Source organism: Stagnihabitans sp., assembly GCF_964946895.1.
Genome location: NZ_CBBQHX010000033.1, coordinates 1 through 50361 on the forward strand (window position 1 = coordinate 1; position 50361 = coordinate 50361).

General features: G+C 65.1%; 46 protein-coding genes. 26 read left to right on the forward strand and 20 right to left on the reverse strand.

Annotation, left to right across the window (positions count from 1 at the left end; genetic code table 11):
- Nucleotides 1–1435: AMP-binding protein (locus AC1Y2B_RS17810; protein WP_482254464.1), on the reverse strand; the 1435-nt coding region annotated here is incomplete at its 3' end.
- A gap of 190 nt (nt 1436–1625) precedes the next feature.
- On the opposite strand from AC1Y2B_RS17810, the gene AC1Y2B_RS17815 reads away from it, so the two are divergent.
- Nucleotides 1626–2141, forward strand: a complete 516-nt coding sequence (locus AC1Y2B_RS17815) for a hypothetical protein (RefSeq protein ID WP_482254465.1) — start codon at nt 1626–1628, stop codon at nt 2139–2141.
- Here the strand turns inward: AC1Y2B_RS17815 and AC1Y2B_RS17820 are convergent.
- Nucleotides 2113–3900: an ABC transporter transmembrane domain-containing protein gene (locus AC1Y2B_RS17820; RefSeq protein WP_482254507.1), complete on the reverse strand. Its 1788-nt coding sequence runs from the start codon at nt 3898–3900 to the stop codon at nt 2113–2115. The genes AC1Y2B_RS17815 and AC1Y2B_RS17820 overlap by 29 nt on opposite strands.
- 96 nt (nt 3901–3996) lie before the next feature.
- Here AC1Y2B_RS17820 and AC1Y2B_RS17825 point away from each other — a divergent pair, with 96 nt between their 5' ends.
- From AC1Y2B_RS17825 to yghU, 6 genes are all read left to right on the forward strand, one after another.
- Entirely contained in the window at nt 3997–4815 is an 819-nt protein-coding gene (locus AC1Y2B_RS17825; protein ID WP_482254466.1) for an alpha/beta fold hydrolase, read from the forward strand.
- 71 nt (nt 4816–4886) lie between these two features.
- Entirely contained in the window at nt 4887–5834 is a 948-nt protein-coding gene (locus AC1Y2B_RS17830) for a threonine ammonia-lyase (RefSeq protein ID WP_482254508.1), read from the forward strand.
- Nucleotides 5835–5906: 72 nt separating this feature from the next.
- A complete protein-coding gene (gene pcaD / locus AC1Y2B_RS17835; protein ID WP_482254467.1) occupies nt 5907–6689 on the forward strand; it encodes a 3-oxoadipate enol-lactonase in 783 nt (260 codons plus the stop codon).
- A gap of 226 nt (nt 6690–6915) precedes the next feature.
- Nucleotides 6916–8154, forward strand: a complete 1239-nt coding sequence (locus AC1Y2B_RS17840) for a mandelate racemase/muconate lactonizing enzyme family protein (protein ID WP_482254468.1) — start codon at nt 6916–6918, stop codon at nt 8152–8154.
- Nucleotides 8155–8221: 67 nt separating this feature from the next.
- Complete coding sequence (locus AC1Y2B_RS17845; RefSeq protein WP_482254469.1) at nt 8222–8920, forward strand: SDR family oxidoreductase; 699 nt, start codon at nt 8222–8224, stop codon at nt 8918–8920.
- Nucleotides 8921–8992: 72 nt separating this feature from the next.
- Complete coding sequence (yghU, locus tag AC1Y2B_RS17850; RefSeq protein ID WP_482254470.1) at nt 8993–9832, forward strand: glutathione-dependent disulfide-bond oxidoreductase; 840 nt, start codon at nt 8993–8995, stop codon at nt 9830–9832.
- Between the two features lie 67 nt (nt 9833–9899).
- Here the strand turns inward: yghU and AC1Y2B_RS17855 are convergent, their stop codons facing one another.
- Nucleotides 9900–10550: a hypothetical protein gene (locus AC1Y2B_RS17855; protein ID WP_482254471.1), complete on the reverse strand. Its 651-nt coding sequence runs from the start codon at nt 10548–10550 to the stop codon at nt 9900–9902.
- Nucleotides 10551–10687: 137 nt separating this feature from the next.
- On the reverse strand, nt 10688–12466 hold the full coding sequence (locus AC1Y2B_RS17860; RefSeq protein WP_482254472.1) for a calcium-binding protein: 1779 nt from the start codon (nt 12464–12466) through the stop codon (nt 10688–10690).
- Between the two features lie 469 nt (nt 12467–12935).
- Between AC1Y2B_RS17860 and AC1Y2B_RS17865 the strand changes: the two genes are divergently transcribed.
- Nucleotides 12936–14141, forward strand: coding sequence for an aminopeptidase P family protein (locus AC1Y2B_RS17865; RefSeq protein WP_482254473.1), 1206 nt, complete (start codon nt 12936–12938; stop codon nt 14139–14141).
- Between the two features lie 118 nt (nt 14142–14259).
- On the opposite strand, the gene AC1Y2B_RS17870 is transcribed toward AC1Y2B_RS17865, so the two are convergent.
- Together AC1Y2B_RS17870 and AC1Y2B_RS17875 are read right to left on the reverse strand one after the other, a co-directional pair.
- Entirely contained in the window at nt 14260–14889 is a 630-nt protein-coding gene (locus AC1Y2B_RS17870; protein ID WP_482254474.1) for an aminotransferase class IV family protein, read from the reverse strand.
- Entirely contained in the window at nt 14847–15977 is a 1131-nt protein-coding gene (locus tag AC1Y2B_RS17875; RefSeq protein ID WP_482254475.1) for an aminodeoxychorismate synthase component I, read from the reverse strand. Before AC1Y2B_RS17875 ends, AC1Y2B_RS17870 begins: the two co-directional genes overlap by 43 nt.
- Before the next feature lie 242 nt (nt 15978–16219).
- On the opposite strand from AC1Y2B_RS17875, the gene AC1Y2B_RS17880 reads away from it, so the two are divergent.
- From AC1Y2B_RS17880 to msrA, 3 genes are all read left to right on the forward strand, one after another.
- On the forward strand, nt 16220–17803 hold the full coding sequence (locus AC1Y2B_RS17880; RefSeq protein ID WP_482254476.1) for an amino acid permease: 1584 nt from the start codon (nt 16220–16222) through the stop codon (nt 17801–17803).
- Nucleotides 17804–18027: 224 nt separating this feature from the next.
- Nucleotides 18028–21357 carry a carbamoyl-phosphate synthase large subunit gene (carB, locus tag AC1Y2B_RS17885; RefSeq protein WP_482254477.1) on the forward strand — a complete coding sequence of 1110 codons (3330 nt, stop codon included), beginning with the start codon at nt 18028–18030 and terminating at the stop codon, nt 21355–21357.
- Between the two features lie 373 nt (nt 21358–21730).
- Complete coding sequence (msrA, locus tag AC1Y2B_RS17890; protein ID WP_482254478.1) at nt 21731–22387, forward strand: peptide-methionine (S)-S-oxide reductase MsrA; 657 nt, start codon at nt 21731–21733, stop codon at nt 22385–22387.
- 15 nt (nt 22388–22402) lie between these two features.
- On the opposite strand, the gene AC1Y2B_RS17895 is transcribed toward msrA, so the two are convergent.
- Nucleotides 22403–23068, reverse strand: a complete 666-nt coding sequence (locus AC1Y2B_RS17895; protein WP_482254479.1) for a TetR/AcrR family transcriptional regulator — start codon at nt 23066–23068, stop codon at nt 22403–22405.
- Between the two features lie 173 nt (nt 23069–23241).
- Between AC1Y2B_RS17895 and AC1Y2B_RS17900 the strand changes: the two genes are divergently transcribed.
- Nucleotides 23242–24129, forward strand: a complete 888-nt coding sequence (locus tag AC1Y2B_RS17900; RefSeq protein ID WP_482254480.1) for a 50S ribosomal protein L11 methyltransferase — start codon at nt 23242–23244, stop codon at nt 24127–24129.
- Nucleotides 24130–24231: 102 nt separating this feature from the next.
- Entirely contained in the window at nt 24232–24582 is a 351-nt protein-coding gene (locus AC1Y2B_RS17905) for a hypothetical protein (protein WP_482254481.1), read from the forward strand.
- Nucleotides 24583–24652: 70 nt separating this feature from the next.
- Here AC1Y2B_RS17905 and AC1Y2B_RS17910 read toward each other — a convergent pair whose 3' ends face one another.
- Nucleotides 24653–24856: a DUF1127 domain-containing protein gene (locus AC1Y2B_RS17910; RefSeq protein ID WP_482254482.1), complete on the reverse strand. Its 204-nt coding sequence runs from the start codon at nt 24854–24856 to the stop codon at nt 24653–24655.
- 311 nt (nt 24857–25167) lie between these two features.
- Between AC1Y2B_RS17910 and ruvC the strand changes: the two genes are divergently transcribed.
- From ruvC to ruvB, 3 genes are read left to right on the forward strand one after another with little or no spacing between them, the layout of a single operon-like run.
- The gene (gene ruvC / locus AC1Y2B_RS17915; protein ID WP_482254483.1) at nt 25168–25680 is read left to right on the forward strand and encodes a crossover junction endodeoxyribonuclease RuvC; all 513 of its coding nucleotides are present in this window, start codon (nt 25168–25170) and stop codon (nt 25678–25680) included.
- Nucleotides 25677–26351 carry a Holliday junction branch migration protein RuvA gene (gene ruvA, locus AC1Y2B_RS17920; protein ID WP_482254484.1) on the forward strand — a complete coding sequence of 225 codons (675 nt, stop codon included), beginning with the start codon at nt 25677–25679 and terminating at the stop codon, nt 26349–26351. Before ruvC ends, ruvA begins: the two co-directional genes overlap by 4 nt.
- A complete protein-coding gene (ruvB, locus tag AC1Y2B_RS17925; RefSeq protein ID WP_482254485.1) occupies nt 26348–27373 on the forward strand; it encodes a Holliday junction branch migration DNA helicase RuvB in 1026 nt (341 codons plus the stop codon). Before ruvA ends, ruvB begins: the two co-directional genes overlap by 4 nt.
- Here the strand turns inward: ruvB and AC1Y2B_RS17930 are convergent.
- The 4 genes from AC1Y2B_RS17930 to AC1Y2B_RS17945 all read right to left on the reverse strand — a co-directional run bounded on the left by AC1Y2B_RS17930 (nt 27370) and on the right by AC1Y2B_RS17945 (nt 33321).
- Nucleotides 27370–28527, reverse strand: coding sequence for an MFS transporter (locus AC1Y2B_RS17930; protein WP_482254486.1), 1158 nt, complete (start codon nt 28525–28527; stop codon nt 27370–27372). The genes ruvB and AC1Y2B_RS17930 overlap by 4 nt on opposite strands.
- 105 nt (nt 28528–28632) lie before the next feature.
- Nucleotides 28633–29091: a methylated-DNA--[protein]-cysteine S-methyltransferase gene (locus AC1Y2B_RS17935; RefSeq protein WP_482254487.1), complete on the reverse strand. Its 459-nt coding sequence runs from the start codon at nt 29089–29091 to the stop codon at nt 28633–28635.
- A 1-nt stretch (nt 29092) separates the two neighbouring features.
- Entirely contained in the window at nt 29093–32023 is a 2931-nt protein-coding gene (ileS, locus tag AC1Y2B_RS17940) for an isoleucine--tRNA ligase (protein ID WP_482254488.1), read from the reverse strand.
- A gap of 167 nt (nt 32024–32190) precedes the next feature.
- Nucleotides 32191–33321, reverse strand: coding sequence for an aromatic ring-hydroxylating oxygenase subunit alpha (locus AC1Y2B_RS17945; protein ID WP_482254489.1), 1131 nt, complete (start codon nt 33319–33321; stop codon nt 32191–32193).
- Nucleotides 33322–33557: 236 nt separating this feature from the next.
- Here AC1Y2B_RS17945 and AC1Y2B_RS17950 point away from each other — a divergent pair, with 236 nt between their 5' ends.
- Complete coding sequence (locus tag AC1Y2B_RS17950; protein ID WP_482254490.1) at nt 33558–33929, forward strand: DUF2237 family protein; 372 nt, start codon at nt 33558–33560, stop codon at nt 33927–33929.
- Here the strand turns inward: AC1Y2B_RS17950 and AC1Y2B_RS17955 are convergent.
- The 6 genes from AC1Y2B_RS17955 to AC1Y2B_RS17980 all read right to left on the reverse strand — a co-directional run bounded on the left by AC1Y2B_RS17955 (nt 33926) and on the right by AC1Y2B_RS17980 (nt 38466).
- The gene (locus tag AC1Y2B_RS17955) at nt 33926–34447 is read right to left on the reverse strand and encodes a helix-turn-helix transcriptional regulator (protein ID WP_482254491.1); all 522 of its coding nucleotides are present in this window, start codon (nt 34445–34447) and stop codon (nt 33926–33928) included. The genes AC1Y2B_RS17950 and AC1Y2B_RS17955 overlap by 4 nt on opposite strands.
- 61 nt (nt 34448–34508) lie before the next feature.
- The gene (locus tag AC1Y2B_RS17960; RefSeq protein ID WP_482254492.1) at nt 34509–35024 is read right to left on the reverse strand and encodes a hypothetical protein; all 516 of its coding nucleotides are present in this window, start codon (nt 35022–35024) and stop codon (nt 34509–34511) included.
- Nucleotides 35025–35742: 718 nt separating this feature from the next.
- Complete coding sequence (locus tag AC1Y2B_RS17965; RefSeq protein ID WP_482254493.1) at nt 35743–36261, reverse strand: helix-turn-helix transcriptional regulator; 519 nt, start codon at nt 36259–36261, stop codon at nt 35743–35745.
- Nucleotides 36258–36824 carry a hypothetical protein gene (locus AC1Y2B_RS17970; protein WP_482254494.1) on the reverse strand — a complete coding sequence of 189 codons (567 nt, stop codon included), beginning with the start codon at nt 36822–36824 and terminating at the stop codon, nt 36258–36260. Before AC1Y2B_RS17970 ends, AC1Y2B_RS17965 begins: the two co-directional genes overlap by 4 nt.
- Before the next feature lie 128 nt (nt 36825–36952).
- Nucleotides 36953–37582: a hypothetical protein gene (locus tag AC1Y2B_RS17975; protein ID WP_482254495.1), complete on the reverse strand. Its 630-nt coding sequence runs from the start codon at nt 37580–37582 to the stop codon at nt 36953–36955.
- A 218-nt stretch (nt 37583–37800) separates the two neighbouring features.
- Nucleotides 37801–38466: an SDR family NAD(P)-dependent oxidoreductase gene (locus AC1Y2B_RS17980; protein WP_482254496.1), complete on the reverse strand. Its 666-nt coding sequence runs from the start codon at nt 38464–38466 to the stop codon at nt 37801–37803.
- 282 nt (nt 38467–38748) lie between these two features.
- Between AC1Y2B_RS17980 and AC1Y2B_RS17985 the strand changes: the two genes are divergently transcribed.
- Entirely contained in the window at nt 38749–40332 is a 1584-nt protein-coding gene (locus AC1Y2B_RS17985; protein ID WP_482254497.1) for a 2-isopropylmalate synthase, read from the forward strand.
- A gap of 49 nt (nt 40333–40381) precedes the next feature.
- Here AC1Y2B_RS17985 and AC1Y2B_RS17990 read toward each other — a convergent pair whose 3' ends face one another.
- A complete protein-coding gene (locus tag AC1Y2B_RS17990; protein WP_482254498.1) occupies nt 40382–41149 on the reverse strand; it encodes an SDR family NAD(P)-dependent oxidoreductase in 768 nt (255 codons plus the stop codon).
- A gap of 301 nt (nt 41150–41450) precedes the next feature.
- On the opposite strand from AC1Y2B_RS17990, the gene AC1Y2B_RS17995 reads away from it, so the two are divergent.
- From AC1Y2B_RS17995 to AC1Y2B_RS18030, 8 genes are all read left to right on the forward strand, one after another.
- Nucleotides 41451–42500, forward strand: a complete 1050-nt coding sequence (locus tag AC1Y2B_RS17995) for a rod shape-determining protein (protein ID WP_478002683.1) — start codon at nt 41451–41453, stop codon at nt 42498–42500.
- 22 nt (nt 42501–42522) lie between these two features.
- Nucleotides 42523–43533 (forward strand): rod shape-determining protein MreC, encoded by a 1011-nt coding sequence (mreC, locus tag AC1Y2B_RS18000; protein ID WP_482254499.1) that lies wholly within the window; start codon nt 42523–42525, stop codon nt 43531–43533.
- Complete coding sequence (locus tag AC1Y2B_RS18005) at nt 43526–44065, forward strand: rod shape-determining protein MreD (protein ID WP_482254500.1); 540 nt, start codon at nt 43526–43528, stop codon at nt 44063–44065. Before mreC ends, AC1Y2B_RS18005 begins: the two co-directional genes overlap by 8 nt.
- A complete protein-coding gene (gene mrdA / locus AC1Y2B_RS18010) occupies nt 44062–46005 on the forward strand; it encodes a penicillin-binding protein 2 (RefSeq protein WP_482254501.1) in 1944 nt (647 codons plus the stop codon). The genes AC1Y2B_RS18005 and mrdA overlap by 4 nt, the downstream gene beginning before the upstream one ends.
- Nucleotides 46006–46010: 5 nt before the next feature.
- Nucleotides 46011–47150: a rod shape-determining protein RodA gene (rodA, locus tag AC1Y2B_RS18015; RefSeq protein ID WP_482254502.1), complete on the forward strand. Its 1140-nt coding sequence runs from the start codon at nt 46011–46013 to the stop codon at nt 47148–47150.
- Nucleotides 47150–47812 (forward strand): DUF1345 domain-containing protein, encoded by a 663-nt coding sequence (locus tag AC1Y2B_RS18020; protein ID WP_482254503.1) that lies wholly within the window; start codon nt 47150–47152, stop codon nt 47810–47812. Before rodA ends, AC1Y2B_RS18020 begins: the two co-directional genes overlap by 1 nt.
- A gap of 11 nt (nt 47813–47823) precedes the next feature.
- Complete coding sequence (locus AC1Y2B_RS18025) at nt 47824–48750, forward strand: 2-hydroxyacid dehydrogenase (RefSeq protein WP_482254504.1); 927 nt, start codon at nt 47824–47826, stop codon at nt 48748–48750.
- A 197-nt stretch (nt 48751–48947) separates the two neighbouring features.
- The gene (locus tag AC1Y2B_RS18030) at nt 48948–49814 is read left to right on the forward strand and encodes a DMT family transporter (protein ID WP_482254505.1); all 867 of its coding nucleotides are present in this window, start codon (nt 48948–48950) and stop codon (nt 49812–49814) included.
- Nucleotides 49815–50001: 187 nt separating this feature from the next.
- Here the strand turns inward: AC1Y2B_RS18030 and AC1Y2B_RS18035 are convergent.
- On the reverse strand, nt 50002–50361 hold a 360-nt coding region (locus AC1Y2B_RS18035; RefSeq protein ID WP_482254506.1), incomplete at its 5' end, for a MurR/RpiR family transcriptional regulator.

A 50361-nucleotide genomic window follows, 5' to 3' on the forward strand; every position in this document is an offset into this window, starting at 1 on the left:
TGTTGTGACCGCCGCGGATGATCAGGTCCTTGGCGCGGCCGGTGATGAACAGATAGCCCTCGCTGTCGATCCGCCCCAGATCGCCGGTGCGCAGATAGCCCCCCTCGGCAAACAGGCCCGCGTTGCGCGACGGCTCCAGATAAGGTCCGCCGGGCAGGACACCGGGACCGCAGACGCAGATCTCGCCCACCTCGTCCACGCCACAGGGGCGCGCACCCTCGGCCTCGGCGGTCATGATCCGGACCCGGGTGTGGGGAAAGGGCAACCCGACAGAGCCGATCTTCTTGGTGCCTTCCGGCGGGTTTACCGCCACCAGACAGGTGCATTCCGTCAGGCCATAGCCTTCGATCACCTGCACCCCGGTTGCCCGTTCATACCGGCTGTAAAGTTCGACCGGCAGCGGAGAGGAGCCGGAAAAGGTGCCGCGCAGGGTGGCAATCCGCGCATTGACCGGGCGCTGCATCAAGGCCGACAGCGCTGTCGGCACGGCGATCAGATAGGTCACCCCATAGCGTTCGACCAGCTTCCACAGGTTGTCGAACACCCCTTCGCCCCGGTAGCCGGCCGGGGTCGGAAAGACCACATGCGCGCCCGAAGCGATCATCGACATCAGCGTCGGATAAGCCGCAAAGACATGGAACAACGGCAAGGGGCACATCACCACATCCGTCTCGCGAAACAACAGCTTGGCGCCGCACCAGCCATTATAGATCATGCCCGACACGCGGTGCTGCGCCACCTTGGGCAGACCCGTGGTGCCCCCGGTGTGAAAACAGGCGGCCACGCGGTCGGTGACCGGATCGTCGAAAGCCAGCGTGGCGGGCTGGCGCGACAGGCTTTGGGTGAAGTTCAGCACCTTGGCCTGATGCGCCACCGGATTTTTCGGCCGCAGCGCCCGCACGATCAGCGATTTGGGAAACGGCAGATAAGGCGCCAGATCCACCTCCAGCACCGTCGCCACCCCCGGAGCCTCGGCCAGCGCCTGCGCCACCTTTTGCGCCACATCGGCGCGCGGAAAGCTTTTCAGGGTGACGACAACCTTGGCTTTGGTCTCACGCAAGAGGGCGGCAATCTGGGCAGGCTCGAGCAAGGGGTTGATCGGGCAGACGATCCCGGCGATGGCCCCACCCAGCAGCGTCACCACCGCCTCAAGGCAATTGGGCAGGACATAGGCCACCCCATCCCCCGGCCCGACGCCCAGACTGCGCAACAGGTTGGCCGCTTGGCAGGCCTGCGCCAGCAGATCGGCCCAGGTCAGCGTCACAGCCTTGTCCTGCGGGCCAGAGGTCAGCTGGAACGTCACCGCCGGCCGCCCGCCATGGGCGGCAGCGGTGCGCGCCAGAAAGCCGTGGATCGTGCGCGGCAGATCAAGGCTCTCCCACGCCCCTTCGGCCTCGATCGCGATCAGATCCTCGCGCGTGCGGAATGTGGTCATGGTGTCCTCCCTCCTGTGCCCACTCTCGCGGGGGCTTTGGTGCAGGATGGGGGCAAAGCCGGGATTTGCCAAGCACCCGGTTGCAGGGCCAGCTTGCAGGCCGTCAAAGTTCCGCATTAGGGTTGCAGCTTGCGCCTGTCGCAGGCCCCGGGGCCAGCCCCGGACCCCGGAGTATTTGGGCAAGGAGCAAATGCAAGAGATCGACCTGACCCCGAACTGCACAGCCTGCGCCGCACTTTGCTGCGTGATGCTGCCCTTTGATGCCGGCGCGGATTTCGGCTTTGACAAGGCGGGCGGCGAGGTGTGCCGCCATCTGACCGGCCACCGCTGCGCCATCCACGCCACCCTGTCAACGGCAGGCTTCGGCGGCTGCGTGCGCTATGATTGCCTTGGGGCCGGCCAGCGCGTGGTGCAAGAGGTCTTTGCCGGCCGCAGCTGGCGGCAGGATGCCAGCCTTCTGGCCCCGATGGACGCGGCCTTCCGCGCCCTGCGCCGCCTGCACGAAGATCACGCCCTGCTGACCAGCGCCCCCCGCCTGCCCCTGACCGAGGCCGAAGAGGCCGAGCGTCAGCGCCTGCTGGCCGCGCTGAACATCGGCCAGACCGCGACCGAGGCCGGACTTGCCGCCTATGAGGCCGGGCCCCTGCCCCGCGCCGTCAAGGCCTTCATCGCCGGGCTTAAAGCGCGCCTGCGGCCCCGTCGGTGAATTGCAGCCGGGCCAGACGGGCATAAAGCCCGTTCTGCGCCACCAGCTCGTCATGGGTGCCGATCGCCACGATCCGCCCCTGATCCAGAACCACGATCCGGTTCGCCCGCTTCACCGTCGCCAGGCGGTGCGCCACCACAACAACCGTGCGGCCCTGCGCCAGCTTGTCGACCGCCTGCTGCACCAACCGCTCGCTTTCCGCATCCAGCGCCGAGGTCGCCTCGTCCAGCAGCAGGACCGGCGCATCGCGCAGGATGGCCCGCGCAATGGCAATGCGCTGGCGCTGACCGCCCGACAGCATCACGCCGCGCTCGCCAAGGAAGGTGTCATAGCCCAAGGGCAGGTCCATGATGAAGTCATGCGCGGCAGCGGCTTTGGCGGCAGCCTCGACCTCGTCATCGCTGGCCTCGGGGCGGCCGAAGCGGATGTTGTCGCGGGCCGAGGTGGCGAAGATCACCGAATCCTGCGGCACCAGCGCAAAGGCCTTGCGGAAGGCGTCGCGGTTCATGTCGCGCAGGTCGATGCCATCCAGCGTCACCCGGCCGGACACCGGGTCAAAGAAGCGCAACAGCAACTGGAACACGGTGGATTTGCCCGCGCCCGAGGGGCCGACCAGCGCCACGGTTTCCCCCGGCGCAATCGTCAGCGTGACGCCGTCCAGCGCGGGCGCATCGGGGCGCGTGGGGTAGAAGAAGCGCACGTCCTCCAGCGCAATCGCCCCGCGCACGGGCTGCGCCAGCGCCGTGGGGGCGGCCGGGTCCTGCACCGGATCGACGGCGTTCAGCATCTCGACCAGCCGCTCGGTGGCGCCCGCCGCGCGCTGCAACTCGCCCCAGATTTCCGACAGGGCGCCGACGGCACCCGCCACCAGCACCGCGTAGATCACGAACTGCACCAGCTCGCCCGGCGTCATCACCCCGGCGCGCACATCATGCGCCCCAATCCACAACACCCCAACCACACCGGCAAAGGCCAGAAACATCACGACAAAGGTCATCACCGACCGCAGGCCGATCCGGTTCAGCGCCGAACCGAAGCCCTTTTCGGTGACCGCAGCGAATTCCCCCTGCGTCACGCCGACATGGGTGAAGGCCTGTACGATCTGCACCGCCGTCAGCGCCTCGGACGCCTTGCCAGAGGATTGCGCGATCCAGTCCTGATTTTCCTTGGACGAGGCGCGCAGACGCCGCCCCAGAACCACGATCGGAACGACGATCCCCGGCACGATCAGCATCACCAGCAGCGTCAGCTTGGCCGAGGTCAGCATCAGCAAGACCAGCCCGCCGATCAGCGTCAGAAGGTTGCGCATCGCGACCGAGACAGAGGACCCCAGCACCGACAGGATCAGCGTCGTGTCGGTTGTGATCCGGCTCAGCACCTCGCCGGACATGATCCGCTCGAAATAGGCCGGGCTCATCCCGATGACCTTGTCGAACAGGGCCCGGCGGATGTCGGCCACCACGCGCTCGCCCAGGCGGGTCACGAAATAATACCGCACCCCGGTCCCCACGGCCAGGATCACCGCCACCAGCATGGCACCGCCGAAATACTGGTCCAGCATTGCGGCGCGTTCCACGCCAAAACCGTCGATCACCCGGCGCACCGCCATCGGCAGGATCAGGCTGACCGAGGCGGTCAGCACCAGCGCCACGCCCGCGATCCCGATCATCACCCGATAGGGCGCCAGAAACGGCTTCAGCCCCGCCAAAGCCCCGACCTTGCGCGATTTCGCCCGGTCCTGCGTATCAAGATGCGCCATGAAATGCTCCAGTTCGTCGGGGGTTTCCTTATGCTTGCCAACGAAGACAGGCAAGCGCCCCTTCCTTCACGACGGCGTTTGCGGTTAGTTTGCCCCATGCGTCATTTTACCCTTCCCGACGGAACCCGCCTCGCCTTCGCCGATCAGGGCGAGGGCACGCCGATCCTTTGCCTGCCGGGCCTGACCCGGACCATGGCAGACTTCACCTATGCCAAGCCGCATCTGACCGGCCGCATCATCCGCATGGACTATCGCGGGCGCGGCGGCAGCAGTTGGACCGGGGCCGCAACCTACACCGTGCTGCAGGAAGCGCAGGATGCCCTGGCCCTGATGAACCACCTTGGCATCGGTCATTTCGCCGTGCTGGGCACCTCGCGCGGGGGGCTGATCGGCATGCTTTTGGCCCATATGGCCAAGCCGCGCCTGTTGGGCCTGTGCCTGAACGACATCGGCCCGGTGATCGAACGCGCCGGGCTGGAGCGGATCGCCGATTACGTGGGCCGCGCCCCCTCCGCCAAGACGTTTGCCGCATTTGCCGAGGGTCTGCAGCGCCATTCCCCCGGCTTCGCCGATGTCCCCGCCAGCCGCTGGCTGGAGGAGGCACAAAAACACGCCAAGCCCGCCGCCGATGGGTTGCAGATCACCTATGACCCCGCTCTGCGCGACAGTTTCACCGCCGCGATGCAGGCCCCCGCTGCCGATGCCTGGCCGCTGTTTGACGCCTGCGCCGGCCTGCCGATGGCGGTGATCCGCGGCGCCAACTCGGACCTTCTCAGCCGCGCAACGGTGCAGGAGATGGCGCGCCGCCACCCCGGCCTGATCGTGGCCGAGGTGCCCAACCGCGCCCACGTGCCCTTCCTCGACGAAGCCGAAAGCATCGCCGCCCTCGCCGCGTTTCAAGGTACCCTGCCATGACTGACGTTGCCCCGACCGATCTTGCCCCGACCGATCTTGCCCCAACCGACCTCGCCCGAACCGACCTCGCGATGATCCGCGCCGCAGCCCTGCGCCTTGCCGGCCATGCGCGCCGCACGCCTCTGCTCAACGCGCCCCTGCTTGACCGCCTCGCCGGGCGTCGCATCTTCGTCAAGGCCGAGTGTCTGCAATGGACCGGCAGCTTCAAGTTCCGCGGCGCATGGTCGGCCCTGACCGCCCTGACGCCGCAGGCGCGGGCCAAGGGCGTGATCGCCTTCTCCTCGGGCAACCATGCCCAGGGGGTGGCCCATGCCGCAGCCCTGCTGGGGGCGCCCGCCGTCATCGTGATGCCCGCCGACGCTCCGGCGGTTAAGATTGCCAACACAAGGGCTTACGGGGCGGAAGTGATCCTCTATGACCGCGCCACCGAGGACCGCGACGCCCTCGGGCTGGCCTTGGCAAAGGCGCGCGGCCTGACCCTGATCCGGCCCTATGACGAACCCCTCGTCATCGCCGGCCAAGGCACCACCGGGCTAGAGATCGTCGAGCAGGCCGCAGCAGCCGGCATTCGCGCGGCGGATGTGATCACCTGTTGCGGCGGCGGCGGCCTGACGGCTGGCATCGCCCTCGCCCTCGAACCCCATCCGCAGTTCCGCACCCGCCCGGCTGAGCCCGCGGGCTTTGATGACACCGCCCGCTCCCTCGCCGCAGGCATGGTGCAGCGCAACCCCGCGCTGTCCGGCTCGATCTGCGACGCCATCGTGACGCCAGAGCCCGGCAAGATCACCTTCCCCATCCTGCAGCGCCTGTGCGGTCCGGGCCTTGTGGTCAGCGATGATGAAGCCCTGCGCGCCATGGCGCTGGCCTTCAGCCACCTGCGCCTTGTGATCGAACCGGGCGGCGCCGTGGCGCTTGCGGCGGCCCTCTTCCGGCAGGACCTGCCAGACACGGTGATCTGCACCGCATCCGGCGGCAATGTCGACCCAGAGGTCTTCCGCCAAGCTCTGGCCTTCGCCTGAGCGCTTGTGTTTATCCAACATATCCATGGGCGAAACGCCCATGCTATCGTAATCTGATGCAGTTATCGAACAATGCTGGTCTACCTGCCCGATCTTCGCCTGAACGCCCGGCTTGACGGCCCCACAGCCGCCCCGCCGCTGGTCTTCAGCCATGCGCTTGGCACGAACCTAAGCCTGTGGGACGGCGTGCTGCCGCATCTGCCGGGCTATCGTACCCTGACCTACGACCACCGTGGCCACGGCCTGTCCGACGTGCCCGCCGCCCCCTATGCGATGGGCGCCCTGATCCGCGACGCCGAACGGCTGATGGATCATTTCGAGATCAAGGACGCGGTCTTCATCGGCGTCTCGCTGGGCGGCATGGTGGCGCAGGGGCTGGCGGTCAAGCGGCTGGACCTTGTGCGCGGGCTCGTGCTGTCCAACACCGCCGCCAAGATCGGCTCGGCCGAGATGTGGGCGGCGCGGACCGCGCAGATCCGCAGCGACGGGATGGCGGCCTATGCCCCCGCCGCCCTGCAACGCCAGTTGGGCCCGCGCTGGCAGGACAGCCCCCATATGCCCTACCTGCGCGATCTGATCACCGCCACCGACCCCGAGGGCTGGGCCGGCTGCGCCGCAGCCATCGGCGGCACCGATTTCTACACCACGACCGCCAGCCTGCGCCTGCCCACCCTTGTCGTGGCCGGACCCAACGATGGCACCACCCCGCCCGACCTTGTGCGCGAAACGGCCGCGCTGATCCCCGGCCACCGCTTCCACCTGATGCGCGGCACGGGCCATTTTCCGATGGTGGAAAAGCCTGTCGAATTCGCGGCACTGCTGCGCGCCTTCCTGTCCGAGATCGGCCACGTCTGAGGTCGGCCTGCTGGGCCGGCCGCCGGGAGGGTTTCACACCCTCCCGGACCCTCCCGTGGGATATTTGTCGAAGGCGAAAGGAAAGCAGGCGCTCCTTTCAACCTGCGGAAAACCTCCGGCGGCGACGCGGAGCCGAGGGCAGCACCCCTTTGCGACATTTGACGTCGCGGGCGGCCATATCTTTGGCTGGCGCCCTTTTAGGCTGAGGGAAAAGGGAGGCCTGGCCATGAAGCTCAAGGATCTGGAGATTTTCGTCGTAGCCCCCCCGGCACCGGGCTGGGGCGGGCGCTATTGGATCTTCCCCAAGGTCACCACCGATGACGGGATCGTCGGCTATGGCGAGTGCTACGCCTCGACCGTCGGCCCCAAGGCGATGATTGCGGTCATCGAGGATGTCTTTGAACGCCACATGCAGGGGACCAGCCCCGAGGATGTGGAGCTGATGTATCGCCGGGTCTACTCCTCGGGCTTCACGCAGCGGCCCGATCCGACCGTGATGGGCGCGTTTTCGGGGCTGGAGATTGCCTGCTGGGATATCCTGGGCAAGGCGCGCAACCGGCCGGTCTGGGCGCTTCTGGGCGGCAAGATGAACCAGCGGGTGCGGTCCTACACCTATCTTTACCCCGAACCCGGCGAGGATGCCGCCGAATTCTGGGTCAATCCCGACATGACCGCGCAGGCGGCGGCGCGGGCGGTCAGCCAAGGCTTCACGGCCGTCAAGTTCGACCCGGCAGGCCCCTATACCATCCGCGGCGGCCATGAACCGGCGATGAGCGACATCACCCGCTCGGTCGAGTTCTGCAAGAAGATCCGCGAGGCCGTGGGCGACAAGGCGGACCTTCTGTTCGGCACCCATGGCCAGTTCACCACGCCGGGCGCCATCCGGATGGGCCGGGAACTCGAACCCTACAACCCGCTCTGGTACGAAGAGCCGATCCCGCCGGACAACATTCTGGAATTCGCCGAGGTGGCGCGGCATGTCCGCATCCCCTTGGCCACCGGGGAACGCCTGACCACCAAGACCGAATTCGGCACCCTGCTGCGGGCCGGCGGCGTCAAGATCCTGCAGCCCGCCTTGGGGCGCCTTGGCGGCATCATGGAGGCCAAGAAGCTGTCCGCCATCGCGGAAATCTTCAACGCCGAAATGGCCCCGCATCTTTATGCCGGTCCGGTGGAATGGGCGGCCAATATCCACCTGTCCGTATCGATCCCCAACCTCTTGATGGCCGAAACCATCCAGAAGGGCGGTGACTTCCACCTCGCCCTGATCAAGCACACCCTGCAGTGGGAGGACGGCTATATCCTGCCCCCCGAAGCCCCCGGCCTTGGCATCGACTTTGACGAGGACCTAGCCCGCGCCCATCCCTTCACCGGCAACGGCCTGCACCTGCAGATGCAGGAGGCACCCTGCGATTACCGGCACGGCAACCGCTTCGAAGGCGGCGCGCCGGCGCCCTCCAAATAGACTTGGGCAAGTGACTTGCCCCGACCCTGCCCCGGTGGCAGGGTCGGCCAAACTTCAGGAGAGACCAATGACGAAAGTGGCAGTGATCACGGCGGGCGGTTCCGGCATGGGGGCAGCCGCGGCCAAACGGCTGGCGGCAGACGGTTACAAGGTTGCCATCCTGTCCTCCTCCGGCAAGGGCGAGGCACTGGCTGCTGAACTGGGCGGCATCGGTGTGACCGGCTCGAACCAATCGAATGACGACATCAAGCGGCTGGTCGATGCCACCCTGGCCGCCCATGGCCGGATCGACGTGCTGGTGAATTCGGCCGGCCACGGCCCCCGCGCAGCGATTCTCGACATCACCGACGAGGATTGGCACAAGGGGATGGAGGTTTACCTGCTGCCGATCATCCGCACCACAAGGCTGATCGCCCCGATCATGGTGGCGCAAGGCGGTGGGGCCATCATCAACATCTCCACGGCCTGGGCCTTCGAACCCTCGGCGATGTTCCCGACCTCCGCCGTCTTCCGCGCCGGATTGGCCAGCTATACCAAGATCTTCGCCGACGACTTTGCCCCGAAAAACGTGCGGATGAACAACATCCTGCCCGGCTGGATCGACAGCCTGCCCGCCACCGACGCCCGCCGCCAATCGGTGCCGATGGGCCGCTACGGCACGTCAGAGGAAATCGCCGCCACCGTGGCCTTCCTCGCCTCGGACGGGGCCGGCTACATCACGGGCCAGAACCTGCGCGTCGATGGCGGCATCACGCGCTCGGTCTAAGGCCAAATGACTGACCTTGTCCTTTCCGGATGGGGGGCCTAGCTTACCCTTCCCCCCATTCGGAGCCTCCCCATGACCACGCCCTATATCCCCCCGAAAGTCTGGACCTGGGATCAGTCCAACGGCGGCCAGTTCGCCAACATCAACCGTCCCATCGCTGGTGCCACCCATGACAAGGTCCTGCCGCGGGGCCAGCATCCGTTCCAGCTTTACTCCTTGGCCACGCCGAACGGCGTCAAGGTCACCATCCTGTTCGAGGAACTGCTGGAGGCCGGCCACAACGCCGAATACGACGCCTATACGATCAGCATCTCCAAGGGGGATCAGTTCGGCTCGGACTTTGTGGCGATCAATCCCAACTCGAAAATTCCGGCGCTGCTGGATCTGTCCGGCCCCGAACCCGTGCGGCTTTTTGAGTCCGGCTCGATCCTGATCCATCTGGCCGAGAAGTTCGGCGCTTTCCTGCCGGCCTCTGGCCCAGCGCGGACCGAGACGCTGAACTGGCTGATGTGGCAGATGGGGTCGGCGCCCTTCCTGGGCGGCGGCTTTGGCCATTTCTTCGCCTATGCCCCGGAAAAGATCGAATATGCCATCAACCGCTACGCGATGGAGACCAAGCGCCAGCTGGATGTGCTGGACCGTCACCTTGCCAGCCACGAATGGATGGCGGGCGCGTATTCCATCGCCGACATGGCGATCTGGCCGTGGTATGGCCAGATGGTTCTGGGCCGCAGCTATGCCAATTCGGCCGAGTTCCTGGACGTCGGCATCTACAAGAACCTCAAACGCTGGGCCGACGCGATCGAAGCGCGCCCGGCCGTGCGGCGCGGCCGCATCGTGAACAAGACCTACGGCGACCTGCCCCATCTGGCCGAGCGCCACTCGCCCGCCGATTTCGAAGGTCTGGTCTAAGACGGGCCCCAAGAAAAAGGGTGGCGCGACCGTCGCGCCACCCCGGTGATCTGCCGCGGTGCGGCGCTCAGTCGTCCGACCCGCCGTGGCTGCCCGACCCGCCGTGGCTGCCAGACCCGCCATGATCGCCATGTCCGCCATGGTCGCCAGACCCATCATGGCTGCCCGAGGTTGACCCCGCCGCCCCGCCGTTGCCCGACCCGCCGTTGCCCGACCCGCCGTTGCCCGATCCATCCGTGCCGTTGTCATCTGCGCCGTTGTCATCTGCGCCGTTGTCGTCGGACCCGTCGCTTCCTGCGACATCCCCCGTCGAACCGCCTGCGCCCGTCAGGCCGCCATGGTCATCCCCGGTATCTTCACCGGCCGTGCCCGTGCCAGAGCCATCCATGCCCGAGGTGTCTTCGCCTGCCACGTCATCGCTGCCGCTGCCGGCCACGGTATCGTTGCCCGCCGCGCGCAAGGCCGCACCGGAATGCGTGCCATGCCCCTTGGTGGTGCCCAAGGGCGTCGACGTGCCGGTCTTGCGGTCGACCGAAAAGCTTTGCGTGACGCCGTTGGCATCGGCGGTCACGATCACGCGTTTGCCGACATGGGCCACCTTCACATGGGTATAGCCCGCCGCCACATAGGCCTGCTCGACCGACAGATCGAAGCTTTTCGCCGCCACAGCACCGCCCCACATCAGGGCGACCGTTGCAAGAGTTGTGATCAGTTTCATGGTCTTTCCTTTTCCACTCGCTAAGCCAATCGTTCCGTCCCAAAGCCAGAATGCCGCAAAGCACCCGGTTCTCCCACGGACCAAAGGCGGGCCAAGTCGAGGGCAAATCGCGGTTTTTCTCAGACCTAGGTCGGCCCTTAAAATACGAAGCTTTGCGCGGTCAGCGTGATCAGCCCGCTCAGCACGATCTGCATGTCATCTGAAACCGAACCCGCCAGCCGCACCTCGACCAGCGTGGTTCCGGCCAGAGTGTTCTGCACATAGCGCACCTCCCCCACCGTCCCGGTGAAGGTGCCTTGCCCCAGAAAGCTGAAGGCGTCATCCGCGCCCCCCGCCACGGCATCAATGGCCGACAGGTCGATCACGTCGCTGCCAGCCTGAAACCCGTCGATCTCGTCCACGCCCCCCAAAGGCCCACTGTCGCTAAGGGCGGTATAGACGAACACATCCGCCCCGGCCCCGCCCGCCAGCGTATCGCCCTGCGCGCCGCCGATCAGCGTGTCATTGCCGCCGCCGCCGTTCAGCACATCGGCCCCGCCCGCCCCCGTCAGCGTGTTCGCGCCAGCGCCCCCGGTCAGAACATCGGCATAAAGCGTGCCCAGCAGCGCCTCGAACCCGAAGATTTTCAGCGTTCCGGCATCGGTAAAGGCCACACTGTCCGCCGCAAGGTCAACCTGAACACCGCCCGGATCGGTGATCCGCTCGAAACTCAACAGATCAATGCCCGTCCCGCCCACCAGCTTGTCATTGCCATAACCGACGCGCACCACGTCATTGCCCGCGCCGCCGTCCAACAGGTCATCGCCATCGCCGCCGGTCAGCGTGTCCTGCCCGAAGCCGCCATAGATCTTGTTGTTGCCCTCGCCGCCATTGATCTGGTCATTGCCGCCCAGACCGCGCAGCGTGTCATCGCCCGTGTCGCCGGTGATCAGGTTGTTCAGGCCATTGCCATAACCGACCAAGCCGCGCGACCCGCTCAGGAACAACTGCTCCAGCCCATCGCTCAGCCGGAAATCGACGGTGGCATAGACCTTGTCGAGCCCCCCTGTCAGATCGACAATCGCCACGTCCGAACGGTCAACGTGATAGACATCCGCCCCCGCCCCGCCCTTCACGATGCCCATCACCCGGCCCCCGGTCAGCCAAAAGGCATTGACGCCGTTGCCCAGGATCACGTCGCCCATCACGATGCCGCTGACCCGCACCACATCGTTGAAGGAATTCAGCGTGATGTTGCCCTCGATCCTGCCCGAGTTGAAGATGTTGGCCGATTGGGTGGCGCTGACATTGCCCTCGATCAGGCCGGCGTTGCGCAGCGTCAGCCCGCCCTGCACCGCAATCGCCGCCTGCTGATCCGAGGCGTTCAGCAGATTGCCGGTGTTGGTCAGCGTCACCATGCCGTTGCCGGTCACGCTGACCGTGGCCCCGCTGCCCGCCGTGCTCAACATGCCGGTGTTGTCGATCACCGCGCGCGAGGTCTGGTTCAACACCAGCGCCAGCGCCGAACCGACGCTGACCCCCAGCCCCTGAATGGCCCCGTCATTGGCGATGTTGATCTGCGAGGCCCCTGCCGCCGCCGAAAGACTGACCCCCTGCCCGCCGCTCAGCGCGCCGGCATTGTGCAGTGCGAAAAAGCCGGTGAAACTGCCGGTGATCGCCGAAAGATCAACCCCGCCGCTGACCACCGATCCGCTCTGTGCGATGGTGACGCTGGTGTTGGTCACCGCGTCCATCTCGATCCCGGCGGCGGTGGCCGAGGCCATCGCGCCATAGGAAATCAGCGTGGCGCTGTCCGCCATGACCACCGCCGACCCCACCGGGGCCAGGATCGACCCATCCGGCGCCACAAAGCCAATCTCGCCCGCCTCCAGCCTCTGGCCCGCCGTGGTGTTGGTCGAGATCACGAAAGAAGACATGTACCGCCCCGCACCGCCGCCAATCCATCCTTGGCCCTGGGCTCAGGGATCACATGGCTCTCCCTACCAAATCGTTGCCGCACCGCCCCAACTTCAAGGTTAAGCCCTTCGTTTTGCTTAAATTAAACCCCGCACTTGCGTCAAACAGGGCAGGAATTTGCCTCAACTGGGTCTGGCATTTGCCTCAAATCAGCGGCGATTCCCCCACGGACGCCCCCTGCCCTGGCGGCACACATCTGCGCCCCCCCTGCGCCCCCGGCCAAGCCGGTCCCGGCCGCAGCCCCAGCCGCAAAACCGCCCGCTCTGATACATCCCCGGCGCGCAAAACCTCCAAACCCCCTTGCCAAGCCCGCGCACTGACGCCATTCTAAGGGCGAGCCGTGGCGATGGCGTCGCCACTTTCCAGCTCTTGTCGTCCTGAACGCCGGGACCTTTCGGGGTCCAGAGCGGCCCCATGATGGGGTCAGTCATGACAGAACGTCCGCAACAATACCGGTTTCACCAAGGCGACCGGATCTTGCCCTTCGCATCGGAAGAATACGATGACCGCCTGCAAGGCCTGCGCGACCTGATGGAGATGCAGGGCATCGACGCCTGTGTCTTCACCTCGATGCATTCGATCGCCTACTATTCCGGCTTCCTCTACTGCTCCTTCGGCCGCCCCTACGGTCTGGTCGTCACGCCGACGCAATCGGTCACCATTTCCGCCGGCATCGACGCCGGCCAACCCTGGCGCCGCTGCCATGGGGACAACATCACCTACACCGACTGGGCGCGTGACAACTACTGGCGCGCCGTGGCATCCGTCACCGGCGAGGGCCGCGTCATCGGCTGCGAGGCGGATCACCTGACGCTGGTGCAGTCCGAAAAGCTGAACGCCTTCCTCAAGCCCAAGCGCGGCGTGGACATCTCCAAGGGTGCCATGGAACAGCGCATGACCAAATCGCCCGCTGAAATTGCCCTGATCCGCCATGGCGCCGCCGTCGCCGACGTCGGCGGTTTCGCCATCCACGAGGCGGTGAAACTGGGCCTGCGCGAGATCGACATCGCCATGGCCGGCCGCGATGCGATGGAGCTGGAAATCGCCAAGCGATTCCCCGACGCCGAATACCGCGACACCTGGGTCTGGTTCCAGTCCGGCATCAACACCGACGGCGCCCACAACCCGGTCACCTCGCGCAAGCTCAAGCGCGGCGACATCCTGTCGCTGAACACCTTCCCGATGATTTCCGGCTATTATACCGCCCTCGAACGCACGATGTTCGTGCAAGAGGTCGACCCCGCCTCGCGCCGGATCTGGGACATCAACGTCGCCGCCCACAAATACGGCATGAGCCTCTTGGTGCCGGGTGCCAAATGCTCCGAAGTCACCGCCAAGCTGAACACCTTCTTCGAGGAACACCAGGTCCTGCAATACCGGACCTTCGGCTACGGCCACTCCTTCGGCGTCCTGTCGCATTACTACGGCCGCGAAGCCGGCCTTGAACTGCGCGAGGATATCGACACCGTGCTGGAACCCGGCATGGTCATCTCGATGGAACCGATGCTGACCATCCCCGAAGGCCAACCGGGTGCCGGCGGCTACCGGGAACATGACATCCTGATCATCACCGAAGACGGCAACGAGGACATCACCAAGTACCCCTTCGGACCCGACTTCAACATCGTCGGCTAAGCCCCGTGGGGGCCGTCAGGCCCCCACGATTTTTCGGCGAAAAATCCCCTTATCACCCCCGAATTTTCGCAGAAAATTCGTCCTCAATCATCCCCGAATTTTCGTAGAAAATTCGTCTTCAGAATTTTCGTACGAAAATTCGTGCCGCGATCAGCCCGCGCAAGGCATTGCCCACCCAAAGCCGCACGCGGCCCAGATCCTCGGCCCGCAGCACCTCTTCCGGCACCGCCATCTCGGCCCGCAGCACCCCCGGCAACAGCCCCGATGACAGCGGCGGCGTCCGCATCCCCGCGCCCCGGTCAAAAAAGACCGAGGTGATCGTCCCCTCGCAGACCTCGCCCCGCTCGTTGAGGAAGATCACCTCGTCAAGACTTGCGGGCAGCGCGGCCCGCGCGGTATCATAGACGGCCCGGCGCGTGGACTTGACCCGCAGCCATGGGTCGGCACTATCAAGCCGCGCCGAAGCCAACCCCACCACCCATTCTTCCCTGGCAGCAGGCAACGCAGCCCGCTCCACCGTAAAAGCGCCCGAGGCTGCCATCGTCAGGCGCACCCGCTGCGGCTGATCCGGCATTCCCACTAGCACTTCGGCCAGTCCAACAGGCATGGGCCAACGCAAGGCAGCAGCCGAACGCGTCAGCCGCGCCTCATGCAGGGCCAGCCGGGGGAAGCGCGCGCCATCCCACAGCAGCGTCTCGATCAGCCTCACGTCTGGCGCACCAGCCCCGTCAGATAGCGCGCTTTCCAATGCGCCTCCTCCCATTCGCCGGCACAGGTGCTGTCCTGCACCACCCCGCCGCCCACGTTCAGCACGATCCGGTCCCCGGTCAAGGACAGCGTCCTTATCGCCACCGAAAAGCAGCTCGCCCCATCCGGAGCCATCCAGCCCACCGCCCCGCAATAGGCGCCGCGCGCGCAGGGCTCCACCTCGGCAATGATCTGCATCGCGCGGATCTTCGGCGCCCCGGTGATCGACCCGCAAGGAAACAGCGCCGGCATCAGCCCCGTCAGGCTCGGCGCCTCCACCATCTCGCCCACCACCCGGCTCACCATCTGATGCACCGTTGCATAGCTTTCCACCGCGAACAGCGCCGGCACCTTGACCGACCCCACCTTCGCGATCTTCGAGATATCATTGCGCAGCAAATCCACGATCATCAGGTTCTCGGCCCGGTTCTTCTCCGACAGCCGCAAATCCTCCGCCACCTCCGCATCGCGCACCGGATCGGGATCGCGCAGTGCCGTGCCCTTCATCGGGCGGCTTTCAATCCGTCCCGACGCATCGGTCCGCAGGAACAACTCGGGCGAGCGTGACACCAGCACCGGCCCCCCCAGATCGCAAAACGCGCCGAAGCCCACGCCCTGCCGCAGCCGCAAAGCGCCATAAAGCCCCAAGGCAGAGCCTTCCAGCAGCCGGCTTTCCATCGGAAAGGTCAGGTTGATCTGATAACAGTCCCCCGCGCCGATATAGGCCTTCACCCGGTCAAACGCCGCGCCATAATCCGCTTGGCTCACCATCGGCACCACCGGCGCAATCCTGACCCGCGCCTCGGCCTTGGCCCGCGCCAGCACCGGGGCCGGGTCCTGCGGCGCATCAAAGATGCCAAAGCACAGCAAAGGTCCCACCGGCGCCGGCATCACCCCGGCCAACTTCGGCTCCAGCGCATAGCCCGCCTCATAGGCGATCCAGCCCGCCACCCAGCGCCCCTCGGCCCGCGCGGCATCCAAAGCCGCCAAAGCGGGGGCCACTTCAGCCGCTTGCCACGCCTGAACCACGGCCAAAGCGCCGTCAAACAGCGCCGCCTGTCCCTTCGGACCATGCTCAAGAAGGATCATGCCAGCCCCGACCTTTGGCCTCTACCGCCCCTGACCTAGTGCGGAAACCCCGCCCGCGCCAGTCACCGAACCGACGGTTTTTCCGCGAAAATAGCCACCACGGCCACAAATCCCGCCCGAAAGCGTTAACCGCCTGTAAACTTCTATTCAGCGCTGGACAGACTGTAAAATCGGCGCTTTCCTGCTCAGTGGGCGACACAGTGTCGCGGACCAATCAAGAACAACAAACTGGAGGGAACAGAATGGTGGATAATTCTACCGACAAGGAACACCATGAGGATCTGAAGATCCTGCATGGCATGGGCTACGCCCAGGAACTTTCCCGCCGCATGGGAACGTTTCAAAGCTTCGCGATCTCTTTCTCGATCATCTGCATTCTGTCGGGTGGGCTTGGCTCCTTCCCGATCGCGCTGTCGTCCGGCGGGCCGTTCTCGCTGACGGTGGGTTGGCTGGTCGGCGGGGCTTTCGCGCTGGTCGTGGCAGCCTGCCTTGGCCAGATCGCCTCTGCATATCCGACCGCGGGTGGCCTCTATCACTGGTCCTCGATCCTCGGAGGCCGCTTCTGGGGCTGGGCCACCGCTTACACCAACCTTCTGGGCCTGCTGTTCGTGGTGCCCGCGATCAACGTCTTCCTCTACACCATCACCCGTGATCTGCTCTGTGCCGGCGTGCTGGGCTGGGACGTATCGGGCTGGACGATGTGGACGCAGATCTGGGCTGTCGTCGGTCTGCAAGTGGCTCAGGCCCTGCTGAACCATTTCGGCATCAAGCTGACCACGATCCTGACCGACCTTGCCGGCTATCTGATCTTCGTGGTGACCGTGATCCTGATCGCCATGTTCTTCATGGCCGCCCCGGACCACAACTTCGCCAAGCTGTTCACCTTCGTCAACAACACCGGCGCCTTGGGTGGCAACGTCTCGCCGCAAACCGGGCCGCTGATGGCCGTGATGATCGGGCTGCTCTATCCCCTGTTCACCATCACCGGCTTTGACGCCTCGGCCCACACCGCCGAAGAGACCAAGAACGCCCGCGACACCGTCCACAAGGGCATGCTGCACTCGGTGTTCTGGTCGTTGGTGTTCGGCTTCGTGATGATCGTCGCCATGATCATGGCAATCCCGGATCTGACCGCAGCCGCAGCCACAGGCTGGTCGTCGTTCAACAATGTCTTCATTGCGGCGATCATGGGCTCGTTCATCGGCAAGGTCATGCTGGTCGGCATCATCCTGTCGAACTTCCTGTGCGCGCTGGCCGCCGTCACCTCCACCTCGCGGATGATCTACGCCTTTGCCCGCGATGACGGCCTGCCCTTCTCGTCGATGCTGAAAACGGTAAGCGCCACCTACCGCACGCCGGTTTCGGCGATCTGGATGACGGCCATTCTCTGCTCAATCCTGACCGCCCTGACCACGCCGCTGAACGCCTTCGCGGCCCTCTCGACCGGCTCGGCGATGTATCTCTACATCTCCTACGCCATGCCGATCCTGGCCGGAGCGCTGGCCCTCGGCAAGACCTGGACGACCAAAGGCTCCTTTGAACTGGGCGGCCTCTACAAGGTCTTCGCCGTGATCGTCGCCTTGGGCACCATCGTGGTGATCATCGCCGGCCACGCCTTCGTCGTGTCGATCCCCGCAGACGCCACCGCCGGCACCAGCTTCGTGCCGGGCCTGTGGTACTATTCCGCCGCCTTCCTGATCTTCCTGGCGGTTCTGTGGTTCGGCATTGAAAACCGCCGCTTCAAGGGCCCGCCGACCGGCGACACCATTGCCAAGCGCGCAGCCGCCATCGCGGCTGCAGAACGCGCCGTCGGCGAAAAGGGCTAAGCCCACCCCACATCACCACCAAGGGCCGGGGGACAACCTCCGGCCCTTTCCCATTCCGCCCCCCCCCTGTCTTTTGTTCATAAATATCCCACGGGAGGTCTGGAGGGTGTGAAACCCTCCAGCGCCGGGCATGGATCGCCGCAGCTTCAGATCCCCCCGGAATCCCCTTGCGCCCCCGTCCTGCATGGCTATAACCCGGCAAGTTTTGCCGTAAGGGGGCCGCCATGCCGAAAAGAACCGATATCAAATCCATCATGATCATCGGGGCCGGTCCCATCGTCATCGGCCAAGCGTGCGAGTTTGACTACTCCGGCGCGCAAGCCTGCAAGGCGCTGCGCGAAGAGGGGTACCGGGTCATTCTGGTCAACTCCAACCCCGCCACGATCATGACCGACCCGGGCCTCGCCGACGCCACCTATATCGAGCCGATCACCCCCGAAGTCGTCGCCAAGATCATTGAAAAAGAGCGTCCCGATGCCCTTCTGCCAACCATGGGCGGTCAAACCGGGCTGAACACCGCGCTGGCCCTCGCAGACCTCGGCGTGTTGGAAAAGTTCAATGTTGAACTGATCGGCGCCAAGCGCGAAGCCATCGAAATGGCAGAAGATCGCAAGTTGTTCCGCGAGGCGATGGACCGCATCGGTCTGGAAAACCCCAAAGCCACCATCATCGCCGCCCCGAAACTCCCTTCCGGCAAATTTGACATCGCCGCCGGCGTGGCCGAAGCCGTGGCCGCCCTTGATTACGTGGGCCTGCCCGCCATCATCCGCCCCGCCTTCACCCTTGGCGGCACCGGCGGCGGCGTCGCCTACAACCGCGACGACTACGAAGCCATCGTGAAATCCGGGCTTGAGGCCTCCCCCGTCGCCCAAGTGCTGGTCGACGAATCCCTGCTCGGCTGGAAAGAATTCGAGATGGAGGTGGTGCGTGACACCGCCGACAACGCCATCATCGTCTGCTCCATCGAAAACATCGACCCGATGGGCGTCCACACCGGCGACTCGATCACCGTGGCCCCGGCGCTGACCCTCACCGACAAGGAATACCAGATCATGCGCAACGGCTCGATCGCCGTGCTGCGCGAAATCGGCGTGGAAACCGGCGGTTCCAACGTGCAATGGGCGATCAACCCCGCTGATGGCCGCATGGTCGTGATCGAGATGAACCCCCGCGTCTCGCGCTCCTCGGCGCTGGCCTCCAAAGCCACCGGCTTCCCCATCGCGAAAATCGCGGCGAAACTCGCCGTCGGCTACACCCTCGATGAACTCGACAACGACATCACCAAGGTGACCCCCGCCTCGTTCGAACCCTCCATCGACTATGTCGTCACCAAAATCCCCCGCTTTGCGTTTGAGAAATTCCCCGGCGCCCTCCCCAACCTGACCACCGCGATGAAATCGGTCGGTGAGGTCATGGCCATCGGCCGCACCATCCACGAATCCCTGCAAAAAGCACTCGCCTCTCTCGAAACCGGCCTCTCCGGCTTCGACGAAATCGCCATCCCCGGCGCCCCCGACCGCGTGGCCATCACCAAGGCCCTGTCCGAGGCCACCCCCGACCGCCTGCGCAACATCGCCCAAGCCATGCGCCACGGCCTGTCGGATGACGACATCAACGCCATCACCGCCTTCGACCCCTGGTTCCTCGCCCGCATCCGCGAGATCATTGACGTCGAGACCGAGATCAAGAAATCCGGCCTCCCCCACACCGCCACCGGCATCCGCAAGCTGAAAATGATGGGCTTCACCGACGCCCGCCTTGCCAAGCTGACCGGCCGGGACGAGGCGCAAGTCCGCCGCGCCCGCCGCAACCTCGGCGTCCACGCCGTCTTCAAACGCATCGACACCTGCGCCGCCGAATTCGAGGCGCAAACCCCCTACATGTACTCCACCTACGAAGTCCCCGCGATGGGCGACGTCGAATGCGAAGCCCGCCCGAGCGCCGCGAAAAAAGTCGTCATCCTCGGCGGCGGCCCCAACCGCATCGGACAGGGGATCGAGTTCGACTACTGCTGCTGCCACGCCTGCTACGCCCTCACGGCGGCTGGCTATGAAACCATCATGGTCAACTGCAACCCCGAGACCGTCTCCACCGACTACGACACCTCCGACCGCCTCTATTTCGAACCGCTCACCTTGGAGCACGTCCTCGAAATCCTCCGCGTGGAACAAGAAAACGGCACCCTTCACGGCGTCATCGTCCAATTCGGCGGCCAAACCCCGCTGAAGCTGGCGCAAGCCCTCGCCAACGAAGGCATCCCTATCCTCGGCACCACGCCCGACGCGATCGACCTCGCCGAAGACCGCGAGCGCTTCCAGCAACTCCTCCACAAGCTGGGCCTCAAACAACCCCACAACGGCACCGCCCGCTCCCGCGACGAAGCCTTCGCCGTCGCCAAAGACGTCGGCTACCCGTTGGTCATCCGCCCAAGCTTCGTCCTCGGCGGCCGCGCGATGGAAATCATCCGCGACGACGCCCAGCTTGAACGCTACATCGCCACCGCCGTGCAAGTCTCCGGCTCCTCCCCCGTCCTCCTCGACTCCTACCTCTCCGGCGCCATCGAGGTTGACGTCGACGCCCTTTGCGACGGCAAAGCCGTCCACGTCGCGGGCATCATGGAGCATATCGAGGAAGCTGGCGTCCATTCCGGCGACAGCGCCTGCTGCCTGCCACCCCACTCCCTCAGCGCCGAAACCGTCGAGGAGCTGAAGAAACAAACCGTCCAGATGGCCCTCGCCCTCAACGTCGTGGGCCTGATGAACGTGCAATTCGCCATCAAGGACGGCACGATCTACGTCCTCGAAGTCAACCCCCGCGCCTCCCGCACCGTCCCCTTCGTCGCCAAGGCCACGGACTCCGCCATCGCCTCCATCGCCGCCCGCCTCATGGCCGGGGAAAAACTAAGCAACTTCCCGATGCGCCCCGCCTACCCCGCAGGCGTCGGCCCCGACACCCCCCTGCCCCTGATGGACCCGCTGACCCTCGCCGACCCGAAAACCCCGTGGTTCAGCGTCAAGGAAGCCGTCCTCCCCTTCGCCCGCTTCCCCGGCGTCGACCCCGTCCTCGGGCCAGAAATGCGCTCCACCGGCGAAGTCATGGGCTGGGACCGCACCTTCGCGCTGGCCTTCCTCAAGGCCCAAATGGGCGCCGGCGTGCACCTGCCAGAATCCGGCCGCGCCTTCGTCTCGATCAAAGACATGGACAAGACCGAACCCTTCGCCGAAGCCATGCGCGGCCTGATCTCGTTGGGGTTTGAGATCGTCGCCACCAAAGGCACCGCCACTTGGCTGGCCAGCCAAGCCATCACCTCCACCCCCGTCGCCAAAGTCTACGAAGGCCGCCCCAACATCGTCGACCGCCTGAAAAACGACGAGATCGCTTTGGTTATGAACACGACCGAGGGCACCCAAGCCATCTCCGACAGCCGCGATATCCGCCGCGTCGCCCTGATGGACAAAATCCCCTACTTCACCACGGCAGCCGCGAGCATCGCCGCCGTCGCCGCGATGAAGGCCCGGGGCGAGGGCTATGGGGTCCGCACCCTCCAAGGCTGACGCAGCGCCCGTAGGGTGGGGTTCAACCCCACCCTACCAAAGCCGCACCTGCGCTCACCTGCTTGCCAGAAGGCAATCGTCCGCGCCCCACCGCTGCCGTCGGACTCCGGCTTGCGCCTCCGTCCAAGGGGCCGGGCAAGGGTACACTGGACCCTCGCCGTTTCGGCCCCGGCACCCGTCCAACCCGGCCAGAACAGGTTAACGCGGGTTGACCAAACCGAACCGCGTGTAGCTACAGATGAACTACGGACACATGACGGGAACCTGACGCAAACCCTGCAGCTTTGTTACAGCCCATCACAGCCCCGCCAGCCCCCTACCCTTGCGGCCCCCAAGGCCCTATATTCCCCGGGCACACCCAAAGGAGGCCGCGATGTTTCTGTTCGACCGCCGCAAGACCGAGATGGTCACCCCCGACAAGGCCCTTCCGGGCCGCCCCACGCCCTTGCCCACTGCCGAGACCCATTTCGTTTCGGGCATTCCGCTGAAATCCCCCGTCCCCGCTGGCTTCGAAGAGGCCCTGTTCGGCATGGGCTGCTTCTGGGGGGTAGAGCGGAAATTCTACAATATTCCGGGGGTTTGGCTGACGATGGTCGGCTATGCCGCAGGCATCACCCCCAACCCGACCTACAAGGAAACCTGCACCCAGCTCACCGGCCATAACGAAGTGGTACGGGTGATCTATGACCCTTCGATCATCACCTATGAAGGCCTGTTGAAAGCCTTCTGGGAAGGTCACGACCCGACCCAGGGCATGCGGCAGGGCAATGACGTAGGTTCCACCTATCGCTCTGGAATCTATACATATTCCGACGCTCAGGCACAGGCGGCCAAGGCCAGCAAGGCCATGTACCAGACGGCGCTGAACGCCAAGGGCTACGGTCAGATCACCACCGAAATCCTGCCCGCGCCGACCTTCTACTTCGCGGAAGATTACCACCAGCAATACCTCGCCAAGAACCCCGACGGCTATTGCGGCATCGGCGGAACCGGCGTCACCTGCCCGATCGGACTGAAGGTTCAGGCCTGATATAGCGAAGGCCGATCAATGACTTAGGTCGGCCTCGATGGCCCGGATCAGCAGGTCGATCCCGGCGTCGAACACGGTCTTCTGGCGGTCGCCCACGAAATACGGGCCGACCGCCATCAGGCCCGGATAGTCTTTGCGCGCCGCTTCGAACGGCACGGGCCGCGTCGCCGAGGGACCTTTGACCACCTCGTCCAGACAAGCGCCAACCAGATAGTGGCCCAGGATGCGAAAGTGCCGCGCCCGGCCCTCAGGGTCCAATCCGGCATCTTCAAAGATGTGCAGGATACCCTCCAGAAATCCAAGTCCAGCCCGGTTGTTCAGACGGAAACTGCTGAAATACATGAACATTCCCGGATGCCGGATCGCCATCCGCCGATAGGCGCAGGCCGCCCCGCGCAGCCGGTCCTGCCACGCGGCACTGTGGTCATAGTCCATCGCCTCGGCAATCAGCTGATCGACCAGCGCCTCGTACAGCTGCGCTTTGGAGGGGAAGTAATGATACAGGCTCATCGCCTGACAGCCCAGCCGGCCGGCCAGAACCCGAAAGCTGAACGCCGCCTGCCCTTCGGCATCAATCAGCGCCATGGCCTCTTGCAGGATGCGCGGCGCCGACAAGGCCGGCCCGCGAGGCCGTCTTGGCGCGCGCGACGCCGGTTCGAAAAGCTCAGACCTGTCGGACATGATCGCCCTGAATTTTCACCATCGCCACCTCATTGGCGCGTCAAACTGTCAACAACCTCAATTTGACAATCGTCCTCTGCGCCGGGTCCGAAGTCAACATGGCTTGAGCCGCTTGACGGGCGGCGGCCGGGGGCTTAATCGCCCCCAAGTCCCTTGCCGCGAAAGGCCGCCCCATGCCCACATTTACCGCGCTGACCACGCTGACCGGCGAGGATGCCGCCAACGCCATGGCAGAAGCCCTTGAAAAGATGACGCCAGAGCCGGTGGGTGTGGGTGTCTTCGAGATCGAGGATGACTCGGGGCTCTGGGAGGTCGGCGCCTATTTCCTTGACCCGCCAGACATGGTGATGCTGGAAATCTTCGCCCTGGCGTTTGCGGCCAAACCCTTCGCCGTCTCGGAACTGCCCGAGGTGGATTGGGTGGCCAAGGTCAAGCGCGAACTCTCGCCGGTGGAAGCGGGCCGCTTCTATGTCTATGGCAGCCATGACGCGGATAAGGCAGAAGAAATTCGGGCGCAAGGGGACCGGATCGCCCTGCTGATCGAGGCGACCGTGGCCTTCGGCACCGGCCACCACGGCACCACGCTGGGCTGCCTGCGCGCCTGGGACCGGCTTTACAATGCGGGCTTGCGGCCGGCCAAGGTGATCGATGTCGGTTGCGGCACGGCCGTTCTGGCGATGGCGGCGGCATCGGTTCTGCCTGATGCGCTGGTCATTGCGTCGGACATTGATCAGGTCGCGGTGGATGTGGCCGAGGCGAATGTGGCCATCAACGGCCTTTCCGGCCGGGTCGAATGCCTTGAGGCGGCGGGTTTCGCCCATCCCCGAATCCAGCAGGCCGCACCCTATGACCTGATCTTCGCCAATATCCTCAAAGGTCCGCTGATCGAACTGGCCCCCGCGATGGCAGCGAACTGCGTCAGCAAGGGTCTGGTGATCCTGTCGGGTCTGCTGGTCGTGCAGGCCGAGGCCATCACCGCAGCCTATGTCGCTGCCGGCTTCACCCCGGTCTCGCGTGAGGATCTAGGGGAATGGTCAGCGCTGGTGCTGCGGCGGAACTAAGGCCCGCGAACACTTCCCCGCCTCAATCGGCCATTTTGCCCCATTTATGCCACATTTTGACCCCAAAGTAACCTTGGTGGGGGTCGGAATCGGGAGATTGGGATGGCCGACCCAAATATGGTGGATTTTTACAACCGGGTGTCGCGCATTCAAAAAGCGCGTGCCAAGGGCTATGGCTTTGAGGCGACCGGGACCTTGGGCAGGTCCTATTATCATCGTCCGGCAGCACGGCGCAGGCCTTTCTTGCGGCCTGTCCTGTTCGTGCTGGTCTGCGTCTTCTTGCTGAAAGGCGTGATGTATCAACAAGTTGGCGCGGAAACCTACAACGCGCGCGTGGCCATGTTGATGTCAGGTCAGGGCATCGACCACATCGGCGGATGGCTGATGCAGCCAGAGCCTGTCACGGTCTTTGTCGCGGGCAAGATCGGCGACATGCTGATGAAGCTGAAATAGCACTTGGCAAAACGGCAAAACAAAAGGCCGCTGCGAGACGCAGCGGCCTTAAATCTGGCGGGCCATCTGATCAGCGACCGATCAGTTCGATGTCACCGCGGCACAGACCGATATCGTCGAGTTCACGGTTCGACAGACGGTTCAGCGATTTGCGGGTGATGCGGGCCGAGTTCCAAGCCTTCAGCGCGTCAACAGTATGGGCGACGGATTGCACCATGCGGAAAACGGTGATGGCACCGAACGGGGCCGCGTGGGACGTCTCATAAGAAGCCATGGCGGTTATCCTTTCAAAACTGCACAAGCAGAGGGCGATGTTTCGCTCTCGATGCCCGGTAAATAGTCTTGCTGCGAACGCACAGCAAGAGGACCCCCCGCAAGGCCGTCTTGCGTGCCGCGCATGGCTGGACGCCACAGTTTCGCCTTGTTTTCATTAATGAAATTTCAGGAAAGACGCAAGAGCGTCGCTTTCGTTCGGCAGGGTGCCGCTTTCTGCAGGTGCGAAGGCGCGGCCCGGCTGACGTGAAACCGCTTGGCGGATGTTCTCTTTTCGTGCTAACCGTTCGGCAACGACAACAGGGGGCAGGGATGCGGGTTCTCGGCATTGATCCGGGCTTGCGAAACCTCGGCTGGGGGGTGATCGACGTGCAGGGCGCGCGAATCACGCATGTGGCCAACGGCATCTGCCACTCGGATGCGGGCGATGGCGAGCTGGCGCAGCGGCTTGTCTCGTTGCACAGCCAACTGACCGAGGTGTTGCAACGGTTTCAGCCCGATGCGGCGGCGGTGGAACATACCTTCGTCAACAAGGATGCGGTGGCCACGCTGAAACTGGGTCAGGCGCGCGGGATTGCCCTGCTGGTGCCGGCACAAGCCGGGCTGGTGATCGGGGAATATGCGCCCAATGCGGTGAAGAAAGCGGTGGTGGGCGTCGGCCACGCCGCCAAGGCGCAGGTGGATCACATGGTGCGCCTGCAACTGCCGGGGGTCGAGATTGCCGGGCCGGATGCGGCGGACGCCTTGGCCATCGCCATCTGCCATGCGCATCATCTGCAAAGTGCGGGTCGGCTGGAGGCTGCGTTGAAAAGGGCTGCAGGATGATTGGCAAACTGTCGGGGATCGTCGACTGGAAGGGTCTGGATCAGGTCCTGCTGGACGTGCGCGGCGTGGGCTACATCATCCATGTCAACGACCGCACCCTGGCCGCCCTGCCCCCGGTGGGGGAGGCGGCGGCGCTTTACACCGACCTTCTGGTACGCGAGGACCTGCTGCAACTTTTCGGCTTCCTGACCCTGTTTGATCGCGAGTGGCACAAGCTTCTGATGACGGTGCAAGGGGTTGGCGCGAAAGCCTCGATGTCGATTCTGGGGGCTTTGGGGGCCGAAGGCGTGGCGCGGGCGATTGCGCTTGGCGATGCACGCTCCATTCAGGCGGCACAGGGCGTTGGGCCGAAACTTGCGCAGCGGGTGATATTGGAGCTGAAATCCAAGGCCCCCGGCATGATGACCCTGGGCGGCACCATGCCCGCCGCCGCCGCCGTGGTGACCGAGGTGGTAGAGACCCCTGCCCCCAAACGCCGCACCGCCGCAGCGCCGCCGCCCCCGGTGTCGAACCGGGCTGCCTTCAGCGCCGACGCCCTTTCGGCGCTGGTCAACCTCGGCTATGGCCAGGGCGAAGCGGCGCAGGCCGTCATGACCATCTCGGCCGAAAGCCCCGAGGCGGATACGGCCACCCTGATCCGGGCAAGCCTGAAACTCTTGGCACCTAAATGACCCCTGACCGCCCCGTCTCGCCCACCAAGCAGCCCGAGGATCTGGACCGCGCCCTGCGGCCGCAGACCCTGGATGATTTCGTCGGCCAAGCCGATGCCCGCGCCAACCTGCGCGTCTTCATCCAGTCCGCCAAACAGCGCGGCGAGGCGATGGATCACACGCTGTTCCATGGCCCTCCGGGGTTGGGAAAGACCACGCTGGCCCAGATCATGGCACGCGAATTGGGCGTGGGGTTCCGCATGACCTCTGGCCCGGTGCTGGCCAAACCCGGCGACCTTGCCGCAATCCTGACCAATCTGGAGCCGAAGGACGTTCTGTTCATTGACGAAATCCACCGCCTGTCGCCGGTGGTGGAGGAGGTCCTCTACCCCGCGCTGGAGGATTTTGCGCTGGATCTGGTGATCGGCGAGGGCCCTGCGGCGCGCACGGTCAGGATCGAGCTTCAACCTTTCACGCTGGTCGGCGCCACCACCCGACTTGGCCTGCTGACCACGCCCTTGCGTGACCGCTTCGGCATCCCGACCCGGCTGGAGTTCTACACCGAAGACGAGCTTGACCTGATCGTCACCCGCGGCGCCCGGCTTCTGGGCGTGCCAAGTGATCCGGCCGGCACACGGGAAATCGCCCGCCGGGCCCGTGGCACGCCGCGCATCGCCGGCCGCCTGCTGCGCCGTGTGGTCGATTTCGTGACGGTCGAGGGCGATGGCCGCCTGACCCAAGCGATTGCCGACCGGGCCTTGACGCGGCTGGGGGTGGATCATCTGGGGCTGGATGGCAATGACCGCCGCTACCTCAACCTGCTGGCCGAACACTATGGCGGCGGCCCTGTGGGGGTGGAAACCATCGCGGCGGCCCTGTCAGAGGCGCGCGATGCCATCGAAGAGGTGATCGAGCCCTTCCTGCTGCAACAGGGCCTGATCCTGCGCACCCCGCGCGGCCGGATGCTGGGCCAAAGGGCGTGGCGCCACCTCGGGATGGAGGCGCCACGTTTGCCGGGTCAATCGGACCTGTTCGAGGCTTAAGCCTTGACCCGGTCCGCCGCCGCCGCGCGGCCGGCAAGACCTGCCACCACCAGAAGCAGCAGCGCCAGCACGCCATAGGTGAAGCGGAAGCCGACATGCTGGGCAATGAAGCCGATGATCGACGGCGCCAGCAGATAGCCGGTGTAGCCGATCATCGTCGTCGTCGCGATCCCAGACCCCGGCGGCAGGCCCGGATAGTTGCCAGCGGCAGAGAACATGATCGGCACCATGTTCGCCACGCCAATGCCCGCGAAGGCAAAGCCCGCGATGGCCACGATGTCATTGGGCGCCGCCGCCCCCACCAAAATCCCCACCGCCCCGATGATGCCCGAGGCGCGCAGCGTCTTGACCGCCCCGAACCGGTTGCGCACGGCGTCGCCTCCAAAGCGGATCACCGCCATCGCCCCCGAGAACAGACCAAAAGCCAGACCCTGCCGCGTCAGATCGGCACCCATTTCGGATTTCACATAGACCGCAGCCCAATCCAGCACCGCACCCTCTGGCATCATCGAAAACAAGGCCATCGCGCCCAGCACATACAGGATCGGGATCCGCGGGAACATGCGGGCCTTGGGCTTCTCGGCTTCCTCGGCATGGGGCGGGTCGTTCACGATGAACCGGCTGGCAACGGCCAGCACCACCGCACAGATCGCCGCCACGCCAAGCGCCTGCTTGTCATAGCCAAAGGTCTCGATCGCGCGTCCGCCCAAGGCGCCGCCGATAAAGCCGCCCAAGCTCCAGAACCCATGCGACGACGACATGACGGCACGGCCAAGCCGCCGCTCCACCGCCACCGCGTTGGAGTTCATCGCCACATCCATGCAGCCGCCGAATGCGCCGTACAAGAACAGGAATGGCACCGCGATCCAGGGCGACGGGGCAAGGATCATCAGGGGAAACATCGGAATGAAGCAGGCGGCAAACAGGATCGCCATCTTGCGCGACCCATGATGGGCAATCAGCTTGCCGGCAAAGATCATCGCCGAAACCGCGCCTAGGCCGATCATCACGATCAGCACCCCCATGACCCCGGATTTCAGCCCGTGCCGCTCCATCATCTGGGGGATCTGCGGGGCCCAGGCCCCCATGTTGAAGCCGTTGATGAAGAAAAGTGCCGCAACCGCCCAGCGGCCCAAATTGGCTTGCCTGTCCATGAACCCCTCCATTTTCCCCCTCATAGCGGCGCGATGACGCAGGGGAAAGTCATGGCGATGCTTTGGATCTGCACGTTTTGTGACCGACTGTAACGTTATAGCTGATCAGATCAGCAAGCCGCCCGCATGTTCATGCCGCAAAAGCCAGACCTTCGTCTCGACCCCGCCCTTGGCCGAGAAGCCGCCGAGCGTCTTTGCCCCCAGCACCCGGTGGCACGGGATCAGGATCGGGATCGGGTTGGCCCCGCAGGCCTGCCCCACCGCCTGTGCCGGGGCCCCGACCCGGCGGGCAATATCGCCGTAGGTCAGGGTTTCGCCGAACGGGATGCCCGCCATGGCGCGGCGGACCTTTTCGTGCAGCCCGCTGCCAAAATCGAAGGGCAAATCGAAGGTCTGCAGGCGGCCCGCGAAATAGGCCGCAAGCTGCGCCAGCGCCTCGGCTTCCAGCGCGGTGGCCGGGCGATCCTGCCAGCACCAGTCCAGTCGCATGATCCGCCCGGCCGCTTCCGTCACCGAAACGGGGCCGAGCGGGGTCTGTATCGCCGCCGGGGCAGGATGGCCCATCCTAGCCGAGCGCGTCGTTGCACCGCTTGCAGGTGCCCGGGTGCCTGTGGCTTCCGACGTCTGGCAGAACCTTCCAGCAGCGCTGGCACTTCTCGCCCTCGGCCTTTTCGAACACCACACCGATGCCGGGGATTTCCGGCAGGCGGAAGGCTTCTTGCGGCTCGGGATCGGCGGTCAGCTGCAGGCCAGAGGTGATGCAAAGATCAGCGAAATCGACCGACTTCAGCGCCGCAAGGATCGCCGTTTCCGCCACATGCACGACCGGTGCGGCCTCCAGGCTGGCTCCGATGACCTTGGCGGTGCGCTGCACCTCCAAAGCCCCGGTGACAACCCGGCGGGCGGCGCGGATCGCCTCCCATTTGGAAGACAGCGCGGGGTTCAGCCAGGCGGCCGGCGTTTCGGGGAAGTCCTGCAGATGCAGCGAGCTGTCCGCGCCCGGGAAGCGGCAGAGCCACACCTCTTCCATCGTGAAGACCAGGATCGGGGCAAGCCAGGTCGTCAGGCGGTGGAACAGGATGTCCAGCACGGTCCGTGCCGAACGCCGCGTCAGGGACGCGGGCGCATCGCAGTACAGGCTGTCCTTGCGGATGTCGAAATAGACCGCCGACAGGTCCGTGGTGGCGAAGGTGAACAGCTTCTGGAAGACGCCCTGAAAGTCATACTTCGCATAACCGTCACGCACTTCGCCATCCAGCTCCGCCAGACGGTGCAGCACCCATTGCTCCAGTTCCGGCATCTGGGCGACATCGACCCTCTCGGCATCCGAGAAGTCCTTCAGGTTGCCCAACAGGAACCGCATGGTGTTGCGCAGACGGCGATAGCTGTCCGCCACACCTTTCAGGATTTCCTTCCCGATCCGCAAGTCGGTCGTGTAATCGGCCTGCGCCACCCAAAGCCGCAGGATATCGGCACCATATTCGTCGATCACGGCTTGCGGGGCCACGGTGTTGCCCAGCGACTTGGACATTTTCATGCCCTTCTCGTCGAGGGTAAAGCCATGCGTCAGCACACCCCGATACGGCGCCCGCCCCTTGGTGCCGCAGGCTTGCAGCATCGAGGAATGGAACCAGCCGCGATGCTGGTCGGTGCCCTCAAGGTACAGATCGGCAATGCCGTCCGAACTGCCATCCTCACGGTCGCGCAGCACGAAAGCGTGGGTCGAGCCTGAATCGAACCACACGTCCAGCACGTCGAAGACTTGGCTGTAGGCGTCAGGGTCCACGATGCCGTGCAGCATCTGGTGCTTGAAGCCGTCCTTGTACCAGACATCGGCGCCATCGGCCTCAAAGGCCTCACGGATGCGGGCGTTGACGTCGGCGTTGCGCAGCAGGAAGTCGGCGTCGGTGGGCTTGGCGCCAACCTTGGTGAAGCAGGTCAGCGGCACGCCCCAGGCGCGCTGGCGCGACAGCACCCAATCCGGCCGCGCCTCGATCATCGAGTGCAGACGGTTGCGCCCGGTTTGCGGCGTCCAGGTCACCAGTTGGTTGATCGAATTCAGCGCCCTTTGGCGGATGCTGTCGCCATAGGTCCCCATGCCGTCGTCCAGCGGCTTGTCGATGGCCACGAACCATTGCGGCGTGTTGCGGTAGATCAACGGCGCCTTGGAGCGCCACGAATGCGGATAGGAATGCTTCAGCTTGCCCTTGGCCAGCAAAGCGCCTTGCGCCGCCAGCGCCTTGATATTGCTGACATTGGCCGGGCCTTCCTTGCCTTCGGGCGTCAGGATCGCCTGACCACCAAACACCGGCAGGTCCTTGCGGTAGGTGCCATCCGCCTCGACGTTGTAGGTCATCGGCAGGCCGAACTTGACGCCCATCTGATAGTCGTCATCACCATGGCTGGGCGCAGTATGGACAAACCCGGTGCCCGCATCATCGGTCACATGGTCGCCTGGCAGCACCGGCACGTCGAAATCCCACTCGCCATGGCCACCCTCGATCCCGCGATAGGGATGGGCGCAGATCATTGCCGCCAGATCCTCGGCAGAGACATCGCAGAGGCGACGGACAAACTCCGGCCCATTGATCTTGGCTTGGGTGAAGGCGCTTTCCGCCAACTTGTCGGCCAGAACCAAGCGGTGGCCGATGGTCAGCGTGCTGTCTGCCTGCCGCCCGATGATTTCGTAAAGCCCATAAGCGATTGAAGGCCCGAAAGAGATCGCCCGGTTCTGCGGGATGGTCCAAGGCGTCGTCGTCCAGATCACCACATCGGTGCGGGTCTTGGTGAAGATGTCCGCCCCGGCCACCACCGGGAACCTTGCCCAGATCGTATGGCTGGTCAGGTCGTGATATTCCACCTCGGCCTCCGCCAAGGCGGTCTTTTCCACCGGAGACCACATCACGGGCTTGGACCCCTGATACAGGCTGCCATTCATCAGGAACTTCATGAACTCGTCTGCGATGACCGCTTCGGCGTGGTAGTTCATCGTCAGGTAGGGGTTGTCCCAGTTCCCCGTGATGCCGATGCGCTTGAACTCGGCGCGCTGGATGTCGATCCAGCCTTCGGCAAAGCGGCGGCATTCCTGACGGAAGTCGACGATGTTGACGTCGTCCTTGTTCAGGCCCTTGGCGCGGTATTGTTCTTCGATCTTCCACTCGATGGGCAGGCCGTGGCAGTCCCAGCCCGGCACATAGCGGGCGTCCTTGCCCATCATCTGCTGGCTGCGCACCACCATGTCCTTCAGCACCTTGTTCAGCGCATGGCCGATGTGCAAATGGCCATTGGCGTAGGGCGGACCATCGTGCAGCGTGAAATCGGCCCGCTTGCCGCCATCAGCGGCCTTCTTGCCGCGCAGGCGGTCATAGACGCCGATCTTCTCCCAGCGGGCCAGCCACTCAGGTTCACGCTGCGGCAGACCTGCGCGCATCGGGAAATCGGTTTCGGGCAGAAAGACAGTGTCGCGGTAGTCTGGGGCGGGCGTGTCAGCGCACATCGGGGCGGTCCTTGAACGGTGTATCGGAGGAAGGGGGCGCCAAAGCGCCAATGTCCCGGCGTCAGGTCAGGACGCCGGGCCGATAATTCGGGCGATGATCACGAATATCAAACTCATGGCGGCCTTATAGAAAAGGCGGGGCGCACGGTAAAGGGGAATGGGTGGGTTCAACCCTGCGGCAGAAGGCCAAGACGCTCCACCACCCAGCCCCCCAGCGCCTGCACCATGTCGTCACGTCCCGAAAGCGGGCCGGGACGGTACAGCACCGACCCAAGCGCCTTCTGCTGCCTTTCCAGAATGCCGACATCCTCGCGCCCCACCCTTTCCCAGCGGTCATAATAGGGGGCGGCCCGCTCCGCGAAATCGGGCTGCTCAAGCCGGGCCTTGGGGAAGCAGCCGCCAATCTCCAGCCGGGATTTGTCGGCGGCGATCGGCGTCACGTTTAGCCACCACAGGCAATCCTGGGCGACGGCAAACTGCATCGTCGGCAGGGCCACGGTGAAATAGGTGCCTTGGCGGGCCTCCTCATCCAGCCCGTCGATCGGGTCAAACGGCGGCACGCTATCTGACAAGGTGGCGATGGACCGCCCCGAGATCACCTGAATGCAGATCCAGTTCCCCGTGGTCGGCAGCGTCCGCGAGGTCTGCGCCCCCACCGTATCGCGGTGAACGATCCCGGTGTGATAGGTCTCCATCGCGTTCTCAAGGATCAGCTTCCAATTGCAGGCCGGCTCCAGCGTGACAGTCCAGGTGCAGCGCATGTCTTCGGGCCGGTGCGAGGCAAGACGGTCGGGCAGATCGCCCAGATGGGCGCGCAGGCTGGGGCCGTCATGGGTGAAGCGGGCGAACAGGAACCCGGCCCAGATGTCACTGTCCAAGGCCACCATGCCGTTCTCGCGGCGGTCAAAGCCCTCGGCGTCCTTCATGTCGGGGCAGCCATAAAGGCGACCGTCCGTCAGATAGCTCCAGGCGTGGTAGGGGCACATGACCTTGGCCCCAGTGTTGCCTTGGCCCTCCAGCAGGATCGACCCCCGATGGCGGCAGTGGTTGGCAAAGACCCGCAGCACGCCATCGGCCCCGCGCAGGGCGACAATCGGGCCGCCGGGGCTGTCGAAGGCGCGGTAGTCGCCGGGGTTGGGCAACTGGTCCTCGCGGCACAGGAAGAACCAGTGGCACAGGAACAGCGCCTCGCGTTCGGCGGCAAAAATCGCGGGGTCGGTGTAAAACCAGGCCGGCATCGACCGCGCGCGCGCGATCGGCTGGACGGCTTGGGTCAACTCGGCAGGGTTCAGGGGCATTTCAGGTCACATGCTCGGTTCGGTCAGGTGCAACGGCCGCTGCGGCCACAGGACCCGCCCAAGGTCCGCCCCTTGGGGCCACCTGACGTCGATCCGCGCCCCAGAACCTGTCAAAGCCTTGCGCGATTCTGCCGGCTTGGCAATGCATTCGCCCCGGCCTTCGGTCGATTCACCTTGCGACCGCCGGGCGGGGCCATAAATTGGGCTGTGACATCCAAGCCAAGGACCGCCCTGCCATGAAAGAACCCTCTGTCAACGTGCTGGGCGAAAAGCTGGAGCCCTGTTCCACCAAGCCCGTGACCGGCTTTTACCGCAACGGCTGCTGTGACACCGGGCCAGAGGATCGCGGCCAGCACACGGTCTGCGCGGTGATGACGGCAGAGTTTCTGGCGATGTCGAAATACCTCGGCAATGACCTGTCCACCCCCCGGCCCGAGTTCGGCTTTGCCGGCCTCAAGCCCGGTGACCGCTGGTGCCTGTGCGCCAGCCGCTTCCTGCAGGCGCATGACGAAGGGGCGGCCCCGCAGGTCAACCTTGCCGCCACCCACAAGCGCACGCTTGATGTGGTGCCGCTGGCCATCCTGCAAGCCAATGCGGTCCAGCCCTAGCTGTTGGCCACCTTCTGCAACGGCGGCCGCACGGCATTGTCGTCGCGCATCAGATCATCAATGAACAGGCTCAGCAGTTGCGAGCGGCCTGACACCCCGGCCTTGCGATAAATCGCATTGGTCTGCGCCTTGACCGTGCCTTCCGAGGTTGCCCGCAGCACGGCGATTTCGGCTGTCGACATGCCTTTGATGGCAAACAGCGCCACGTCCCGCTCGGCCGGGGTCAGGCCCCATTCGGCGAAACGCTCCTCCAGCAGATCCAGAAACGCGCCAGAGGCACGGCGCAGCCGCTCTTGCGCCTTGTTGCGGTCCAGAACCAGGCGGCGCATCGCCAACCCGCCCAGAACCGCCCCGATGATCAGGCCAAGTGCTGCGCCAATCTCCAGCAGTTCGCGCATTTCCCACGACAGCGGGGCCGCTTCAAAGCCGAACAGCGAGGAAAACACATCCGACACGAACAGGATCGCGCACAAGGACTGCGCCAGAAACACAAGCGCAACAACGGCAAGTCTTCCCACTAAAGCACCGCCTCAGTCAGGTCATTGCCGCCATGCCGTGCCGTGCTGTCATCGTCCTGCATCAGTCGTCTTTACCCTTGCCGTCCCCACCACCGTCGCCGCCGCCATCCGACCCTTTGCCAGACCCAGACCCTCCGCCAGACCCCTTGTCCGACCCTGAATCATCCCCCGACCCCGCGCTTGACCCATCGCCGCCCGAACCGCCATCGGAAGATCCGTCGCCCGAGGTTCCGCTTCCGGAAGATCCGCTGCCGGAAGATCCCCCCCCGTCAGACCCGCCCTGATCACCGCCGACGGTGTCAAGGATCGGCTGTGATCCGGTGCCGCCGCTGATGGCCGTCCACTGGTCGCGCAGAATTTCACCAGTGCGCGGGTTGATGACGATTTCCCGCTGCCCGTCCTTGCGATGCGCCACGATGCGAAGCCGCCCAAGCCAGGTCGTCTCCGAGGAGATGTCGCTGAAGCCCTGTTTGCCCAGTTGCGCGATGACCTCATCCGCCACCGTTGCGGCAAGGGCCTGCCCGGCGGGGATGGCCAAAGCAGCGGTCAGGCAGGTGAAGAAGGCGCGTCGGTTCATGGCTCACTCCCGGAAAATCCGGTCCCCTTGCTGTATAATGGTTATCACTCCGGTTCCAGACAGAATTGGACGAACCGGTCGTATCGTGGTGGCGCGGGCCAGGTCGGCATCCGCCCCAAGGCTTTGCTCCCGCGTCGTTCGTGCCTTGCCGCCCCGGTCAAAACCCTGCGGGATCACCCGACCCGCCCCCAAGCCCGGGCGGTGCCACCGGGATGGGATGGCACGGTCTGGGCCGACGTCCGGGGACGGGCCGGGTGTACAGGGCAAGCCTCCCGCCGGGGCGGGATTGCGCCGCATCCCTGGCAAGTTGGGGGATGGAACGGGGGCGGTGCGGGCTTGCCCTGACGCATGTCCGCCAAGCCTTGGAAGGCCCTTTGGACAGGTGCAGGACTGTTGGTTTGGGAAACGTCGGGATCGGCTTGGCACAAGACCGCCACCAGCGGGATTGCCGGGGGCGACGTCCAAGGACATATCAGGTTCACCCCGAACGGAAATTGATCTGAGGTTCAATGCGGGCCCCCTAAACCGGCCAAGACAGGCCCTAAACCGCAGTTTAGGACCAATTTGACGAAAATCTTCAGACTTTGGTCGGGGCTCCGCTGTGCTTTTCGCCCCCGAGACGGGGCGCGCGGCGCAAACCCCTGGCACAGACGGCACAACACAAAGACCCAAGCCGTGCGATTCGCCCAAGGCCCGCCCTCCCGCCGCGGACGCTGGCTCAGGCCACCTTGCAGCTTGGCTCTTTGATCTGCCGGCGTTCGGCCCCCATCATATCCTCGATGAACAGGCTCAGCAGCTGCGGACGCCCCGACACCCCGGCCTTGCGATAGATCGCAGCCGTCTGGGCCTTGACCGTCCCCTCCGAGGTTTCCCGCAGCCGGGCAATGTCCTGAACCGTCAAACCCTTGATGGCAAACACGGCCACATCACGCTCTGCCGCCGTCAGGCCCCATTCGCCAAACCGCTCGTTCAGCAGATCGGCAAAATCGCCAGAACTGCGCTCCAGCCGGGCCTCGGCGCGGTGCAGATCGCTGAAGGCACGCCAGACCAGCAGCCCACCGAAGATCAACCCCAGAAACAGCCCCAGAAGCGCGCCAATCTCCATCATCTCCCGCATCGACCACGAAATCGGCTTTGGATACAGCCCGACGACCGACAGCAGAATATCGGCCAGGAAAAACATGGCACACAGGAACTGGATGATCAGAAGAACAAGGTAGGAACTCGCCCGGGTCACGGCGCAACCGGTGTCAAAGGGGCAATCGGGTCCGACAGAACCACCGGGTTCGCATCGCCATCGCCCGCCACCGGCGGCGTCGGGTCCGCCCCCAGCTCCACCCCGCCCGGCGGCACCACAGCCGTGGCCGCCGCACCGTCCACCGGAACGCTGGCTGACAAAGCGGTTACCACCGTCGTCGTCCCCGCCGTCGTCGTCCCCGCCGTCGTTGGGCCCGCCGTCGTCGGGCCCGTGGACTGCGCCGCCCCTGCGCCAGATCCCCCCCCGTGCGAGGCCGTCACCAAACCGCCGCCGTGCGACGCGGGTGCAGTCGGGGCGGCTTGCGCGACCAAGGTCGCATAATCGCGCAGGATCTCGCCGGTTTCCGGATTGACCACCAACTCGCGGTGATACAGCGGGCTTTCCGCCACGATGCGCAGCCGGCCCAGAAAGGTATAGCCGTCTTCCAAAATGACATAGCCCTGCGCCTTCAGGGCGGCGATCAGCTGCTCTTCCACGCTGCGCGCCTGTGCCTGCGCGCCCAGGCCCATCAGCACAAGCGCGACAAGAATCGCTTTCTTCATGATCACGCGGCGGCCAAGGCCCCGCCTCCTGTTTCGCCTTTTAGCTGACCGAAGCCGGGATCAAAGGGAATACGCTCTAAAGGGTATCGGCCAAAGCCCCGGCCGATACCAACAGACCTGTTCCGGCGTCAGTGGCTGACGTTCTTTTGCCAGTTGCACAGCCATGCCACGGCGCAGGCCCCAAGCGCCTGCCCGGCAGGCGCACGCGCCACGGCACCCGACGCGCCGGACGAGGAGGCGGCGGCACCCGGCGCGCCCAAGGAGGCCCCAGCCCCCAACGGTCGATCATAGGCCACGAAGGTGCGGACCACGTCACACCCGTCGCAGCCGGCGTCGAACAACGACACGAGCACATTGGAGTCCGGCAGGCCGCCCTGCCCAGCGTCGCCAGAGCCGTCTTTGCCGTCGTCAATGGCTTGCGGGTCATCGCTGCCGCCATCCGTCCCGTCGCCTGCGGCCGGACCCGGGGCGACGTCATCGGTCGCAAGGGTCTGGCCATCGTCGCCGGCTTTGGGGTCATCGCTGCCGCCACCGGTGCCACCGTCAGTTCCGTCCCCTGCGACGAAAACCGGGGCAATGTTGTCGGTCACAATGACCGGGCAACCCTGCGGCAGCCCCGCCTGTTGCGACGGCTCAGAGACCGCAACAGGATCGCCCTGCCCCACATCTTCCGCCCAGACCATCGTCGACAGCATCAGGCCCGCCAGCACTGACACCCCAAGCCCCAAGGCTGCCGTATTCAAACGCGCACGTTTCATTTCGTTCCCTGCTCTGCTCTTTGCACCCGAGGCTGACACGATCCCGTTTCCGGACCGAATCAGCGCTTCGGACGGTTGACCATCCGGACCTTCGCCCCCGGCCTCCATGCGCCGAACGTTTGAAGTCGGGCAATTTGCGGTCAAAACGCCTGATAAACCTTCGTTTAGCCGACAATAGCCCCTGAAAACCGCCAAACCGGCGGCAAAAGCCGCGCCCGTCACCAGACGATCGGGGCGCCCTGCCAATCAAAGAAGCCACCGCTGTGCTGCGGGCTCAGGCCCTGCAGCACGCCGATCAGATGGCCGGCAGCTTGGGCAGGCGGCATGGCCGCATGATTGCCCCGGTGGTTGGCCGTGAGCCCGGTGTCCACCGTGCCCGGATGCAGCGTCACCACAACCGACTGCGGATGGCTGCGCGCCACCTCGATCGCCGCCGTGTGGATCAACTGGTTCAGTGCCGCCTTGGCCGCCCGATACGAATACCAGCCGCCCAGACCATTGTCGCCGATCGACCCCACCCGCGCCGACAGCGCGGCAAACCGCACCGGCCGATCCCGGGGCATCAGGCGCAGCGCATGTTTCAAGACCAGCAGCGGCCCCATCGCATTCAGCGCAAACTGCGCCGCAAGGGCCTGCGGCGTCACCGCCCGCAGCGCCTTTTCCGGCCCGACCCCGCCCAGCTCCAGCGCCCCGGTGGCCACGATCACCGTGTCAAACGCCCCCTCCAGCCCGCCCAGAACCCGCGCGATGCTGGCCTCATCCGTCACATCCAGCCCGTCCTGCCGGCGCGACAGGCCCGTCACCGCCACGCCCCGCCCCGCCAAGGCCTGAACCAGCGCGCCGCCAATCCCGCCCGACGCGCCCACCACCAATGCCCGTTCCATGCGATCCTCCGCTTTTGCCACAGCTAGCGCGGGCTTTGCCCCAGCCAAGCCATGGATTTTTCCGTGCCGCCCCCCTTTCCTTTCCCCCATTCGTGGATATAGTCCCGCCCCATGACCAAGGAACGCATCATGTCCGGCGCTGCACAGGGGTTTTGCCCCGCGTCGGCGCACGACCTTGCCTTGGGTCTGCTTCTTCTTAGCCGCCTCTGAGCGTGCCCCTTGGGTGCGACCGCTCGGAGGTGATCAGCGCCCGGCTCAAGCTAAGAAACTCTCCCAAGGATCATGGACATGACCGACAAAACCGCCCAACCCCGCGTCTTGATATTCGACACCACCCTGCGTGACGGGGAACAATCCCCCGGCGCCACGATGACCCACGACGAAAAGCTGGAGATTGCCAGCCTCTTGGATGAAATGGGCGTCGATATCATCGAGGCGGGCTTTCCCATCGCCTCGGAAGGTGACTTTCAGGCGGTGTCCGAAATCGCCCGCCGCGCGAAGAATTCCACCATCTGCGGTCTGGCCCGCGCCAACTTCAAGGACATCGACCGCTGCTGGGAGGCCGTGAAACACGCCCGCTCGCCGCGCATCCACACCTTCATCGGCACCTCGCCCCTGCACCGCGCCATTCCGAACTTGGACATGGACCAGATGGCCGAACGCATCCACGACACCGTCACCCACGCCCGCAACCTGTGTGATAACGTGCAGTGGAGCCCGATGGACGCCACCCGCACGGAACACGATTACCTCTGCCGCACGGTGGAAATCGCCATCAAGGCCGGCGCCACCACGGTCAACATCCCCGATACAGTGGGCTACACCTACCCCTTCGAATCCGCCAAGCTGATCCAGATGCTGCTGGAACGCGTCCCCGGTGCTGACAGCATCATCTTCGCCACCCACTGCCACAACGACCTCGGCATGGCGACCGCCAACGCCTTGGCCGCGGTCGAGGCGGGCGCCCGCCAGATCGAATGCACCATCAACGGCTTGGGCGAACGTGCGGGCAACACCGCGCTGGAAGAAGTCGTCATGGCGATGCGCGTGCGCAACGACATCCTGCCCTACAAGACCGCCATCGACACCTCCAAGATCATGAACCTGTCGCGCCGCGTCTCGGCTGTCTCGGGCTTCCCCGTGCAGTTCAACAAGGCCATCGTCGGCAAGAACGCCTTCCTGCACGAATCCGGCATCCATCAGGACGGCGTCCTGAAGAACGTGCAAACCTTTGAAATCATGCGCCCCGAAGACATCGGCATCTCTGCCGACAACATCCAGATGGGCAAACACTCCGGCCGCGCCGCCCTGCGCGCCAAGCTGAAGGCCTTGGGCTTCGATCTGGCCGACAACCAGCTGAACGACGTCTTCGTCCGCTTCAAGACCTTGGCCGACCAGAAGAAAGAGGTCTACGACGACGACCTGATCGCCTTGGTGAAGGACGAGGCGACCAATGACGAAAACGACTTCCTTCAGGTCAAACGCCTGCGCGTCGTCTGCGGCACCGAAGGCCCGCGTGAAGCCGAACTGACCCTGCTGATCGACGGCGTCGAGAAAAGCACCGACACCACCGGCGACGGCCCGGTCGATGCCGCCTTCAACGCGGTGGACGAACTTTTCCCGCACAAGGCCACGCTGGAACTGTACCAGGTCTCCGCCGTCACCGAAGGCACTGACGCGCAAGCCACCGTCTCCGTCCGCCTGTCGGAAGATGGCCGCATCGCGACCGGCCAGTCGGCAGACACCGATACCGTCGTGGCCAGCGTCAAAGCCTACGTCAACGCGCTGAACCGCCTGATCGTGCGCCGTCAGAAGTCGGCGCCTGACAGCGACATGAAGCAAGTGAACTACAAAGACCTGCACTAGCGGTCTGCCCAAACACCCAAAGCGCGGCCCCCGGGCCGCGCTTTTCGGTTCAGAGCCCGCCTGCGCCCTTCATTTCAATCAGCGTATTGCCACCATCCACCACCAGCATCGCGCCATTCACATAACTCGCCGCCTGTGATGCCAGAAACACCGCGCAGGCCGCCACCTCCGCCGCAGTCCCCGGCCGCCCAACTGGCGTGACCTTGCCCGCCCGGATCTCGGCCGCCGACGAAGACGCCGTGCCAATCCACCCCGGCAACACCGCGTTGCAGGTGATCCCCGCGCGCCCATATTCCAGCGCCACTGACCGCGTCATCCCCGTAATCGCGGCCTTCGCCGTCGAGTACCCCGACGACCCGTCAATCGTCACCAAAGGCCCGGTGACCGAGGCGATATTGACGATCCGCCCATAGCCCGCCGCCTGCATGCCGGGCAGTGCCGCGCGGATGCAGTGAAACGTCACGCCAATATTCAGCGCCATATGATGCGCCCAATCGGCATCCGACAGCCCGCCCAGCTTGGCCCGCTTCACCCGCTTGCCCGATTGCACCATGCCGGCATTGTTGACCAGAACCTCCACCGGCCCCAGCCGCTCGGCCACCGCCGCAAACAACCCCGCCACCTGGCCCGGATCGGTCAGGTCCGCCACATGCCCCATGCAGCCCAACTCCGCCGCACGGTCAAAGATCCGGCCGGTGGTCGAGGTGACACAGACCTTTGCCCCCGCCCTCACCAGCGCCTGCGCAATGGCGAACCCGATTCCCACCGCGCTGCCCGCTCCGGTCACCAAGGCCACCCGGTTGGTAAAATCGAACATCTTTCGCCCCTTTGGCCACACGACATGGTGAAGCGACCATAGAAGCAGCAAAGCCCCTCCGCCAAGCCGCTTGCCATCAAAACGGTAAAATGTTGGAAAAAGACAAGCAACAGGCCTCAAGGCCCGGATTCAGTCGACCAGAAGCGGGAAAATCCATAGTTTCAAAGCACTTGGCGGAAAGGCGCGGGCAATTTGGCTTGGCCCTTTCGCCCATTTGTGACAAACCCTATACGAAGACGCCCGCCTCTCGCCTGAGTCGCGGGTGCTTTCAATTTTCAGGGCCACAGCGGGGCGCCACAGAATGTCGATACTCTCCAGCATCTTCTCGGGACTTTTCTCGTCAGACATGGCGATTGACCTCGGGACGGCGAACACGCTTGTGTACGTGAAGGGGCGCGGGATCATCCTGAATGAACCTTCCGTGGTGGCCTACCACGTCAAGGACGGCAAGAAGCAGGTGCTGGCCGTGGGCGAAGACGCCAAGCTGATGCTGGGCCGCACCCCCGGCAGCATCGAGGCCATCCGCCCGATGCGCGACGGTGTGATCGCCGACTTCGACACCGCCGAAGAGATGATCAAGCACTTCATCCGCAAGGTCCACAAACGCTCCACCTTCTCCAAACCCAAGATCATCGTCTGCGTGCCTTACGGCGCCACCCCCGTTGAAAAGCGCGCCATCCGTCAATCCGTTCTCTCCGCCGGCGCCCGCCGCGCAGGCCTGATCGCCGAACCGATCGCCGCCGCCATCGGTGCGGGGATGCCCATCACCGATCCCACCGGCAACATGGTGGTGGATATCGGCGGCGGCACCACGGAAGTGGCCGTCCTGTCCTTGGGTGACATCGTCTACGCCCGCTCGGTCCGCGTTGGCGGTGACCGGATGGACGAAGCCATCATCAACTACCTGCGCCGCCACCAGAACCTGCTGATCGGTGAATCCACCGCCGAGCGCATCAAGACCACCATCGGCACCGCCCGCATGCCCGACGATGGCCGGGGTGCCTCGATCCAGATCCGCGGCCGCGACCTTCTGAACGGCGTGCCGAAAGAAACCGAGATCAACCAGGCCCAGGTGGCCGAGGCGCTCTCCGAACCCGTCCAGCAAATCTGTGACGCGGTGATGCAGGCCTTGGAAACCACCCCGCCCGACCTCGCCGCCGATATCGTCGACCGCGGCGTCATGCTGACCGGCGGTGGCGCGCTGCTGGGCGATCTGGACCTGTCCTTGCGCGAACAGACCGGCCTTTCCATCTCGGTCGCCAACGAACCTTTGAACTGTGTCGCCCTTGGCACCGGCAAGGCGCTGGAATACGAAAAGCAACTGCGTCACGTCATCGACTACGACAGCTGAGCCTGTAGGCTAGGGTCTCCCCATGGCCAAATCGCGGACCTATGACCCCGGTGATTTCTCACGCCCGCTGCGCCGGGTTCTGGTGGGGGTGCTGGTGCTTGTGCTGTTGGGGCTGTTCCTTTTGTGGCGCATCGACAGCCCAAGGGTCGAACGCTTCCGCACCGCCCTCGTGGACCGGGTGGTGCCGGACCTGTCCTGGGCGATGATCCCGGTGACCAAAACCACCGAGATGATCGAAAACTTCCAGTCCTACGCCCGGCTTTACGAACAGAATCAGCAGTTGCGCGATGAACTGCAGCAGATGAAGGCGTGGAAAGAAGCCGCCCTGCAGCTGGAACAGAAGAATGCCCGCCTGCTGGACCTCAACAACGTCCGCCTTGACCCGATGCTGACCCATGTCACCGGCGTCGTGCTGGCCGATTCTGGCAGCCCGTTCCGGCAATCGGTTCTTTTGAACGTCGGCACCCGCGACGGCATCCACGACGGCTGGGCCACGATGGACGGCATCGGTCTGGTCGGACGCATCGCCGGCGTGGGCGAACGCACCAGCCGCGTCATCCTGCTGACCGACAGCTCCTCGCGCATCCCGGTCGTGGTGCAACCCTCGGGCCAGAAGGCGATCTTGTCGGGCGACAATTCCATGCTGCCGCCCCTCGATTTCCTCGAACATCCCGATCAGGTGCAACCCGGCGACCGCGTCGTCACCACCGGCGATGGCGAGGTTTTTCCCGCTGGCCTTCTGGTCGGCCAAGTCGCCCTCGGCTCTGACAAACGCCTGCGCGTCGTGCTGGCGGCAGATTACCAGCGGCTGGAATTCCTGCGCGTGCTGCGCAGCTATGAAAGCCAGCCGATCACCGACCCCGGCGCGCTTCTGGTGCCCGAACCGCCGCAACCGCTGCCGCCCGGCTATCAGGGCCCGCTTCTGCCCGCCGGTGGCCTGCCGCCCGTGGTGCCCGACACACCTGCCACCGGGGCGGATACCGCGACCGATCCGGCCGTGACCGACGGCACCACGGGGGGCCGCAGTGATTAAGGCGTGGATCGGCTCCCTGTGGCTGCACCGGCTGATCTTTCTGGCCGTCGCCGTGGTCCTGACCTTCGTGCGGCTCTTGCCGCTAGACACCACGGCGGGCCACCTGCCCGGGCCTGACATCCTATTGTGCCTGATCCTCGCCTGGATGGTGCGGCGCCCGGAATATCTGCCCGCGCCGATGATCGCCTTCGTCGTCCTGGCGGAAGATTTCCTGCTGATGCGCCCGCCCGGCCTGTGGACAGCCATCGTCCTTCTGGGGGCCGAGTTCATCCGCGCCCGTTCTGCCCTGACCCGAGAGCTCAGCTTTGGCGTCGAGTGGCTGCTGGTCTCGGGCGTCATGCTGGCGATGTTCGCCGCCAACCGTCTGGTGATGGGTCTGGCCTTCCTGCCGCAACCCGTGCTGGGCTTTGCGCTGGTGCAGATGGTGTGGTCGGTGCTGGCCTATCCGGCCGTCGTCGCCGTCTCGCGCTTCGGACTGGACCTGCACAAACCCGCCACCGGCGAAATCGACGCCTACGGGAGAAAGATGTGAGACGCCCGGCCCGCGACCAAGAGGACAGCGCCCGCCGGATCAACCGCCGCGCCCTGTTCATGGGCGGCTGCATGGCGGCCACCATGGCCGTGCTGGCCGGCCGCATGCGCTATCTGGGCGTCGACCAGTCCGACGAATTCTCGCTTCTGGCCGAACAGAACCGCGTCAACATCCAGCTGATCCCGCCCGCCCGCGGCCTGATCCTGGACCGCAACGGCAAGCTGATCGCCGGCAACGAACAGAACTACCGCGTCGTCATCACCCGTGAAGGCGCGGGTGATGTCCAGATGGTGCTGAACCGTCTCAGCCACCTGATCCCCCTGACGCAGTCCGACATGACCCGCGTCCTGAAGGATGTCGAACGCAACGCCTCCTTCGTGCCGATCCCGGTCGCCGACCGGCTGTCCTGGGAAGAGTTCAGCCGCATCTCGCTCAACGCCCCCGCCCTGCCCGGGGTGACGCCGGACGTGGGCCTGTCCCGGGTCTATCCGCGCGACACCGATTTCGCCCATGTCGTGGGCTATGTCGGCCCGGTCTCCGACAAGGATCTGGCCGCCATCGACAACCCCGACCCGCTGCTGCACATCCCGAAATTCCAGATCGGCAAGATCGGCGTTGAAAAGTGGGAAGAAGATCAGCTCCGTGGCGCTGCCGGCAACCGCAAGATCGAGGTCAACCACGTCGGCCGCGTCATGCGTGAACTGGAACGGACCGAGGGCAAGGCCGGCGCCGACCTGACCCTGACGCTGGACGCCGATGTGCAGAACTTCCTGCAGGTACGTCTGGCCGACCAGTCCGCCGCCGTCATCGTGATGGATGTGCAGAACGGCGACATCATCGGCGCGGCCTCGGCCCCCAGCTTTGACCCCAACCTGTTCGTGCGCGGCATTTCCAACGCCGATTACACGACCCTGACCGAAAATGACCACCGCCCGCTGGCCAACAAGGTCGTGCAAGGCGCCTATCCTCCGGGCTCGACCTTCAAGATCGTCACGGCGCTGGCCGCCCTGGCCGACGGCTCGGTGGATGTCAACACCACGGTGAACTGCCCGGGCTATCTGGATTACGGCGGACGCAAGTTTCACTGCTGGAAATCGGGCGGCCACGGCAAGGTGGATCTGGCCCATGCCCTGGAACAAAGCTGCGACGTGTTCTTCTACGAGGTGGCGCAGCGCGTCGGCATCGACAAGATCGCCGCCATGGGCAAAACCATGGGCCTTGGTCAGCGCCACGACCTGCCGATGTCGGCGATTGCCGAGGGCAACCTGCCGACCAAGGACTGGAAGCAGCAGCACTTCAAGCAAGACTGGCGCATCGGTGACACGATCAACGCGGCCATCGGTCAGGGCTATGTGCTGGCAACCCCCCTGCAACTGGCGGTGATGACGGCGCGGGTCTCCTCGGGCCGGCTGGTGCTGCCGCGCCTGATCAAGGCCATCGGCGGCGTCGAGGTTCCGGTGGCCGAGGCCGCGCCCCTGGGCATGGAAACCTCGCAACTGGAGTCCGTCCGCTCGGGTATGCAGGCCGTGGTCAACAGCCAGCACGGCACCTCGTATGCCGCGCGCATCGTCACCGACAGCCTGCAGATGGCGGGCAAATCCGGCACCGCGCAGGTCCGCAACATCTCCGCGTCCGAGCGCGAGACGGGCGTGGTCGGCAACGTCGACCTGCCGTGGAAACAGCGGGACCACGCGCTCTTCGTGGCCTTCGCCCCCTATGACACGCCGAAATATGCGGTGGCCGTGGTGGTCGAACACGGCAGCGGCGGCTCCACGGCCGCAGCCCCCATTGCCCGCGATGCCCTGCTGCGCGTCCTGACCGGCGCCCTGCCAGACCCGAAGGACTACCCCGACAACCAGCGCGCGCGCATTCAGACGATGTTGCAGGAACTGCGCCTGCGCAACCCCGACGGCACCCAGCCGCCCGACATAAAGGCCTGACCGCGATGAGTTTTCTTGAATACCGCGTCAAGTTTGCCCCCACCGGCTTTGCCAAGGTCTTCTATGTCAACTGGGGCCTTTACCTGTTGATCACCGCCTGCGCGGCCATCGGCTGGCTGATGCTGTACTCGATTTCCGGCGGCGACATGCAGTTGTGGGCCGAACCGCAGATGAAGCGCTACGGCGTCGGCATGCTCTTGTCGCTGGGCATCTGCTTCACCCCGATCTGGTTCTGGCGCAGCATGTCGGCGGCCTCCTATGTGACCACCTTCCTCCTTCTGGTCGTGGTGCATTTCTTCGGCACAAGGGGCATGGGCGCGCAACGCTGGATCGACTTTGGCGTCATCCGCATCCAACCGTCCGAGTTCATGAAGGTCAGCCTGGTCATGATGCTGGCCACCTATTACGACTGGCTGGACGACCGAAAGGTCTCGCGCCCGCTCTGGGTTCTGATCCCGGTCCTGATGATCATCATCCCCGCCGTTCTGGTGCTGATGGAGCCGAACCTGGGCACCACCCTGATGCTGGTCATCGCCGGCGCTGCGGTGATGTTCGCGGCAGGCGTGTCGCTGTGGTATTTCGCCGCCGTCGTGGCCCTGATCGGCGCGGCCGTGGCGGGGATCTTCCTGTTGCGCGGCACCCCCTGGCAGTTGATCCATGACTATCAGTACAAGCGCATCGACACCTTCCTCGACCCCTCGGCCGACCCCTTGGGGGCCGGCTACAACATCCTGCAGGCCAAGATCGCCTTGGGCTCCGGCGGCATGACCGGCAAGGGCTTCATGCAAGGCACCCAGTCGCGCCTGAACTTCCTGCCCGAAAAGCACACCGACTTCATCTTCACCACCCTGGGAGAGGAGTTCGGCTTTGTCGGTGCCGTCTCGCTTCTGGCGCTCTACGCGCTGATCCTGATCTTCCTGCTTTGGGCCGCGATGCAGAACAAGGACCGCTTCTCGTCCCTCATGCTGATCGGGCTGGCGGCAAACTTCTTCCTCTACCTCGCCGTCAACCTTGCGATGGTGATGGGCATGGCCCCGGTGGTCGGCGTGCCCCTGCCCTTCCTGTCCTACGGCGGCTCGGCGACACTGGTTTTGCTTCTGGCCTTTGGCCTTGCGCAAAGCGCCATCGTTCACAGGCTCCGCTGATGCTGAAATCCACAGTCAAACGTCACGGCCGGTTCCTGCTGGCGCTTGCGCTGGGTCTGGCCATGTTCGGCGCCGATCGCGCCTTCCGGCTGAGCCCGATCCTTGGCATGGCCAGTCAGGACAATGTCATCAGCGCCGTGATCGGGGTGAATGGCTTCTTCATCACCTACCTGTCCCTGATGCTGCGGATGATCCTGATCACCTCGGACGAAGACCTGCGCCGCCACGCCGAGGCCGATGACGAAGGGGCTACCCTGATCCTGCTTCTGGCGCTTTCGGCGGCGGTCATCAGCCTGTCGCTGATCTTCATCGTCCTGAAAATGCCCGATATCCAGCTGACCACAGCCCTGTTCGCGCTGGCCGCGGCCCCCATGGGCTGGGCCACCCTGCATGTGCTGGCCGCCTTCCGCTACGCCCATCTCTACTACGCCCCCGACCCCGACGGCGGCCTCGACTTTCCCTCGACGACTGCGCCGGGGATCTGGGATTTCCTGTATTTCTCGTTCACCATCGGCATGACCGCACAGGTGTCGGATGTCGAGGTCAGCTCAAGCGGCCTGCGCAAGACCGTCCTGCTGCATTCCATCGGCTCGTTCTTCTTCAACACCGTCATTCTGGCGCTGGCGGTGAATGCTGCGGTCAATCTGACGAAACCCAACTGACATGAGGCCCCATGCTGATCCTGTTCGCCGCACCCGCCCTGTGGCCCGAGTACCGCACCATCCTGCCGCAAGCGCTGGCCGAAGCCGGGATCACCGCTGACATCGTCACCCAAACCGCCACGCCCGCAGCGGTCGACTACATCATCTACGCCCCCTCCGCCCCCCTGCAGGACTTCACGCCCTACGCCGGCTGCAAGGCCGTTCTCAGCCTCTGGGCCGGGGTCGAACGCATCGTCGGCAACGCCACGCTGACCCAGCCCCTGACCCGCATGGTCGACCCCCACCTGACCGAGGGCATGGTGGAATGGGTCGTGGGCCACGCGCTGCGCCACCACCTCGGGATGGACCGCCACATCATCAACCCGTCCCACATCTGGGACCCAACCTGCCCACCCCTCGCGCGCCAGCGCCCGGTCGCCATGCTGGGCATGGGCGCCTTGGGCCTCGCCGCCGCCCGCGCCCTGCAGGCCCTGAACTTCCCCGTCACCGGGTGGAGCCGCACCGCCAAAAGCATCGACGGCCTGCGCTGCCTTTCCGGCGCCGATGGCCTGCGCGAGGCACTGTCAACCGCAGCCATCGTCGTCACCCTCCTGCCCCGCACGCCCGAAACCGAAAACATCCTGAACGCCCAAACCCTTGGCCACCTGCCCCAGGGCGCCTTCCTCCTCAACCCCGGCCGTGGCCCGCTGATCGACGATGACGCCCTGCTGGCAGCCCTCGCGTCCGGCCAGGTCGCCCATGCCACGCTGGACGTCTTCCGCACCGAGCCCTTGCCGAAAGACCACCCCTTCTGGTCGCACCCGCAGATCACCGTCACCCCCCACATCGCCGCCGACACCCGCCCCTTCTCGGCCGCCCGCGTGCTGGTCGACAACATCCGCCGTGCCGAGGCGGGCGAACCGCTGCTCCATCTGGTCGACCGCACCCTCGGCTACTAAGGCCCACCCGTTCGCCGCTTGACAGGTGTTAAGGCCAACCTCCCCGCTCCGCAGGGTCTTCGCTCCCACGAAGCACCCACCAGAGCATTTCCAAAGCAGCAAATGCAGTGGGTCGCAACGCCCGACCGGGAATGTCGTTTCCGGAACGGCGGCGCCCGGCCCGCCCGCCTAGCCTTTGGGAAAACCCGAGGGCAGTCATGAAATATCTGACAGGGGCGGCACTGATCGTGCTCGCCGGCGTGATCTGGTCCGTTCAGGGCGTGCTGATCCGCCAGATTCACGAGGCGGGAAGCTGGGCCGTCCTCTTCTGGCGCTCGCTCGGGATGCTGCCGGTTTTGCTGGTGTGGATCGGGCCGGGGCGCGTGGCCGCGGCGGTGCGCCGCGTCGGCCCGGCCGGGGTGATCGGCGGGCTGGGGCTGGTGCTGGCCTTCGGCGGTGCCATCGTGGCGCTGCAATCGACCACGGTGGCCAATGCGGTCCTGCTCTTTTCGGCCTCGCCCTTCTTCGCCGCCCTCTTTGGCCTGGCCCTGCTGCGCGAACCCGTGCGCCTGCCCACCTGGGGCGCCATCCTGCTGGCGGTGGCGGGCATCGTCATCATGGTCGGCGGTGTTGGCGACATCGGCGGCGGCACCGCCTTTGGCTCGGCAGCGGCGCTGATGTCGGCGGCAGGCTTTGCCGCCTTCACCGTGTCTGTCCGCTGGGGTCACCTGACCGACATGCTGCCCGCTGTCCTGCTGGGCGGCCTGTTCGCCGCCCTCGCCGGTGGCGGCGCGGCCTTGATCACCGGCCAGCCCCTGCTGATCCCCCCGGTCGAGGCCGCCCTCGCCGCCGGCATGGGGGCGGTCACCCTGACCGGCGGCATGTTCCTCTACACCCTCGGCAGCCGGGTCGTGCCTGCCGCCCAAGCCACGCTTCTGTCCCTGGTCGAGGTGCTGCTGGCCCCGGTCTGGGCCTGGGCGGTGCTGGGAGAGACGCTGTCGGCCAACACCGCCCTCGGCGGCAGCGTCCTTCTGGCCGCCGTGGCGCTGAACGCCCTGATCGGGATGGGCCAACGCGCCCGTTAACGCCGCCCGGCGCGCGTTGCGTTAACCAGACCCCGCCGGACGGTCTGTAGCTACGCAAAACATACGGAAAAACCACGGGGAAACGACGGGAAAATCCCGGGGCCAACCCGCTGATTTTCCCCATTAACCCTGCATCCCACGGCCCGCGTCGCAGCCCCGCCCCAAAGGCCCTGACCCTTCGTTAACCCTAGCGATGCCGGCGGAAGAATCGCGTCCTTGCATAAAGCTCCTCCAGCCGCCGCAGCCGCGGCTCGGTCAGCGTCCAGGTCGCGTTCTGCACTGCCGCCAGCAGTGTCTCGACCAGCACCATCAAGACCGCGTTGCTGTCCCAGGCCGAGGGCGCCTCGACATGGGCGCACATCGTGTAGCGGGCATGGCTGGCCGCCGGAGACACCCAGCGATCCGTGATCAGAATGATCTCCGCCCCCTGCTCTTTCGCCATCTCGGTCACCTGCAGCACGGCGTTTTCATAGCGTCGGATGTCAAAGACCACCAGCACGTCGCCCGGCCGCATATCCAGCAGGGCGGGCGGCCAAGTGGCTGAATT

Excerpts from the sequence above, each read along its gene's own strand:
- msrA (WP_482254478.1), top strand. The coding sequence starts at position 21,731 with ATGTTTCTGTTCGACCGCCGCAAGACCGAGATGGTCACCCCCGACAAG.
- AC1Y2B_RS17995 (WP_478002683.1), top strand. The coding sequence starts at position 41,451 with ATGTCGATACTCTCCAGCATCTTCTCGGGACTTTTCTCGTCAGACATG.
- AC1Y2B_RS17815 (WP_482254465.1), top strand. The coding sequence starts at position 1,626 with ATGCAAGAGATCGACCTGACCCCGAACTGCACAGCCTGCGCCGCACTT.
- AC1Y2B_RS17845 (WP_482254469.1), top strand. The coding sequence starts at position 8,222 with ATGACGAAAGTGGCAGTGATCACGGCGGGCGGTTCCGGCATGGGGGCA.
- AC1Y2B_RS17910 (WP_482254482.1), bottom strand. The coding sequence starts at position 24,856 with ATGGCTTCTTATGAGACGTCCCACGCGGCCCCGTTCGGTGCCATCACC.
- ruvB (WP_482254485.1), top strand. The coding sequence starts at position 26,348 with ATGACCCCTGACCGCCCCGTCTCGCCCACCAAGCAGCCCGAGGATCTG.
- AC1Y2B_RS17990 (WP_482254498.1), bottom strand. The coding sequence starts at position 41,149 with ATGTTCGATTTTACCAACCGGGTGGCCTTGGTGACCGGAGCGGGCAGC.
- mreC (WP_482254499.1), top strand. The coding sequence starts at position 42,523 with ATGGCCAAATCGCGGACCTATGACCCCGGTGATTTCTCACGCCCGCTG.
- AC1Y2B_RS17830 (WP_482254508.1), top strand. The coding sequence starts at position 4,887 with ATGATCCGCGCCGCAGCCCTGCGCCTTGCCGGCCATGCGCGCCGCACG.
- ileS (WP_482254488.1), bottom strand. The coding sequence starts at position 32,023 with ATGTGCGCTGACACGCCCGCCCCAGACTACCGCGACACTGTCTTTCTG.
- AC1Y2B_RS18030 (WP_482254505.1), top strand. The coding sequence starts at position 48,948 with ATGAAATATCTGACAGGGGCGGCACTGATCGTGCTCGCCGGCGTGATC.
- AC1Y2B_RS17900 (WP_482254480.1), top strand. The coding sequence starts at position 23,242 with ATGCCCACATTTACCGCGCTGACCACGCTGACCGGCGAGGATGCCGCC.
- AC1Y2B_RS17960 (WP_482254492.1), bottom strand. The coding sequence starts at position 35,024 with ATGAACCGACGCGCCTTCTTCACCTGCCTGACCGCTGCTTTGGCCATC.
- AC1Y2B_RS17950 (WP_482254490.1), top strand. The coding sequence starts at position 33,558 with ATGAAAGAACCCTCTGTCAACGTGCTGGGCGAAAAGCTGGAGCCCTGT.
- ruvC (WP_482254483.1), top strand. The coding sequence starts at position 25,168 with ATGCGGGTTCTCGGCATTGATCCGGGCTTGCGAAACCTCGGCTGGGGG.
- AC1Y2B_RS18025 (WP_482254504.1), top strand. The coding sequence starts at position 47,824 with ATGCTGATCCTGTTCGCCGCACCCGCCCTGTGGCCCGAGTACCGCACC.
- AC1Y2B_RS17970 (WP_482254494.1), bottom strand. The coding sequence starts at position 36,824 with ATGAAGAAAGCGATTCTTGTCGCGCTTGTGCTGATGGGCCTGGGCGCG.
- AC1Y2B_RS17930 (WP_482254486.1), bottom strand. The coding sequence starts at position 28,527 with ATGGACAGGCAAGCCAATTTGGGCCGCTGGGCGGTTGCGGCACTTTTC.
- AC1Y2B_RS17840 (WP_482254468.1), top strand. The coding sequence starts at position 6,916 with ATGAAGCTCAAGGATCTGGAGATTTTCGTCGTAGCCCCCCCGGCACCG.
- carB (WP_482254477.1), top strand. The coding sequence starts at position 18,028 with ATGCCGAAAAGAACCGATATCAAATCCATCATGATCATCGGGGCCGGT.
- AC1Y2B_RS17945 (WP_482254489.1), bottom strand. The coding sequence starts at position 33,321 with ATGCCCCTGAACCCTGCCGAGTTGACCCAAGCCGTCCAGCCGATCGCG.
- AC1Y2B_RS17855 (WP_482254471.1), bottom strand. The coding sequence starts at position 10,550 with ATGAAACTGATCACAACTCTTGCAACGGTCGCCCTGATGTGGGGCGGT.
- yghU (WP_482254470.1), top strand. The coding sequence starts at position 8,993 with ATGACCACGCCCTATATCCCCCCGAAAGTCTGGACCTGGGATCAGTCC.
- AC1Y2B_RS18020 (WP_482254503.1), top strand. The coding sequence starts at position 47,150 with ATGCTGAAATCCACAGTCAAACGTCACGGCCGGTTCCTGCTGGCGCTT.
- AC1Y2B_RS17860 (WP_482254472.1), bottom strand. The coding sequence starts at position 12,466 with ATGTCTTCTTTCGTGATCTCGACCAACACCACGGCGGGCCAGAGGCTG.
- AC1Y2B_RS17825 (WP_482254466.1), top strand. The coding sequence starts at position 3,997 with ATGCGTCATTTTACCCTTCCCGACGGAACCCGCCTCGCCTTCGCCGAT.
- AC1Y2B_RS17875 (WP_482254475.1), bottom strand. The coding sequence starts at position 15,977 with ATGATCCTTCTTGAGCATGGTCCGAAGGGACAGGCGGCGCTGTTTGAC.
- AC1Y2B_RS17820 (WP_482254507.1), bottom strand. The coding sequence starts at position 3,900 with ATGGCGCATCTTGATACGCAGGACCGGGCGAAATCGCGCAAGGTCGGG.
- rodA (WP_482254502.1), top strand. The coding sequence starts at position 46,011 with ATGAGTTTTCTTGAATACCGCGTCAAGTTTGCCCCCACCGGCTTTGCC.
- AC1Y2B_RS17975 (WP_482254495.1), bottom strand. The coding sequence starts at position 37,582 with ATGAAACGTGCGCGTTTGAATACGGCAGCCTTGGGGCTTGGGGTGTCA.
- AC1Y2B_RS17980 (WP_482254496.1), bottom strand. The coding sequence starts at position 38,466 with ATGGAACGGGCATTGGTGGTGGGCGCGTCGGGCGGGATTGGCGGCGCG.
- AC1Y2B_RS17865 (WP_482254473.1), top strand. The coding sequence starts at position 12,936 with ATGACAGAACGTCCGCAACAATACCGGTTTCACCAAGGCGACCGGATC.
- AC1Y2B_RS17880 (WP_482254476.1), top strand. The coding sequence starts at position 16,220 with ATGGTGGATAATTCTACCGACAAGGAACACCATGAGGATCTGAAGATC.
- pcaD (WP_482254467.1), top strand. The coding sequence starts at position 5,907 with ATGCTGGTCTACCTGCCCGATCTTCGCCTGAACGCCCGGCTTGACGGC.
- AC1Y2B_RS17895 (WP_482254479.1), bottom strand. The coding sequence starts at position 23,068 with ATGTCCGACAGGTCTGAGCTTTTCGAACCGGCGTCGCGCGCGCCAAGA.
- ruvA (WP_482254484.1), top strand. The coding sequence starts at position 25,677 with ATGATTGGCAAACTGTCGGGGATCGTCGACTGGAAGGGTCTGGATCAG.
- AC1Y2B_RS17935 (WP_482254487.1), bottom strand. The coding sequence starts at position 29,091 with ATGGGCCATCCTGCCCCGGCGGCGATACAGACCCCGCTCGGCCCCGTT.
- AC1Y2B_RS17905 (WP_482254481.1), top strand. The coding sequence starts at position 24,232 with ATGGCCGACCCAAATATGGTGGATTTTTACAACCGGGTGTCGCGCATT.
- AC1Y2B_RS17985 (WP_482254497.1), top strand. The coding sequence starts at position 38,749 with ATGGACATGACCGACAAAACCGCCCAACCCCGCGTCTTGATATTCGAC.